Genomic DNA, 56,620 nt, shown 5'->3' on the forward strand with positions numbered 1-56,620 from the left:
GCTATCCATATTCGGGCTAGCGAAGGAGAAGTCATGTCGATGATCCGTTCAACCGTCCTCTTGGGAGCGGCAGTGGCCGGTGCTGGCGCAATCGCACTGCTCGGCGCCGGCGCGGCGTCCGCCGACTCCGGCATCAACCTCGGGCCCGGCAGCAACGACGGCGTGCTCAACGGCGGTGCCGGCAACACCGGCGTCCTCAACTTCGGTTTCGGAAACAAGGGCATCCTGAACCTCGGCAATGGCAACACCGGCGTCGCCAACATGGGCAACCTGAACACCGGCATCGTCAACATCGGTAACGGGAGCGGCGGCGTCGTCACCGTCGGCGACGGGCGCAACGGGCTGCTGAACATCGGCTACTGAGGCGCTTCGAAGCCGAGACAGTCCTGTGGGTTATGCGAAACCTCCTGTCGCACAACCCACAGGACTTCTTTTTGCTCAGACCGGGAACGTGACGCCGGTCAGTTCCTCGGAGACCGTCCACAGCCGCTGCTGCAGCTCGGTGTCATGTGACTGGTCGCTCGAGCCGACGACCTTCGGGTAACCGGTCTGCTGGAACCGTCCGTCCGGTCCGTAGTACTGGCCGCCGAAGGCGGCCGGGTCGGTCGCCGCGCGCAGGGTGGGCAGGGCGCCCATGGCGGCGCTTTGGAACAGCCGTTCCGCGACGGGCAAGATCGCGGCAGGCAGTGGTACATGCCGCGTCAATTCGGTGTTCGACCCGCCGGGGTGTGCGGCGAGGGCGACGGTCTCGGCGCCCGTCAGCCGGCGCTGCAGTTCATACGTGAAGAGCAGATTGGCGAGCTTGGACTGGCCGTAGGCCTCCACCCGGTTGTAGCGGCGCTCCCACTGCAGGTCGTCGAAGTGGATGGCGGCGCGAATCCGGTGGCCCAGGCTGCTGACCGTCACGACGCGCGAGCCGGGCACCGTGAGGAGCTGGTCGAGCAGGAGTCCGGTCAGTGCGAAGTGTCCGAGGTGGTTGGTGCCGAACTGCATCTCGAAGCCGTCGGCGGTGGTCTGCTTCGGCGTCCACATCACGCCGGCGTTGTTGATCAGCAGGTCGATAGCCGGGTATTCGGATTTCAGCTGTTCGGCGGTTTCCCGGACCGACTGCAACGAGCTGAGGTCGAGTTCCTGGAGGGCGACGTCGGCGTCGGGGGTGGCCTGCCGGATGCGGTCGACGGCTTCCTTGCCCTTGTCGAGATTTCGGACGGCGAGCACGACGTGTGCGTTCTTGGCGGCGAGCGCGGCGGCGGTCTCGAAGCCGAGGCCGGTGTTCGCGCCGGTGATGACGGCGGTGCGCCCGGTCTGGTCGGGGATGTTGGCGGTAGTCCACTTGGGCATGACGGTTCCTCGGTAGCCTGGGGGTTATCCGGGGCGAGCGCCCCGGATGCTTCACATATCCGGAACGGTCGCCCCGTTTTATTTGTTCCCGGGAGCATGATGATCTGCAAACCGAAGAGGCCATTGCGGGCCGACGCGGCCCGGAACCGCGCTCGCGTGCTGGAAGTCGCCTACCAAACCTTCGCCGACGAGGGGCTTTCGGTGCCCATCGACGAGATCGCCCGGCGGGCCGGCGTCGGCGCCGGCACCGTCTACCGGCACTTCCCGACCAAGGACGATCTCTACCGCGCGGTGATCGAGGATCGGCTGGAATACGTCATGGGCGCCGGCCGGGCGTGCCTGGCGTCGGACGCGCCGGGCGACGCGCTGTTCGACTTCCTGCGTGCGATGGTTCGGTGGGGCGAAACCGATCAGGGCCTGGTCGACGCGCTCGCCGGCCTCGGCATCGACGTCAACGCTCTGGTGCCCGATGTCGAAGAGGAATTCCTGGCGCTGTTGGGGGAACTGCTGGCCGTCGCCCAAGGGGCCGGCGCCGTCCGGGCGGACGTCACGGCATCGGATGTGAAGACGCTGCTCGTGGCGGCGAACGCCGCGCAGCGTTACAACACCGACGCTGCGGATCGCGTCATCGAATTGATGATGGACGGGCTGCGGCCACGTCAGTAGCGTCGGCCGTATGAAGTTCGGGATCTCGACCTTCGTCGATGACGACAGTATCGATCCGGTTTCGCTGGCCCGCGCGATCGAGGAGCGCGGGTTCGCGTCGTTGATCATCGCCGAGCACAGTCACATCCCGGCGAGCCGCGAGTCGCCGTATCCGAACGGCGGAGAACTGCCGCCCTGGTACTACAACACGCTCGACCCGTTCGTGACGCTTGCGGCCGCCGCGGCCGTGACATCGACCATCGAGCTGTTCACCGGCATCGCCCTGCTCATCCAGCGCGATCCGATCCACACGGCCAAGGAAGCCGCCAGCATCGATCTCATCTCCGGTGGCCGATTCGTCTTCGGCGTCGGTGCCGGCTGGAATCTCGAGGAGATGCGGGACCACGGCACTGATCCGAAAACCCGCGGGGCCCGGCTGGACGAGAGCATCGAAGCCATCAAGGCGCTGTGGACCACCGAACCCGCCGAATATCACGGCAAGTACGTCAACTTCGATCCGTCCTACTGCCGCCCCAAGCCGGTCCGGAAACCGCACCCGCCCATCTATGTCGGCGGCAACTCCGATGCCACCGTCAAGCGGGTGCTGCGTCACCGTGCGGGCTGGATTTCGAACCCCTTCCCCAGGGACGTGTTGGCGGAACGAACAGCGCAGTTGCGCTCGGGCGCGGACTACGACGTGCCACTCGCGATGTTCGGTGCACCTATGAAACCGGACTACTGGCGTACTGCCGAAGACCTCGGCTTCGGCCAACTCGGATTGTTCCTGCCCTCGGTCGGCAAGGACGAATCGCTGCGCCTGCTCGACGATTACGCGGCGCAGGTGGCGCAGTACCGGTCGGCGTCCTGATTTCCGGCCGCGAAGCGGTGCTTGCGCGGATGGCGAACGACCTTGCACTCGCCCTGTCAGAGTGCTAAAAAGACGTTGGCACTCTCGATAGGTGAGTGCTAGGTCGGGACAGTGAGGTCGGGGCCGCATCTGCGAGCACAGCCCAGGCCGTCCGTCGCGGGCGCTGCGCCTGACCAAAGACGTGCAATTCCCAACCGGAGGAATTACTTCGCAATGGCCAAGACAATTGCGTATGACGAAGAGGCCCGCCGTGGCCTCGAGCGGGGCCTGAACAGCCTCGCCGACGCCGTAAAGGTGACGCTGGGCCCCAAGGGTCGCAACGTCGTCCTGGAGAAGAAGTGGGGCGCCCCCACGATCACCAACGATGGTGTGTCCATCGCCAAGGAGATCGAGCTGGAGGACCCGTACGAGAAGATCGGCGCTGAGCTGGTCAAGGAAGTTGCCAAGAAGACGGACGACGTCGCTGGCGACGGCACCACCACCGCCACCGTTCTGGCTCAGGCCCTGGTTCGCGAAGGCCTGCGCAACGTCGCCGCCGGCGCCAACCCGCTCGGCCTGAAGCGCGGCATCGAGAAGGCCGTCGAGGCTGTCACCAAGGGCCTGCTGGCTTCCGCCAAGGAGGTCGAGACCAAGGAGCAGATCGCTGCCACCGCCGGTATCTCGGCCGGTGACCAGTCCATCGGTGACCTGATCGCCGAGGCCATGGACAAGGTCGGCAACGAGGGTGTCATCACCGTCGAGGAGAGCAACACCTTCGGCCTGCAGCTGGAGCTCACCGAGGGTATGCGCTTCGACAAGGGCTACATCTCGGGTTACTTCGTGACCGACGCCGAGCGTCAGGAAGCGGTCCTCGAGGACCCGTTCATCCTGCTGGTCAGCTCGAAGATCTCGACCGTCAAGGACCTGCTGCCGCTGCTGGAGAAGGTCATCCAGTCGGGCAAGCCGCTGCTGATCATCGCCGAGGACGTCGAGGGCGAAGCCCTGTCGACCCTGGTCGTCAACAAGATCCGCGGCACCTTCAAGTCCATCGCCGTCAAGGCCCCGGGCTTCGGTGACCGCCGCAAGGCGATGCTGCAGGACATGGCGATCCTCACCGGTGGCCAGGTCATCAGCGAAGAGGTCGGCCTGTCCCTCGAGACCGCCGACATCACCCTGCTGGGCAAGGCCCGCAAGGTCGTCGTGACCAAGGATGAGACCACCATCGTCGAGGGTGCCGGCGACGCCGAGGCCATCGCCGGCCGCGTGGCCCAGATCCGCAGCGAGATCGAGAACAGCGACTCCGACTACGACCGCGAGAAGCTGCAGGAGCGCCTGGCCAAGCTGGCCGGTGGCGTTGCAGTCATCAAGGCCGGCGCTGCCACCGAGGTGGAGCTCAAGGAGCGCAAGCACCGCATCGAGGACGCCGTTCGCAACGCGAAGGCCGCCGTCGAAGAGGGCATCGTCGCCGGTGGTGGCGTGGCCCTGCTGCAGTCGGCTCCGGCTCTCGACGAGCTGAAGCTCGAGGGTGACGAGGCCACCGGTGCCAACATCGTGCGTGTCGCCCTGTCGGCTCCGCTGAAGCAGATCGCCTTCAACGGTGGTCTGGAGCCGGGCGTCGTCGCCGAGAAGGTGTCGAACCTGCCCTCGGGTCACGGCCTGAACGCCGCGACCAACGTGTACGAGGACCTGCTGGCCGCCGGCGTTGCCGACCCGGTCAAGGTCACCCGCTCGGCGCTGCAGAACGCGGCGTCCATCGCGGCGCTGTTCCTCACCACCGAGGCCGTCGTCGCCGACAAGCCGGAGAAGGCCGCGGCTCCCGCCGGCGACCCGACCGGTGGCATGGGCGGTATGGACTTCTAAGTCCAGCTCTTCAACGAAAGGCCCCGGTGTGCTCTGCACACCGGGGCTTTTTCGTGCCTTCAGCCGGCGTCGGTGCTGGTTATTGCCGACGGAAGCCCACCCGGAGAGGTGATACCGTCGGGTCGCCGACGCAAGTCGGCACGGGGAGAGGGGGAGGTTCAATTGGTGACGCTTCGTGAAGGTGGCTTCGTCGCGTGACGCAACCACCGCAGTCGCAGTTCGGGGGTCCCAATCCGGTTGACGGACCGACACCGCAGCACCACGGTTACCGACAACCGCCGCCCGCGCCGCCGCAGTGGGGTGGCCCGGCTCCGGTAGGAGCACCGCAGGCCGCGCCGCCGCACGCGGGTTGGCAGGCCGCGCCGCAGCAGCAATTCCAGACCTTCCCGCAGCCCGGATACGCTCCGGCGCCGCAGCAACCGGCCAAGAACAAAAAGGCCTTGTTCATCACCGGCGGCGCCACCCTCGCGGTGCTCCTGGTGGTGGGCGTCGTCGTGGCGATCGTGTCGTTCTCCGGCGGCGGATCGGGCGGCGCCGGCGGTGGCGGCGCGAGTTCCGCGGAGGCCGCGGTCAAGGGGTACCTGGAGGCGCTGTCGAAGGGAGATGCGAACGCCGCGTTGGCATTCGGCACCGACCAGCCGGCATCCAAGGACTTCCTCACCGACGATGTGCTCAAGCAGCAGACAGCGAAGTGGCCCATCACCAACATCCGGATTCTGAGCGCCAACGAGACCGGCCCCATGGGCCAGGTGCACGTGTCCGTCAACTTCGGTGACCAGACCGCCGACCAGACCTTGATGGTGAAGAAGGACGACAGCGGCTGGAAGCTCCCCACGGCCAGCGTCAAGGTGAATCTCGGTGCCGCGGGCGGTATTCAGCTCAACAACCCGGCCACCGGTCAGCCGCTGCCGACCGCGCCGCTCACGTTGTTCGGTAAGCCGGCGCCGAGCAACGCGCCCGTCTATGTGTTTCCGGGCTGGCTCGACCTCGGCTCGGCGAGCAAGTATCTGACGGTGTCGACGGCGCGGCCGGTATTGCTCGACGGTTTGGTCGCATCAGGTGTCGGCCTCACTGTCGGCGCGCAGATGCAGCTCAGCGATGCCGGCTCGGAGGCGGCCAAGCAGGCGGTGGCGGCCGCCATCGCCGAATGCGCCAAGTCCACCGCGCTGGCGCCGCCGGGCTGCCCGAACGCCATGCCGAATCCGACGCTGGTCGACGGCACCGTGCACTGGGAGCCGCCGGCCGATCTGAACCAGGTCAAGTACACCTTCACCGCGTTCGATCTGACGGTGCGCACCATGGGGACGTCGCAGTGGACGATCACCGCGACGAGCACCAGCGGTGCGACGGTGCAGGGGAAGAGTTTCGTCCCGCTGATGGGCCAGATCGACATGTCGAAGGATCCGTTGACCGTGAAGTGGTTCGGTCGATGAGCGCCCCGACGATGCAGCAGCAGCCGACGCGGGAAGAACTCGACCGCGCCCGCGCGGTGGTGCACGCGGTGTCCGGAGCGTTCGCGGCCAAGGTGGTCGGTCAGGTCGGGCTGCAGCAGAGCCTGCTGATCGGGCTGTTCACCGGTGGTCACGTGTTGCTGGAAAGTGTTCCGGGACTTGCCAAGACGACGGCGGCCCGGGCGGTCGCCGACGCGGTGCAGGCCAAATTCCGGCGCATCCAGTGCACGCCGGACCTGTTGCCGAGCGACATCATCGGAACCCAGATCTTCGACGCGTCCAAAGGCGTGTTCCACACGCAGCTGGGTCCGGTGCACGCCAACATCGTGCTGCTGGACGAGATCAATCGCTCGAGCGCGAAAACCCAGAGCGCCATGCTGGAAGCGATGGAGGAGCGCCAGACCAGTATCGCGGGCGAGGTCTACAAGATTCCCGAACCGTTCCTGGTGCTCGCCACGCAGAACCCGGTCGACCAGGAGGGCACTTATCCGCTGCCCGAGGCGCAGATGGACCGGTTCATGTTCAAGGAGATCCTGACCTACCCGAATCCGCGCGAAGAGGCGGAGATGGTCTTCCGGATCGATGCCGGCGTCTACACCAATCACCGGACGGCTCCGGTGGCTTCGCTCGATGACATCCTCTACATCCGGGACGTGGTCAGGCGCGTCTACCTCGATCCGGCGATCGTCAACTACATCACCCAGATCGTCGCGGTGACCCGCACGCCGCAGCAGTACCTTCCGGCGAATCTGGCCCGGCTCATCGAGTACGGCGCCAGCCCGCGCGCCACGATCGCCTTCTGCAAGGCCGCGCGGGCGTTGGCGTTGTTGTCAGGCCGCAACCACGTGCTACCCGACGACGTGAAAGCGCTGGCGCACCGGGTGCTGCGGCACCGCCTGATCCTCGGGTTCGAGGCGGTGGCCCAGAACGTCACTCCGGAAGTGTTGATAGACAACGTCATTCAGGCAGTGCGAACTCCCTAGCCACGATGGGCGTTCTACTGCAGGAGGTCAAGGCGCAGACCCTGGCCGGCAATCGGCTCTCGGGTCCGAACGGGGTGTCCCGTGGGCTGCTCGAAGGCGAGCACCGCTCGATGTTCCAGGGACGCAGTCTCGAGTTCGACGATCTGCGCCCGTATGTCCCGGGCGACGATGTCCGCGACATCGACTGGAAGGCGTCGGCGCGCTCGCCCGAGGTGCTGGTCAAGCGCTTCGTCTCGTACCGGCAACAGCGCATCCTGATGGTCACCGATCTGGGCCGGAACATGTTGGCGCTGGCGGCCGGTGGTGAGGTCAAACAGCGGGTGGTGCTCAATGCCGTTGGCCTGGTTGGGCTCATCGCCATCAGCAAGGGCGACGAGATGGGTCTGGTCTACGGCGATGCGACGGGCTCGGCGCACATGCCCAACCGGCGCGGCGAGGCGCACCTCGAGCACATCTTGGAACGCGTCAACCGCCATGACGTCGCCGGCAGCGGCCGCAGCGACCTCTGCACGCAACTGGAGTACGTGCTGCACCACTTCCGGCGCAGGCACATCGTTTTCGTGATTTCCGACGAACCCGATGTCAGCGCCGCGTTGGACGAGCAGTTCCGCAAGGTGTCCGCGCGTCACGACGTCTACTGGGTGACGGTGCGCGACGCCCCGTTGATCGGAGTGCCGGGACTGGGCGGCGAGGGCTACGACGTCGACAGCGGCAGAACCCTGCTGCGTGAAGAGATTCTGGGGCATCGGGTGCTGGAGGCGTACCGGCGGGCCGAGGCCCAGCGTGAGGCGGCGTTCGAGCAGTACGTCAACAGCTCCGCGATTCCGTGTGCCCGGGTCTCCGGCAGCGGTGAGTTGTTCAACGCCGTCACCCTGATGTTGAAGAAGGCCGGCCGTGGCAAATGACTTTCTGAAATGGATTGTGGCGCCGCTGCCGTACTCGGTGTTCTGGCTGGTGTTCGGCGTCCTGCTGGTCCTCGGGGTGATCGGCTGGTTCGCCGGTGTCGTGGTGTGGACGCTTCCCGTCGAACGTCTGCGCACCATCCCGGTGATCCGCGACATCAGCGCCCGCGTACTGCAGCGCAAGTTCGGTGCCGCGGTCGGGAAGGTGGCCGAACGGCACCGGACCGGTGAGCTGAGCAGCCGCCAGGCGTACGCCGAAATGAGCCGGATACTGCGGAATTTCGTGTTTTACCGCACGGGCGTGCGGGCGCAGTACATGACGTTGGGTGAGGTGGAGCGCGGGCCCGCGGCTGCGGCCGCGCCCATCGTGAAGGCCCTGTACACCCGGCAATTCGACGTTGCCGAGAATCCCGATGTCGCTGCCGCGGCAGCGCAGGTGCGGAGTGCGATCCGGTCATGGAGCTGAGATGGTGGTGGGTCGTCGTCGTGGGACTGACGGCCTTGGGTGTCATTGTGGCCGTCGCATTCCTCTGGCCCCTGCGGCAGCAGCAGCGACGGTTGCGTCCGCTGGCGTGGGTCGGTCGGTTGACTCAGTTGCCCGAATACGCGCGCGCCTATCGCCGGTACCGAATCATGTTGGCGGCCATCGCCGCAACGACGGTCGCGGTGTCGCTGTGCGCGATCATCGCCACCGCACGGCCCGTGAGCGCGCAAGCGACCGCCGCGGAGATCAACCGGGCTCACCCGGAGGACATCATGCTGTGCACGGAGGACGATCCGGCCGCCCATGACGCCTCCGTCGTCCTGTCGTATTTCCGTGACCAGGCAGCCAAGTTCGAGACGCAGCGTCTCGGACTGACGTCCCGCACCCTGCGGGTGATCCCGCTGACCCGGGACTATTCATATCTCCAGGAGCAACTGGGTCGCTATGCGAACCTGGAGCGGCTGAAGTCCGAAAAGACACCCTCGCCGGAGGACGTCGCCACGCTGCAGCGTGCGCAACACGAGTTCGGCCGGGCCGTCGACTATTCCGATTACAAGCTGACGGTCAACGACGCTCTTGCCTTGTGCATGAAGGGTTTTCCCGGCGTGGGCAAGACCTCGGATGCCCGTCGTTCGGTCATCTACCTGGGCCCCGCCGGTGGTTCCACGGCGCCCATCTACTCCGACGCCGCGCTGCGGGCGCTGGCCAGGTCCTCGGGTATTCAGCTGAACGTGCTGACCCCGACGACGCGTGATGCCGCCGGCACCCTCAGTGGCATCGCCGAGACCACCGGCGGTCGGTTCATCAGCTATGTCGCGGCAGATCCCAAGGGTGGCAACAGCGGAACGCAACAGGACGCGATGGACGCGGCACTGCGCAGCCATCTGGACGACATCCGCGCCCACCCGCCCGGGCTCACCCGTTCCGACGGAACGATTCTCGTCGAGCAGGTGCGCGACCGGCCGAACACGGTGCTGGCCGTGGCGCTGGTTCTGGTGATCGTCTTCTCGATCAGCCTGGCGGGGGTGCGTCGATGACGTTCGAACCCGTGGTGGCGTGGTGGGTCTTCCTGTTGCTGGCCGGCCTCACCCTGATCCTGCGCATGTTCACCCTCTACCGGGTGCTGGTGGTCGTCGGGAAAGGTAGCCAGCGCAAGGTGGTGCTGCGCTGGAGCTTGTTGACCCTGGTGATCGTCTGCCTGTTCGCGGCGGCCGCGCGGCCGGGAATCGAAGGGGACAAGCATGTTTCGGACCAGTCCGTCGCGGCGGCTGCATCAGGCCGCAACGTCAACGTGTTCTTCGTCGTCGATCGCTCGCTCAACTCCAAGGCCGAGGACTACGGGAACAACCAGTTCCGGATGGCCGGGATTCGGGCCGACATGCAGTCGATAGTCGACCAGTACCCGTCGGGGCGGTTCTCCATCACCTCGTTCGCGACGAAAGCCCGCGTCGACTGGCCGTTGTCGGACGACGTCTGGAGTCTGCGGGCACTGCTCAAGGGTTATTCGGCGTACCAGTCGGACTTCGATTCGGTGTACCAGGTTGATGTCGGCGCGGCCGACGAGCAGCTCAAGCGCCAGCTGGAACTCGCGCAGCGGCAGTACCCGGGTTCGAGCAACGTGGTCTTCTATCTCGGTGAGGGCGCAGGTGTTTCGAAGCGATCGGCGACGAAGTTCGACATCCCCGCGGGGCTGATCTCCGGCGGCGCGGTGCTCGGCTACGGCACGACCGGCGGTGGCCGGGTCGCCAGCAGAATGGCGCCGAACGGTGAGATGTCCTACTTCCCGGACGCCGGTGGCGGACAGTTCCTCTCGGTGTTGGACGAGGCGTCCTTGAAGACCGTCGCCGGCCAGCTCAAGCTGCCGTACTACCACCGTGCGCCGGGTGATTCGACGGCGACCATCATCCCCGCGCTCGATGCGAAGGCGTCCGCGGAGCGGCAACAGGTTTCGCTGCCGGGCGAGCGCACCGAGTTCTATTGGATTTTCACGGCCATCGCGATGCTGTTGATGGGCTATGAACTCTTCGCGATGGCGCGTGAGTACCGGGTCTCGCGCATGACGAAGGTGCGGGGCGAATGACGCGGATATCGGCGGTATGGCGGACGGTGGTCGCGGCGGTCGCCCGGTTCTTTTCGTCCGGCCCGCATCGGAAGGTGTTGCGGCGCAGGCTACTGGTGATCTCGGTGCTACCGGCCCTGCTGGTGTTGGGGATCGCCGCCAAGTTGGTCACGATGGTGGTCTACGGGCAGTCCGCGCGGTCGGACTACGTCGCGTACAACTCCTACGGCATGGCCGGCGACGTGCGGAAGCTCAAGTCCTTCAACGTCATCGACTCCTACAAGGCCTATTTCGCCGAGGGCGACCGCTACCTGCTGGAAGGCAAACTGACAGACGCGGAGGCCGAGTTCAAGAAGTCGCTGGAACTGGTCGACCAGGAAGATTCGTGCCCGGTGCGCATCAACCTCGAGGTGGTGCTGGAGGCCCGGGGCGACGTGAAGAACGCGGAGAAGCACCGCGACCAGGCGAAGCCGCTGTGGCAAGAGGCGCTGACGATCGTGCAGCAGGCGCCCGCCGGCTGTTTCGACAACTCGACCGAGCCCGATGAGGAGCAGCGCAAGCACCGCAACGAGACGGCGAAGCGGTTGCAGGACAAGCTGAAAGATCCGGAGCCGAAGTCGTCGGACGGCCAGGGCGGCGGCCAGGGTGGCCAGGGTGGCAGAGGCGGTCAGGACGGCTCGGGTCAGGGCGGTGGCCCGTCCGGCCAGGGTGAGCAGCCGCCGAATCAGGGCGGTCAACCGCAGAGTCCCGAGAATCAGCCGCCGAGTCCGGGCAGTCCGCCGCCGAGCCCAGGGGAGCAGGGGCAGTCGGGTGGCGCGGGCGGTCAGAGCCCGGCTCAGGGCGGTGCCGACGGACAGGCGCCTGCCGGCGGACCCACGACGCAGACGCCGGACACCGTCGGCGCAGACCGGGTGGCGACCGAATCCGGTGGCGTGGCGACGCATGAGCTACATCCGAATCAGGGAGATCCGGGTGACGTGCTCAAGAGGCTGCTGGAGGATTCCGGCGCCACCGGCATCGATCGTGAGTGATCTGCCTCGAGCCTGACCTGGCGGCGAAAAGCCGGTCGGAAAATCACCCTGCGGTCAGGCTCGTGCCCGCTGAACAGGCCACGTGGATGCTGGGAATCTGCTAAAAATTGACATTGAAGTCAATATCAGTCCTTCGTGGCGCTGCATTGTCTCGTTGCCCGCCACGTCACCGAGGGGGCGGTTTCATGAATGCTTCTGTTCGACTCATGCCGACGAAGTTGGCAGCTGCCGCCCTGGCGGCCGGCGTGGTCGCGGCCGGCGCATCGATCGGCGCGGCGGAGCGCGCGGTACCGACCATCGAGGCCAACGTCGTGCCCACGTCGCTGATTACCGACGCGCTGGCCGGGGCAGGCTGGATCGTCGACGGACTCGCGGCAAGCGTTGCCATTCCGATCGAAGCGGTGGTCTCGCTGCCGTTCGACGCGCTCACCGCCATCGCCATCTCGGTACAGCACCCCGCCTACGCCCCGTCGGTGTTGAGCTGGCTGGTCAACCGGTATGCGAACCCGGCCGAGTCTTACCCGCATTACACGTTCCCGTGGGACTTCAAGGCCAACGCGATCGGCAACATCGCACTCGGGCTGCCGTACCCGATCGGCCCGAGCACCACCCAGCTGGGCCTGATCAACAGCATTGCCGACGGCATCGCCAACGTCATCGGCGCCGCTCTCGGCGGGCTGCCCGATCCGTCGACCGGCGTCGCCGCGTCCGACGCCTTCTGGACCACCACACCCGGGCGCATCGTGAGTTCGTTGAACAACGTTCCGCTGGCTCCGGTGTGGGCGGCCTGGGACGTGGTCGACTACGTCGGCTTCCTGCCGTACAACGTGGCGGCGACCATCGAGTCGGCCATCAAGTCCCCGCAGGACATCCCCGGCCTGGTGAGCAATCTGGTCTACGGACTGCTCGGTTCCGACACCGAGGGTGGACTGGCCGGCTACCTGATCCACGATCTCACCTACCCGCTGACCACGCTCCCGGGACCTGTCGGCCAGTTCGCGACGGGCGTGGTCGCGAACCTCCAGCAGGGGCTCGACAATCTGCTGGCGAACCTCCCGGCGCCGATACCGCCGGCGCTGGCGAGCACCGCAGCCGCGAAAACGGCAGTGACCGGGTTGGCGCCGACTGCCGCGGTTCAGGGTGTGGCGGCCGGTGACATCCCGGCGGTCGACGGGCTGAGCGCGAACACGGTGACGCTTACGGTGGCGGACACCCCGAAGCCTGCTGACACCCCGAAGGTTCCGGACACGCCGAAGACCCTGGACACCCCCAAGGCGCTGGACACCTCGAAAGCCTCAGAGACCCCGGATATCTCGAAGACGCCGGAATCGCCGACGGCCTCGACCGACCAGGAGGCCCCCAAGGCTCAGGACACTCCGACGGCTCCCGATGCCTCGAAGGCTCCGGAGACCAAGCCGGACGCGCAGGCCAGCGTCACCGGCAAGCCGGACAAGAAGGCCGGAAAGGTCAAGTCGGGCAACAAGGTTCGGCCGGGCACCAAGTCCGCCCCGACCGGCGCGGCCACAGGCAACGTCGACAAGTCAACGGCTACCGGCGGATCCGACACGCCTGCCGGCGGCGCCCACGAGGGTTCGACCGGCTCGGACGCAGCTGCCTGATCGCAATGGCTGACACAACGTTCGGCTGAGGCGGTTGTTGAGGCTATATACGGTTATCGACACGCTCAGGCGCACGTTGTGATCGCGCCGAGGTGTCCATTCCGCCGGATGATCTCCAGAATGTCCGATTCCACCCTGTCCCAGCGGTAAACGACATCCTCATAGGTCAGCCGAATCACCAGATATCCCATGCTCGTCGCTACTCTGTCCCGCGTCCGGTCGGCCTGATACCTGGGTAGGTGATGTTCGCGGCTGTCGGCTTCGATGATCAGTCTGTCGCCGACGAGAATGTCGACTCGTCCGACTCCAGGGATGTCCACTTGAGTGCGCAGGTGAATTCGTAGTGCCCGCAGTCGCAACCGGATCATGGTCTCCGTGCCGGACTCGCTCTCCGGGTCACACCGCTCGGCCAGGTGCCGCCGGGCGAAAGGCGACGCAGCGACAATGTCTCGCGCATCGGCCATCTGGATCATGCGCTTGTTCAGCATCGAGTCCAGGACGACGACCAGCCCTTCGGCATCCAGGCAATTCGCTGCTGATGCGACGGCAACCTCAACCGGATCGATGGCGCCGGCAACAGGTGGATCAAGGCGGTATGGGTGGCAGGACCGGCCGCCCGGGAGCGACCGGCGCGCCCGCGTCGCATACCGGATGTGCAAATCGGAATCGGGAACCCACACCCGGAAGCGGCGGAGCACTGAGACGCAACCCAGGACACCACCGGCCGTGACGGCGCGCACTACGTGCGGATCGGCCGACGGGCTGGCGTACCAACCGCGCCGCAACGACAGCCACCCTTGTTTCTTGATCTGCTGATACGACCAGCCCGCCGCGCGCAGTTGCACTGCGGACGCCACCCCGCCGTTGGCAGCAAGCAGTTGTTCGATTTCCCCCATCGCTCAATAGCAGCCGAAAGCGGCATGCAGCGATAGCCCACCGGCGCCAGCCTGTGGATAACTCAGGTCTCCTTGAGTGACACGCAGTCGTGAACGCCTTCGGGGCTGCGATGCAGCACCGCGCGGGTGGGCACCACGCGCAGGCCGGTGTCGGTGGCTTCGGCGGTCCCGTCGACGATCAGCGAGTAGCCGGTGGGTTCTTTCGGCGGCCACAGCACCGTCACGGCCGGGTGGGCGCCGATATTGCGCTGGGTGGTGTTTCCGACGGGCTCGATCGTCACCGCGCCGCCGTCGAACGCCGGGACGACGGCCACCGTGTGCGGACGGAAATCGTCACCGACGGTGATCAGAAAGCCCACTGGGAAGTCGGCCAGGGTGTCGCCGAGTTTTTCCAGATCCACCTTCACGCTCATGAGGTCAGGATAGGTCGGCGCCGCTCACGCCGGTGCGGGTTGCCGGCCGCGCACCAGCCGTCCCGGCCGGGCCGCCGTGGGTACCCCGTTCTCCGCGATGATCTCGCCGGACACGATCGTCGCGACGTAGCCGTCGGCCGTCTGGTCCAGGCGGCGCCCGCCGGCGGGCAGGTCGTGTTCGATGGTCGGCTTGTGCAGTGTCAGCGCGTCCTGGTCGATCACGTTGAGATCGGCCTTGTAGCCCACCGCGATTCGGCCGCGGTCGTTCAGGCCGGCAACGCGCGCCGGTACCGACGTCAGCTCCTTCACTGCGTGCGCCAGGTCCAGCCGGCCGGCGGCGCGGTCGCGCACCCAGTGCGTCAGCAGGTACGTGGGAAATGATGCGTCGCAGATCATTCCGTAGTGCGCGCCACCGTCGCCGAGGCCGAGGATGACGTCGTCGCGCTGGATCAGTTCGGCGACGGTGTCGAGGGAACCGTCACGGAAGTTGGCGAGGGTGACCAGCAGCATGGCGTGACCGTCGTCGTCGAGGACGCGGTCGTAGGCCTCCTCGAGCGGACTGATGCCGCGGGCGGCGGCCCGGGCGGCGATCGAATCCGACGGTGCGGGTTCGTAATTCGGGGGAGTGCCGAGGGGGAACATGTAGTCCCATGCCTGCACCGCGAACATGAGTGGGTGGCCGTCGGCGGCTGCCGTGTCGTTCAGGATGCGTTGGCGGACTTCGGTTTTGCGCATCTCGGCGACGCGCTCGGGCAGCGGTAGGTCGGCGATCTCGCGGTACGACGGATACAGCACGAACGGATTGCCGGACAGCTCCAGGCCGATGACGAGGCCGATGGGCCGCGGGAAAATCTGCGCCGAGATCGAACCGCCATCGCTGTTGGCCTTCTCGACCATCCGTAACGCGTCCTCGAATGTGGCCGGTCCGGCATTGCCGACGGCCAGGGTGAACGTGACGGGCAGGCCGACGTCGGCCGCGACGTCGAACACGGTCTTCAGCGCGACCTCGTAGTCGCCGGCCAGCAGGTCGGGCACGAACTGGATCAGTCCGCCGCCACCGTCCTCGACGCCGCGGGCGATGGCCTCGATCTCGACCTGTGCGGCGTCGTGGCTCGGAATGGGCTGCCCGCCAGAGGTCTTGTGCAGCGTCAGCCGCGACGACGCGAAGCCCAGCGCGCCGCACTCCACGGCTTCGGCCGCGAGCTTGCGCATCAGCGCCAGGTCCTCGGGCGTGGCCGGTTCACGGTCGACGCCGCGCCGGCCCATGACGTACACCCGCAGCGGCGAATGGGGGAGGAACGCGGCCACATCGATATCCCGTTGTCGCGCCGCCACGGCGTCCAGGAATTCGGGGAAGGTCTCCCAGGTCCAGGGCAGTCCGTCGACCATGACGACACCGGGGATGTCCTCGACGCCGGCCATCACGTCGACGAGTACGTCGTGGTCGTCCGGGCGACAGGGCGCGAAGCCGACACCGCAGTTGCCCATGACGGCGGTCGTTACGCCGTGAGCGGAAGACGGGGTCATTCGGTCGGACCAGATGGCCTGTCCGTCGTAGTGGGTGTGCAGGTCCACGAAGCCCGGGGTGACGAGCAGGCCGGTGGCGTCGATCTCGCGGGCGCCGTTCCCGTCGATGGTGCCGACCGCCGCGATGAAACCGTCCTGAACTGCGACATCGCCCCGAAAGGGGGTGCCGCCCAACCCGTCGGCGATGAGTCCGTTGCGAATGACGATGTCGTAGGCGACGCCCGCTGCGTTCATGTGAACAACGTACGACTCAGGCCGTCATCAGATCTGTGAGTTGGCTTTGAGTTGAAGTTAGAACGGCTAGGCATTGCAAAACCGATGTATCGTGATAGGTACAAGATGCATCGAATCAACGAAAGGAATTGCGATGTTCTCAGCTGGTTTCGGCCCCGGTTTCGGTGGGGGCTTCGGCCCCGGATTCGGGGGCTTCGGTCCGGGCGCGGGTGGTCCCGGCGGCCCGGGCTTCGGTGGCGGATTCGGCGGCGGCTTCGGTCCGGCTGCCGGGCACCACTTCTTCAAGGGTCGTCTCAAGCGTGCCGCGATTGCCGCGGCCGCGCTACTACAGGAAGGCCCGGCCACCGCCGAGCAGCTCTCGCAGCGGGTTTCGGAGATCACCGACGGTGCGTTCACGCCGCCGGTCGACAAGGTGGAGTTCGTCATCTCGCTGCTCGCGGCCCGCGGCGTGGCCACGGTCGAGGACGGCGTCGCGACGCTGACCGAGTTCGGTGAGCAGCTGCTCGCCTGGCGCGGTGTCAACAGCGAGACGGTGCAGGCGTTCCTCGGGCAGGCGGGGAAGTTCGGCGATGTCATCAAGCTGCGCAAGGATTTGTTCGAGCTCGCCGGCCTGGCGCGCACGATCAAGTTCACCGGCAATGACGCGCAGAAGGCTGACCTGAAGACGGCGGTCACCACACTGTCCGCCGCGGTCGCCGAGGCCAAGAAGACGCTGTACCGGACCCTGGCCGACAACTGACGGATAGCAACTATCGGAGCGGCGGATACATCCCGGGTTCGTCGCTCCGATGTTGTCGGTGCCCCGTGGCACGATCGGGGCATGATCGACCACTTCGGTATCAACTGCAGTGACTGGGCCAAGTCCCAGCAGTTCTACGACACCGTTCTCGGTGTCCTCGGGTTCAGCCGGCAGCTGGATTTCGGCATCGCCATCGGTTACGGCCGCGACGGCAAGCCGGACTTCTGGATCGCCGATGCCAGCGCTGGCGAGGCCTCGGGCCCGAACCGCGAGGTGCACTTCGCATTCCAGGCCGCGGACACCGATGCGGTCACCGCGTTCCACGACGCCGCGGTAAAGGTCGGTGCCGAGTCCCTGCACGCGCCCCGGCTGTGGCCCGAATACCACCCCGGCTACTTCGGAGCCTTCGTCCGCGACCCCGACGGCAACAACGTCGAGGCGGTCTTCCATGGCGCGGCCGGGTAGCGGTGAGCTCCGGTAGCGTCGGCGACATGTCTGACACCGCTGCGGCGCGGGAACTGTTGCGCGACTCGTTCACTCGGCTCATCGAGCACGTCGACGAGGTCACCGACGGCCTGACCGAAGAGGTGTCGCTCTGGCGGCCGACGCCGGAGGCCAACAGCATCGCGTGGCTGCTGTGGCACAGCGCGCGGTGTCAGGACATGCAACTGTGCGATGTCGCGGGCATCGAGCAGGTCTGGACCAGTGAAGGCTGGGAGCAGCGGTTCGCGCTCGACCTGCCGAAGAGCGACGCGCCCGGCTACGACATCGGGTACGGCCACACCGCCGAGGACGTCGGCAAGGTGCGGCCGCCGGTCGAGCTTCTGGTCGGCTACTACCGCGCCGTGCACAAGGTCACGCTCGAGTACGTCGCGACCGTGACGCCCGAGGAACTCGAGCGGATCGTCGACCGACGCTGGAATCCGCCGGTCACCGCGAGCGTGCGACTCGTCAGCATCGTCGACGACTGCGCGCAGCACCTCGGGCAGGCCGCGTACGTGCGGGGCATCGCCGCGCACAGATGACGGCTGAGAAGTTCGTCCGCTGGTGGCCGCCGGTCGGACTGGTGATGATGGCCCTGCTGGGGTGGGTTGTCGGTAAGACCTCGACGCCGGTCGACGACGTTTTCCAGCGCGCGGGCCGGGCCGGTCAGCCGTACTCGGGTTGGCTGCTTTTCTTCACCGATCCACGCGTGCTCATGGTGATGCTGGTGATCGCGGTGGGAATCGCGTTGTGGCACAAGCGCTGGCGCCTCGCGGCGGTCATCGCGTTGACGCCCCAGCTGGCGGTGTTCATCGAGCGCGGACTGAAAGAGCTGTTCGGCCGTCACAAGGGCGGGGCGCTGGCGTATCCGAGTGGGCACACCGTGCTGGCGGTGACGGTGCTGGGCGTGATCGTCGTGGCAGCCGGGGCGGTGCTGTGGTCACGCGTGCTGGCCGGCGTCTTCGTTCCGTTGGGCATGCTCGGGCAGGCCTTCACGTACCACTACTTCACGGACACCGTCGGTGCCTTGCTGTTCGGGTCCAGTCTGGTCTGCCTGGCGACCCGATTGGTCACCGACGGCCCGGCGGAAAGCCCTGGCGTCATCCTCTAGCGCCAGGCGCGGTACGCCTCAGTTTTGACACGCGTCAAGCCGGGTGCGACCCGCGTCACACCCGGTCGTTACGATGGCGGTATGACCGCTACGTCTGACGTCCGTTCGCCCGGCTCCGGCACCATTTACGACCCCGCCACAGGTGCCATCGCAGGAACCGTGAGCTGGACGGACCCGGCCGACGTCCCTCGCATCGCCGCCGGCCTGCGCGCCGCGCAGCGCGAATGGGAAGCCCGCGGGCCGCAGGGCCGGGCGAAGGTGCTGGCTCGTTTCGCGGTGTGGTTGAACGACCACCGCGACGAGGTCGAGGCCCTGCTGATCCGCGAGACCGGCAAGTCGATGGTCGACGCCAAGGCCGAGATCCCGCTGGCGATCCTGATCATCTCGTACGTGGTGAAGACCATGGAGAAGGCGCTGGCGCCCGACACCCGCCCCGCGCCCTTGCCCATGCTGTCGGTCAAGAAGATCACCGTGCACTACCGCCCGCGTGCGGTCGTCGGCATCATCGCGCCCTGGAACTACCCGGTGGCCAACGCGTTGATGGACGCCATCGGGGCACTCGCGGCCGGTTGTGCGGTCCTGCTCAAGCCGTCCGAGCGGACCCCGCTGACCGCCGAGCTGCTGCTGCGCGGCTGGACCGACTCCGGCGCCCCCGAGGTGCTGGCCCTGGCGCAGGGCGCCCGCGAGGTGTCCGAGGCCGTCATCGACAACTCCGACTTCATCCAGTTCACCGGCTCGACGGCCACGGGCAGCAAGGTCATGGAGCGCGCGGCGCGCCGCCTCACCCCGGTCAGTCTCGAACTCGGCGGCAAGGACCCGATGATCGTCCTCGAGGATGCCGACGTGGAGCTGGCCGCCAACGCCGCGGTCTGGGGCGCGATGTTCAACGCGGGGCAGACGTGTGTGTCCGTCGAGCGTGTCTACGTGCTGGAACCGGCCTACGACGCGTTCGTCGAAGCCGTCGTCAAGGCGGTGCAGAACCTCAAGGTGGGCGCCGGTGAGGGCTACCACCTCGGCGCGCAGATCGACGCCAGTCAGGTGGACATCACCGAGCGGCACGTCAACGAGGCCGTGGCGGCCGGCGCCCGCGCGCTGACCGGCGGCAAGCGCCCCGACGGCCCGGGCAGCTTCTACCCGCCGACGGTGCTGGTCGACGTCGACCACTCGATGGCGTGCATGACGGAGGAGACGTTCGGCCCGACCCTCCCGATCATGAAGGTCGCGACCGTCGGCGAGGCGGTCCGTCTGGCCAACGACAGCCCCTATGGCCTGAGCGCGACCGTGTTCTCGGGCGACGTGCAGCGGGCCAAGGATGTGGCTCTGCAGCTCGACTGCGGCGCGGTGAACATCAACGACGTGCTGGCCAACCTGATGTGCACCACCGCGCCGATGGGCGGCTGGAAGACGTCGGGCATCGGCGCGCGGTTCGGCGGCGCCGACGGCATCCGCAAGTTCTGCCGCCAGGAGACGGTCGTCGAGCCGCGCACGAGCAAGGGCACGGGCGGCAACTACTACCACAACTCGATGAAGGCCCTGGCCCGCATGAACAACGTCCTCACCAAGGTGTCGTTGATCCGGCCCAAGCGCACCGCCAAGTAGCACCACCAGTTGTTCACCAAGGCGTCACCGGCAGGTTCGGCCTGCCAGCTAGTTTCGGCCGGTGACCCTCGACGCTTCTGCTGCTGAGACCTACACCGTCCGCGATGATGACGACGACGACCCCGAACTGGTGCTGCTGCCCAGCGGGGAAGTCGTCGACACCTGGCGCGAGGGGTACCCGTACGACGAGCGCATGAAGCGTGACGAGTACGAAGAGCAGAAGCGTCTGCTGCAGATCGAGCTGCTGAAGCTGCAGAAGTGGAGCCAGACCAACGGGCTGCGGCACGTCATCGTCTTCGAGGGCCGTGACGCCGCCGGTAAGGGCGGCACCATCAAGCGGTTCATGGAGCACCTCAACCCGCGCGGGGCCCGCGTCGTCGCGCTGGAGAAGCCGACCGAGCGGGAACGCACCCAGTGGTACTTCCAGCGGTACGTCACGCACCTGCCGGCCGCCGGCGAGATCGTGCTGTTCGACCGCTCCTGGTACAACCGGGCCGGCGTCGAGCGCGTGATGGGCTACTGTACGCCCAAGCAGCACGCCGAATTCGTCCGTCAGGCACCGCTTTTCGAACAGATGCTGGCCAACGACGGCATCAGCCTCACCAAGCTGTGGTTCTCGGTGACGCAGGCCGAGCAGCGCACCCGCTTCACGATCCGTCAGGTCGACCCGGTGCGGCAGTGGAAACTCTCGCCGACGGATCTGGCCTCGCTGGACAAGTGGGATGCCTACACCGCGGCTAAGGAAGAGATGTTCGCGTGGACGGACACCGAGGTTGCGCCGTGGACCGTGGTGAAGAGCAACGACAAGAAGCGCGCCCGGATCAACGCCATGCGGCATGTTCTCGGTAAGTTCGATTACGACAACAAGGACCATGAGGTGGTCGGACACGCCGATCCGCTGATCGTGGGACGGGCGCTGTCCGACTGAGCAGCGCCCACCAACGTAGGAGGGCGCTTGCGATTCGTCGCGACACTGCTGTTGTGGCTGGTCACCACCGTCGCTGTGGCGGTGGCTGTGCCGGTCTGCTGGGCGCAGCACACACTTGTCGACCGGGGCGGCTACGTCGCGCTGGCCACCACGGCAGCCAAGAACCATGAGCTGCAGAAGGCCACGGCCAGCGAGCTGGGCATCCAGGTCAACCGGCTGGCCACCAGCGCGGGCTACGACCTGAGTACCAGCACCGTGTCGAGTGCCGCCGGTATCTACACGTCCAGCTCGGCGTTCCCGGGGCAGTTCGGCGCCGCGAACGGCTACGCGCACGATTGGCTGTTCACCGACACCATGGCCCACTCGGACTCATCTGGCCGCTGGACCATCGACCTGTCGCCGATGTTGTCGGACCGATCGTTCAAGGCGACGCTGTCGGCGTTCGGCATCCGTGTCCCGTCGAAGATCGAAGTACCGATCACCGACTCGGCCCAGTCGTTGCGGCCCGGCCAGTTCCGCGCGGCGACGACGTGGGGACCGTGGGCGCGCATCGGCATCTGCGTACTGACGGGCGTGTTCGCCCTGCTCACTCTGGCGGTGACCCGGTCCCGCGGGAAAACCGTTGCCGCCCTCGGTATCTCGACCATGATCGTCGGCGCCGCCGGCTGGGCCGGCATCGAGGCGGGTCGGCGCTACATCAACGACGGGCTGAACCGCACCACCGGCAACGTCCGCCAGGTGGCCGACGTCATGGTCGACACGGCGATCGCCAACGCCCACCAGTGGCTCAACATCACGCTCGCTATCGGCGGCGGACTCGTGGTGCTGGGCGTGCTCTTCACGCTGCTGGGCAACCTGGGTCGACGGGTGGTCCGCAAGCCCAGGCCGGTGGCCGCTCCGGCCGCCTCCTGACCGGGATTTGTGCACGAAAATCCGCGGCCGGCGCGGAAAATCGTGCACAAATCACGAGCCGACGGTGCGCTCCAGGAACGAGTAGACCAGCGCGGCCTTGAACGCGGCCTGCGAATTGTCCGCGGCCCCGCCGTGTCCGCCCTCGATGTTCTCGTAGTAGTGGACGCGGTGGCCGACGGCTTCGAGGGCCGCCGTCATCTTCCGCGCATGGCCGGGGTGTACCCGGTCGTCGCGCGTCGACGTGGTCATCAGCAGCGCCGGGTACTTCCGGTCGGCCGAGATGTTCTGGTACGGCGAGTACTTCGAGATGAACTCCCAGTCATCGGGGTTGTCGGGGTCGCCGTACTCGGCCACCCACGACGCGCCGGCGAGCAGCAGGTGATACCGCTTCATGTCGAGCAACGGCACGCTGCACACCAACGCGCCGAACAACTCCGGATACCGCGTGAGCATGACGCCCATGAGCAGACCGCCGTTGCTGCCGCCCTCGGCGGCGAGTTGTTCGACGGTGGTGATGCCGCGGCGCACCAGATCGGCTGCGACGGCGGCGAAGTCCTCATAGACGAGGTGACGGCCCTCGCGCATGGCCTGGGTGTGCCAGCGCGGCCCGTACTCGCCGCCGCCGCGGACGTTGGCCTCGACGTAGGTGCCGCCCTTGGTCAGCCACAACCGGCCGAGCACCCCGGCGTAGCCGGGCAGCAGCGACGACTCGAAGCCGCCGTACCCGCTCAGCAGCGTCTTGCGCGGCTCGGTCACACCGCGTTGTCCCACAACGAAATACGGGATGCGCGTACCGTCGGCGGATGTCGCGAAATGCTGCGACACCTCGACCTCGGAGGCGTCGAAGAATCCCGGTGCGCGCTTGATCTCGGTGACCTCACCACCGGCGTGACCCCAGAGCAGACGCGACGGGCTGTCGAATCCGCTTGAGTCCAGGAAGATTTCGTCGCCGTACTCGTCGACGTCGACGATGACCGTGGTGGCGTGCTTCGGCACGCCGGGGATGTCCTCGCGCTCCCACGTGCCGGGGGTGACGAGCTCGATGTGGCCGATGACGTCCACCAGCGTCTGCAGCAGCAGCCGGTCGCGGGTCCACGCGAAGTTCTGCATGCTGCTGTGGTCGTCGGGCTCGAAAACCACGCTCAGATCCCGGTTTCCGGCGAGGTAGTCGTCGTAGCGCGTGGCCAATAGCGTTCCCGCCGCGTACGTCGTCTCGCCGACGGTCCATTCGGCGCGCGGCCGGATCAGGAGCCATTCGCGGTGAATGGAGATCGCGGCGTCGGTGGGGACGTCGATGCGGACCAACTCGTCGCCGCGGACCTCGTAGCGTTCGCGGTTGAAGAAGTCGGTGGACTGCGACACCAGCAACCGCTCGAAACCCGGTGTGCTGTCGTAGCCGGCGCCGACGCTGACATCGGACGCCGCGCCCTCGAAGATCGTCACGGCCTCCGACACCGGCTGCCCGCGGTGCCACCGCTTGACGATGCGGGGGTACCCCGACTCGGTCATGGCGCCCGGCCCGAAATCGGTGCCCACCAACACCGTGTCGGGGGTCTCCCAGGAGACGCTGGACTTGGCTTCCGGCAGGTTGAACCCGTCCTCGACGAACTGCCTTGTCTCCATGTCGAACTCGCGCACGACGGTGGCGTCGGCCCCGCCACGCGACAACGCGATCAGCGCGAGGTTCAGGCCCGGCTCGATGACGTCGGCGCCGGCCCAGACCCAGTTCTCGTCCTCGTCGGCCGCGAGCTTGTCCAGGTCGATCAGCACGTCCCACTCGGGGGCGTCGGTGCGGTAGCTGTCCAGCGTGGTGCGCCGCCACAGCCCGCGCGGGTTCTCCGCGTCGCGCCAGTAGTTGTAGAGGAACTCGCCGCGCCGGCGGACGTACGGGATGCGGGCGTCGGTGTCCATCACATCGAGGGCGTCGGCGCGCATCTGCTCGAAGCGCTCGCCGCCGAATTCGGCGATCGTCGGCTCGTTGTGCGCGCGCACCCAGGCGAGGGCGTCGTCACCGGTGACGTCCTCGAGCCAGAGGTAGGGATCTTCTCCTGGGGCGAGCGGAGCGACGGGATCTTCCGGGGCGACGGATTCAGAACTCACCTGGTCATTTTTACTCCCCGGCGTAGGGTGGCCGTATGCCATCTCGGGCACTGATCACCGCCGAAGCCGCCGAACTGCTGCGCAAGCTGCAGAACCAGCACGGCCCCTTGATGTTTCACCAGTCGGGCGGATGCTGCGACGGCTCGTCGCCGATGTGTTACCCCGACGGCGACTTCATCGTCGGGGACCGGGACGTGCTGCTGGCGGTGCTCGACGTCGGCCCCGACGGCGTCCCGGTGTGGATCTCCGGGCCGCAGTTCGAGGCCTGGCAGCACACCCAGCTCATCATCGATGTGGTCGCGGGCCGGGGCAGCGGGTTCAGCCTGGAGGCGCCCGAAGGCAAGCGCTTCCTGTCGCGCGGCCGGGTGTTCACCGACGCGGAGAACACCGAGCTCAATGCGCAACCGCCCGTCACCGGCGCACAGTTCGCGCAGGGCGTCCGGCCGGTACGGGACGGGACGTTGATCGTCGAGCACGCCGAGGAGGCGTGCCCGGTGCCCGCTGCGCGTCAGGGTTTGACGTAGGTCACCAGATTGACGTCGAGCATCTCGTCGCTGAAGTAGTGCAGGCAACCGCGCAGGTATCGCATGTAGCGCTGGTACACCTCCTCTGAGGTGATGGCCAGGGCCTGCTCGCGGTGCGCCTGCAACGTGTCGGCCCAGATGCCGAGCGTCTGGATGTAATGCGGGCGCAGCGACAGGCATTCGGTCACCTCGAATCCGGCTTTCCTGCCGTGCTCGACCATCATGTCGGCGGTCGGGATCCGTCCACCCGGAAAGATCTCGGTGACCATGAATTTGATGAAGCGCGCGGTTTCGAACGTCAGCGCCTTGCCCCGGCGATTCAGATCGTAGGGGTGGTATCCGGTGCTGCTCTGGATCACCATCCGGCCGCCTGAGGGCAGGATGTCGAAGCAGTTCTTGAAGAAGTCGTCGTAGCGGTCGAACCCGAAGTGCTCGAAGGCCTCGATGGACACGATCCGGTCCACCGGGCGGTGGAACTGCTCCCAGCCGTGCAGTTGCAGCTCCCGGGTACGCGTCGAGTCGATGCCGTCGAGCAGGCGCTTGGTGTACGCGAACTGATTCTTGGACAACGTCAGGCCGATGACGTTGACGTCGTACTTCTCGACGGCGCGGCGCACGGTCGCGCCCCAGCCGCAGCCGATGTCCAGCAGCGTCATGCCCGGTTGCAGGTCGAGCTTGCCGAGATTCAGATCGATCTTCGCCATCTGCGCGTCTTCGAGGCTCAGACCCGGCGGCTCGAAATACGCGCAGCTGTAGGTGCGGCTGGGGTCCTGGAACAGGCCGAAGAAGTCGTCGGAGATGTCGTAGTGCGCCTGGATGTCGTCGAAGTGCGGCTGCAATTGCGTTGCGGAGGGCGTGGTTTCGTTCATCGTGACCTACTTCTGCAAGGTGAACTGGACGACGTCGGCCTGCTTGTTGCGAAACAGCTCCGCACAACCGGTCAGGTACCTCTGATAGCGGTCGTAGATCTCCCGGGACTGGATTCTGATGGCCTCGTCCCGATGCGCCGCCAAGTTCTGCGCCCAGATGTCGAGGGTCGTGGCGTAGTGCGGCTGCAGCGAGTGCTTCCGGGTGACGGTGTATCCGGCCGCGGTCGCGAGCTCCTCCACCACGGAGATGATCGGCAGCCGGCCGCCCGGGAAGATGTCCGTCAGCAGGAACTTGATGAAGCGGGCGAATTCGAAGGTCAGTGGGATGCCGAGTTCCTTGGCGTCCCGGAAGTCGAAACCGCAGATGGTGTGCAGCAGCATCACGCCGTCGGGTGGCATGGCCGCATACGTCCGCCGGAAGAACTCCGGATAGCGGTCGGGTCCGAAATGCTCGAAGGCGCCGATCGACACGATCCGGTCGACGGGTTCGTCGAACTGTTCCCAGCCCTGCAGCCGGACCTCGCGGCTGCGTGGGGTGTTCATCCGGTCGAAGGTGCGCTGGACATGGGCCGCCTGGTTCCTCGACAGTGTCAGGCCGACCACATCGACGTCGTACCGTTCGACGGCGCGCAGCATCGTCGAGCCCCATCCGCAGCCGATGTCCAGCAACTTCATGCCCGGCAGCAGTCCGAGCTTGCTCAGCGCCAGGTCGATCTTCGCCAGCTGGGCTTCCTGCAGCGTCATGTCGTCGCGCACGAAGTAGGCGCAGCTGTAGGTCTGCGTCGGATCGAGGAACAGCCGGAAGAACTCGTCGGACAGGTCGTAGTGTGCCTGCACATCATCGAAGTGCGGCATCAGCGAATTGGACATGGGGCGGCGACCCTTTCTGGCGAAGGTCCCCGCCGAATACCCGGTTTCCCGCAGTTGAATCGGTCTCCCGACTCTCGACGTCGCCGCGCCTATAAGGTGTGCATGTGACTCACTATGACGTCGTCGTTCTCGGAGCCGGTCCCGGCGGATATGTCGCCGCAATTCGCGCAGCCCAGCTGGGGCTGACCACCGCCATCGTCGAACCGAAGTACTGGGGCGGCGTCTGTCTCAACGTGGGATGCATCCCATCCAAGGCCCTGCTGCGCAACGCGGAGCTGGCCCACATCTTCAACAAGGAAGCCAAGACCTTCGGCATCAGTGGCGAGGCCAGCTTCGACTTCGGCGCGGCGTTCGACCGCAGCCGCAAGGTCGCCGAGGGCCGCGTCGCGGGCGTGCACTTCCTGATGAAGAAGAACAAGATCACCGAGCTGGACGGCTACGGCACCTTCACCGGCCCCAACTCGATGCGCGTCGCGCTCAACGCCGGCGGAACCGAGGACGTCACCTTCGACAACGCGATCATCGCCACCGGTTCGTCGGTGCGGCTGGTGCCCGGCACCTCGCTGAGCGAGAACGTCGTCACCTACGAGACCCAGATCATGACGCGGGACCTGCCGGGCTCGATCATCATCGCCGGCGCGGGCGCCATCGGCATGGAATTCGCGTACGTGCTGAAGAACTACGGCGTCGACGTCACCATCGTCGAGTTCCTGCCGCGCGCGCTGCCCAACGAGGACGCCGAGGTCTCCAAGGAGATCGAGAAGCAGTACAAGAAACTGGGCGTCAAGATCCTCACCGGCACCAAGGTGGAGTCGATCACCGACGGCGGCTCCGAGGTGACCGTCGTGGTCAGCAAGGACGGCGCCACGCAAGAGCTCAAGGCCGACAAGGTGTTGCAGGCCATCGGTTTCGGGCCCAACGTCGACGGCTACGGCCTGGAGACCGCCGGTGTCGCGCTCACCGAGCGCGGGGCCATCGCGATCGACGACAACATGCGCACCAACGTGCCGCACATCTACGCCATCGGTGACGTCACCGCCAAGCTGCAGCTCGCGCACGTCGCCGAGGCGCAGGGCGTCGTCGCCGCCGAGACCATCGCCGGTGCCGAGACCCTGACGCTCGGCGACTACCGGATGATGCCGCGCGCCACGTTCTGCCAGCCGCAGGTCGCCAGCTTCGGGCTCACCGAGGAGCAGGCCAAGGCCGAAGGCTACGACGTCGTCGTCGCCAAGTTCCCGTTCACCGCCAACGGCAAGGCGCACGGCTTGGCCGACCCGACGGGCTTCGTAAAGCTGATCGCCGACAAGAAGCACCTCGAGCTGCTCGGTGGTCACCTCATCGGTCCGGACGTCTCCGAGCTGCTGCCCGAGCTGACCCTGGCCCAGAAGTGGGACCTCACCGCCAACGAGCTGGCCCGCAACGTGCACACCCACCCGACGCTGTCGGAGGCGCTGCAGGAATGCTTCCACGGCCTGACCGGCCACATGATCAACTTCTGAGTCGGTTTTGCGCGCGAATGTCGTTGCCGCGATAGGCGGTTTGGTCGTCGGCCACATGGTGTGGCTGCTGGCGATCTCGCTTGCGATGGACACCACCAGCATCAGCTTCTGGGTGCTGGTGATGTCCGCCGTGGTCTTCGTGGTGGCCGGCGTCGCCGTGTTTTTCGCTCGAAAGTTTCAGGAGCGCAAGGCTTTTGCGAAGTCCGCGTTCCTCTGGTGCCTGCCCGTCGCGCCGGTGTTGATGACGCTGGCGGTACTCGGGGTCACCTACCTGTAGCGCGCTAGTCCGGGAAGTCCAGCGGCACGCGCAGGGTGGCGATGGTCGCCGCCAGCCCGTCGTATTGCGCTGCCAGCAGGCAGAAGTCGATGAGCTGCTTGCGATCGAGGTACGCCGCCAGCGACTTCCACGTCTGGTCGGACACCGACCGGGTGATGACGAACTCGTCCGTCGCGGTGATCAGGACACGCTGCCGGTCGGTGAGGCCCTCGGCGTCCGGCCCCTCGAAAATGCGGGCCTGCGTCTCGGCGTCGACGCCGCGGCTGCGGGCGAGGCGACGGTGCTGCTGCAGCTCGTACTCGCTGCCGCGCAGATGAGCGACGCGCAGGATCACCAGCTCGGCGTCCCTGAGCCCCAGCTTGCTGCGGCCCAGCAGCATGCCGGAGTAGGGGAGGAACGTCAGGAACAGCAGGTGATGCTGGCCGAGGACGTTGAAGAGCGCGAACCTCGGGGCCCGGATGGTCTTGGCGCCGATCTTGGCGATAACCCAGTTGAGCGGGCCCAGTTCACGGAATCCGCCGGGTTCGATGCGGGCCGGCTCGATGCTGTTCACAATTCCCGAGTCTGGCACAGGCGGGGCGGTCGTAGGGTCGAGCCATGGGGTGGAAACGGGTGGGGGCCGTGATTTTCACGGTTGCGTTGATGGTGGTCAGTTGTAGTGACCGGGTTACCGATGTGGCGATATCGCGGGCCGCTGACCATCCGTTGCTGCGGTACTTGCCGACGTTGGCCGACGTGCCGGGAATGGTCGAGGTCGGCTACGAGGTGCCACGCAATGACGAATTTTCCGCACAGCGGCGAGTCGAGTGCTCGCTGTATCCAGAACCGGGTGACCCAGACGGGCCGCAACTCACCGCGCGCTACGGGGACAGGCTTGATCGCGACGGCCGCTTGATCCACGTTGACCTGTGGCGAACCCGCCCCGGTGAGAACGTCGTCGACGAGATGGCGAACTGGGGGACCCGCTGCGCGACCTACCGCGACTTCTACGGCACCTGGGCTGTCCAGACATTCCGCAATATCCCCGGAATGCCCACCGATGCAATCCAATTCGACACCACCCAGACCACGGGTGACAAGTATTGGAGGCCATCCAACGACGGCCCGGACGGCCGAACTGTCGTCGTGACCCGAGACGGAGTCGTGCTGCGGGTGAGGTTCATTTCCCGGGGTCCTCTGGGAGTGACGGTCCACGACGTAGCCCAATTGGTCGACGGCTTCGTCCAGCGTGCTGCCGAGCAAGCCCCTGACACAGTCCAGACGTCCAGCATCGCGTCGCGGCCCGCGGCGCAGCTGTCGGCACTGGTCATGACGCCACCGGTCAAGAGCGGCAGCCGAGTGGTGCAGTTGTCAGCGCCCCCGCGGGGCGACGTGCCTGCGGACTGCTCCGCCGACCCGCTGTCGTCGCCCCGACAGGGTGCCGATCCATTGGTCGACGCGCTAGGAGTCGCCGCAGTCTTCCGGGAGCGCGACGGGTTCGACGGCATCACGGCGGTGAACGACTGGGTCAAGCGTTGCAGCGCACAGCCGTTCGTGCCCGAGGTCTGCGCTGACAAGGCGAAGGAAGCACAGCTCGAAACCACACCGCCGGTACGGATCGAGGGCGAGGTGGTCACTGGTTACCAGGGGGTCGTGCTCGGGGAGAGCTATGTGAAGACCACGAAGTACTGCCAGCCGGATTCTGTGGTGGCCCAGATGGTCCGGGTGCGCGGAGTCTTGTTGCGGGCGGCGCCCTTGGTGGTGCAACGCGCCGAAGGCGAGGACCAACATCGAGCGCGCCAGCGTGCGATCGATGATCAGCGCAAAGACCTGGCCTACGTCATCTACCGGGTACAGCGGGCGCACTGACGTTTCGCTGAGTCGCAAATTGGTCGCAAATTGCTGGTAGCGGCGGCCGACGGCCTATCGTCTATGCGTGTTCACTGAGCATTCACCCTTTCTTAACGAGGGTGTACCACCCCGGACGAACGTCGCGATCGGCATTGCGCTGGTCGCGACGTTCATGTGCGCGCTGCAGGTTACGGCCATGCTGTGCGGATTCCGGGGCCCGCTCGAGCGCCTGATCAGCGATTACGTCGGAACTCCGGCGGGGTTCACGGTGCCCTGGGCGGCGTTGGTGGTGGCGCTGGTCGCGGTGCCACGCGAGTACCGTTTGCCGATCGCGGGCGCCGCACTGGGGCTCGATGTGGTCTTTGTCGTCGGCCGGGAGTACGTCGGTCTTCCGGCGGCGATGGGTAGCGGCGCGCTGGTCGTGCTCACCGGCCTCGGCGTGTTCGCGCTGACGCGGTGGACGGGCCCGCAGCGCGACACCGCGCTGAAGGGCGTCGCCACCGGTCTGTTGCTCGTGCTCGCCACCAAGGCCGGAGACGCCTGGCTGACGATCACGTCTCTGACCCGTCCCACCGTTCTCGACGAGTTCGCGGTGCGTGCGGACGTCGCCCTCGGGCAGCCGTCATGGGTGATGGGCCAGTTGGTCCAGCACCACTCGGTGCTCTACTTCGTACTGCACTGGGTCTATCTCGAACTTTCCGCTGCCGCGACCGTGGTGGCCATCTATCAGCTGCGCAACGTGACCACGGGTGGACGGTGGCCGCGGCACTTCGTCGTGCGCACCTTCCTGGTGCTGGGCCTGGTCGGCCCGCTGATCTACCTGATGTTCCCGTTGGTGGGGCCGACCTACGCCTTCGGCTCGGCCGGTGGCGGATTCCAGGTCGGAGACTTCTGGCCGGCCCTGCTGCCACCCGTCGACGGGACGGCGGTGCCCATCGCGTTCGACACGTCGACCCCGCGCAACTGCATGCCGTCGCTGCACACGGCGTGGGCACTGGCCGTGTTCATCCATTCGCGGTCCGGCCCGCGGTGGTTGCGCGTCGGTGGCACTTGTTGGCTCGTGGGCACTTTGGCCGCGACGTTGGGCTTCGGCTTCCACTACGGCGTCGACCTCGTCGTCGGTGCGGCGTTGTGCCTGACGGTGGAATCGGCTCTGCGGGAACCGGTTCGGCCGGCGCCCCATGCGAGGCTGCGGCTGATTGCCGGTGGCGTGGCCCTCATCGTCGGTTTGATGCTGTGCGTTCGCTACCTGTCCGGGTGGATGGCGCAGTATCCGATCATGTTCGGGCTGCTCATCATTGGGGCGCTTGCGACGCTGGTCTACGGCTTCTACGGCACGTTCTTCGCGCGCGTCGAGGCGGTGTCGACGGGCTTCGTTGACCCTGCGTCTACGCACGACGCCACTCGACCTTTTACGCCCTCGGCGCAGGATCAACCGGGGTCTTAGTTCGCCCGCTTCACCACGTACGGCGTCACGGTGCTGCGGTGTTCGTCGAGGTCCAGTTCGCGCCCCAATGCGGGGAAAGCCCGCTGCGGACAGTTGTCGCGCTCGCATACCCGGCAGCCGGAGCCGATGGGCGTCGCGGCGCCGCCGGACAGGTCCAGCCCCTCGGAGTAGACCAGCCGATTGGCATGGCGCAGTTCGCAACCCAGCCCGATGGCGAACGTCTTACCCGGCTGGCCATACCGCGCGGCGCGTCGTTCCACGGTGCGCGCCACCCACATGTAGTTGCGGCCGTCGGGCATCTGGGCGATCTGCACCAGCATTTTGCCGGGGTTCGCGAACGTCTCGTAGACGTTCCACAGGGGACAGGTGCCGCCCGACGACGAGAAGTGAAAACCGGTGGCGGACTGGCGTTTCGACATGTTTCCGGCACGGTCGACGCGGACGAACGACAGCGGCACGCCGCGCATCGACGGCCGCTGCAGCGTCGACAGCCGGTGCGCGATGGTCTCGTAACTCACCGAGTGATACGCCGACAGCCGCTCGACGTCGTAGCGGAATTCCTCGGCGACAGCATGGAACTGGCCATAGGGCAGCACCGCGGCCGCGGCGAAGTAGTTGGCCAGCCCCATCCGCGCCAGTTTCACCGACTCGTCGCTGGTGAAATTGCCTTCGGCCACCAGGCTTTCCAGTAGGTCGCCGAATTCCAGGTAGGCCAGCTCGGCGGCCAGTTTGAACACGTACTGTCCCGACGACAGGTGGCCGCCGATCTCCAGCGTCCGGGTTTCGGGGTCGTACCGGTGCAGCACGTTGTCGCCGAGTTCGAGCCGCTGCACGATGCGCACGTGATGCACGCGGCTCAGCCGCTCGGCGAGCTCGCGGGACAGCTCGGATCGGCGCATGTGCATGCGCAGGATGAATTCCTCTGCCGCGGTGTCGAGTTCGTGGAGGTAGTTCTGGCGCGTATAGAAGTAGTCGCGCACCTCTTCGTGCGGCATGGTGATGGCCCCGCTGCCACTGCCGTCGGAGAACCGGTCCTCGGTGGCGGCGGCCAACTGAGCCGTGGACAACCGGTAGCGGCGGTGCAGGTCGACCATCGCGCGGGCCATCGTGGGATGCGTGCTCACCAGGTCGGCGATCTCCGGGATGTCGACGTCGACACCCAGGTCGCGATCCATCAGTGCTTCGCGCAACTCGGCGACCAGTCGGGTGTCGTCCTGGGAGGCGAAGAACGTGGCGTCGACCCCGAACACCTCGGTGATGCGCAGCAGCACGGCGACGCTCAGCGGCCGGACGTCGTGCTCGATCTGGTTGAGATAACTGGGGGAGATGTCGAGCATCTGCGCCAGCGCGGCCTGGCTGAAGCCGCGTTCGCCCCGGAGCTGACGCACCCGGGAGCCAACGAAAGTCTTCGCCATGAAACCAGGCTAGCAATCATGTGAATACCGTCTTCGCATAATTGGCAAAAATGGGCTGTGGCAGGATCGGGCCCGCGGGTGAGTTGGGCGATCCAGCCGCGTTGGCCCGCTGGGAAGGGGGCGCCATGAGCACCGCGGAGACCATCGAAAAGGTCGTCGAAAAGACCACTGCCGCACCGGCAACCGGCCTGGCCAAGACCCTCGCGCCGGTCCCGGAGGGGCATCCCGACGTCTTCGACACCAGCTGGCCGCTGCGGATGGCCGACGTCGATCGCGACGGCCGGCTGCGGTTCGACGGTGCCTGCCGGCACATCCAGGACGTCGGCCAGGATCAGCTGCGCCAGATGGGCTACGAAGACGTCCACCCGGCCTGGGTCGTCCGGCGCACCATGGTGGACCTGATCCGTCCGTTCGAGCGCGGCGACATCCTGCGGCTGCGGCGCTGGTGTTCGGGCACGTCGAACCGGTGGTGCGAGATGCGGGTGCGCATCGACGGCCGCAAGGGCGGACTGATCGAGTCCGAGGCGTTCTGGATCAATATGAACCTCGAGACGCAGGGCCCGGCCCGCATCTCGGACGACTTCCTCGCCGGTCTGAAGCGGACCGCGACCACGGACCGGCTGCGCTGGAAGGGCTACCTCAAGGCCGGCGCTCGCGACGACGCGCTCCGGATCGTCGACTTCCCGGTCCGGGTCACCGACATCGACCTGTTCGACCACATGAACAACTCCGTCTACTGGTCGGTGGTCGAGGACTACCTCCAGACCTACCGTCCCGAGCTGCTCGAGGCGCCACTGCGCGTGACCATCGAGCACGACGCCGCGGTGGCACTCGGGGACCGGTTGGAGATCATCACGCACGAGTACCCGGCCGGTTCGACCGAAAAATTCGGTCCCGAGCTGTGTGACCGCAGTGTTACAACGCTCACATATGTGGTCGGTGACGAGGTCAAAGCGGTCGCCTGCCTGTTCGCGCTCTGAGTGCGCCGATTTAACAGTACGAGCGTACTGACCAGCACATATCGGTTACCGTCCGGTAGCTTCTGAACCGGTCAAGCACCCCAGCAACTTCGCAATCTTCGCAACTTCGCTACAAGTGTTGGCGAAAGTTGGCACTTGTAACCGCTGGACCTGCGGGTATGTGCTGTGTCATCGTCGTTAACAGCACACAAGCGAAGTCGCCGAAGCGTTAACAATCAGCTTGAATCTTGGCGCCCACGGCGACGCGGCCTCACGAAGGAGCACAATGTCCAACGTCGGAAAGCCACGTACCGCCGCTGAGATTCAGCAGGACTGGGACACCAACCCCCGCTGGAAGGGCATCACCCGCGACTACACCGCAGCCCAGGTTGAGGAGCTGCAGGGCAGCGTCGTCGAGGAGCACACCCTCGCGCGTCGTGGCTCCGAGATCCTGTGGGACGCGGTCACCAAGGGCGACGGCTCCTACATCAACGCGCTGGGCGCCCTGACCGGCAACATGGCCGTGCAGCAGGTCCGCGCCGGCCTCAAGGCCATCTACCTGTCCGGTTGGCAGGTCGCCGGTGACGCGAACCTCTCGGGCCACACCTACCCGGACCAGAGCCTGTACCCGGCCAACTCGGTGCCGGCCGTCGTCCGTCGCATCAACAACGCCCTGCTGCGCGCCGACGAGATCGCCCGCGTCGAGGGTGACAAGAGCGTCGACAACTGGCTCGTCCCGATCGTCGCCGACGGTGAGGCCGGCTTCGGTGGCGCGCTGAACGTCTACGAGCTGCAGAAGGCCATGATCGCCGCGGGTGCCGCCGGTACCCACTGGGAGGACCAGCTGGCCTCGGAGAAGAAGTGTGGCCACCTCGGTGGCAAGGTGCTGATCCCGACCCAGCAGCACATCCGCACCCTGACCTCGGCTCGCCTGGCCGCCGACGTCGCCAACACCCCCACCGTCGTCATCGCGCGTACCGACGCCGAGGCCGCCACCCTGATCACCTCGGACGTGGACGACCGCGACAAGCCGTTCGTCACCGGTGAGCGCACCTCCGAGGGCTTCTACAACATCCAGAAGGGCATCGAGCCCTGCATCGCGCGTGCCAAGGCCTACGCCCCGTACGCCGACATGATCTGGATGGAGACCGGTGTGCCGGACCTCGAGGTCGCCCGCAAGTTCGCCGAGGCCGTGAAGGCTGAGTTCCCGGACCAGCTGCTGTCCTACAACTGCAGCCCGTCGTTCAACTGGAAGCAGGCGCTGGACGACTCGACCATCGCCAAGTTCCAGAAGGAACTGGGTGCCATGGGCTTCACGTTCCAGTTCATCACCCTGGCCGGCTTCCACGCCCTCAACTACTCCATGTTCGACCTGGCCTACGGCTACGCCCGCGAGGGCATGACCGCCTACGTCGACCTGCAGGAGCGCGAGTTCGCGGCCGAGGCCCGTGGCTACACCGCCACCAAGCACCAGCGTGAGGTCGGCGCCGGCTACTTCGACAAGATCGCCACCACCGTGGACCCGAACACCTCGACCGCGGCTCTGAAGGGCTCGACCGAAGAGGGTCAGTTCCACTAAGTCGGCAACGAGTGCGAGTGCCGGGTACGCATCAGCAGTGAATTGCGTGCACAGCCCTCGCGGCCGCGACAGCTAGATACGGCAGGCCCCGCTCAGAAACTGGGCGGGGCCTGTCGCATATCTTCAGAAGTAATCACGAGGAGAGGACAGCGGTGAGCAACGCAATCGAACGAGTCGGGGTCATCGGGGCCGGGCAGATGGGCGGCGGCATCGCCGAGGTCTGTATCAAGGCAGGCGCGCAGGTCCTGGCGTTCGAGCCGACCGAGGCGCTGACCACCGCCGGCCGGGAGCGGATCACCAAGTCGCTCGACAACGCCGTCAAGAAGGGCAAGCTGTCCGAGGCCGACCGCGACGCCGCGCTGGGTCGCCTGAGCTTCACCAACGACCTCGCCGACATGGCCGACCGTCAGCTCGTCATCGAGGCCATCGTCGAAGACGTCAACGTCAAGGCGAAGGTTTTTTCTCAGCTTGACGAGATCATCACCGACCCCGACGCGGTGCTGGCGTCGAACACGTCGTCCATCCCGATCATGCGCATCGCCGCCGCGACCAAGAACCCGAGCCGGGTGCTCGGTCTGCACTTCTTCAACCCGGTGCCCGTGTTGCCCCTGGTCGAGCTCATCTCCTCGGTGACGACCGCCCCTGAAGCCGCCGCGCGCGTCGAGACTTTCGCCGGTGAGGTGCTGGGCAAGAAGGTCGTGCGGGCATCGGATCGCTCGGGCTTCGTTGTCAACTTCCTGCTGGTTCCCTACCTGCTGGCTGCCATCCGGATGGCCGAGTCGGGCTTCGCCACTGTCGAGGACATCGACACCGCGGTCGTTGCCGGGTTGTCGCATCCGATGGGCCCGCTGAAGCTTGCTGACCTGGTGGGCCTGGACACCATGAAGCTGATCGCCGACTCCATGTACGACGAGTACAAGGAGCCGCTGTACGCGGCGCCGCCGTTGCTGCTGCGCATGGTCGAGGCAGGCCAGCTCGGCAAGAAGTCCGGTAAGGGCTTCTACACCTACTGACAGACGCCGGGTTGGAGCCTGACAGTAATTTTCGTTAACCTTGCGTGCGGGTTGTTTTTCGCTGGGCCCGTTAGGGCGCGCACGTACGGGTATTTCAGCTGGCCGCAGCATGCGGTCGCGCCGCCCGACCCGGCGAACGTAAACGCAAAGGATAGATACCGATATGTCTCAAGCCGACATCGATTTGACCCCCCATTACGAGGAGTCGCAGTCGATCTACGACATCTCGAATGAGTTCTTCGCCCTGTGGCTCGGCCCCACCATGGGTTACACGTGCGGTTACTACGAGCGCGAGGACATGACTCTCGAGGAGTCGCAGAACGCCAAGTTCGACCTGGCGCTCGGCAAGCTCGATCTGAAGCCGGGCATGACCCTGCTCGACATCGGCTGTGGCTGGGGCGGCGCGCTGGAGCGGGCCATCACCCAGTTCGACGTGAACGTCATCGGCATCACCCTGAGCAAGGCGCAGTCGGAGTACGCCCGCGAGCGCCTCGCCAAGATCGACACCAACCGCAGCATCGAGATCCGGATGCAGGGTTGGGAGGAGTTCGACGAGCCCGTCGACCGCATCGTCTCGATCGGCGCTTTCGAGGCCTTCAAGCAGGAGCGCTACCCGATCTTCTTCGAGCGGGCCTACAACATCCTGCCGGAGAACGGCGGCCGGATGCTGCTGCACACGATCCTCGCGCACACCCAGCAGTTCTTCCGCGAGAACGGCATCAAGCTGACCATCAGCGACCTGAAGTTCATGAAGTTCATCGGCGACGAGATCTTCCCCGGCGGGCAGCTGCCGGCCGTCGAGGACATCGAGCAGCTCGCCGCGGGCTCGGGCTTCACGCTGGAGCGCACCCACCTGCTGCGTCCGCACTACGCGCGCACGCTGGACATGTGGGCGGCCAACCTGGAGGCGGCCAAGGACGAGGCCATCGCCCTGCAGGGCCAGGAGGTCTACGACCGCTACATGAAGTACCTCACCGGTTGCGCCGACTTCTTCCGTCGCGGCATCACCAACATCGGCCAGTTCACGCTGGTCAAGTAAGCCGGAAAAGAGGAGCCCCCCGACCAGGTCGGGGGGCTCCTCTTTTTGTGCGCTAGGCGGACTCCAGCCGTTTCTTCTCCGCCTCGACGTCGAAATCGGCTGGGGGCCAGGACAATTTGAGGCTCTCGAGGGCTTCGATCAGCAGCTCGGTGATGGCGAGCCGGGAGTACCACTTCCGGTTGCAGGGCACGACGTGCCACGGCGCGTAGTCGGTGGAGGTGCGGTCCAGCACCGCCTGGTACGCCTCCTGGTACTTGGGCCACAACAGCCGCTCGTCGATGTCGCCGGGGTTGAACTTCCAGTACTTGTCGGGCCGTTCGAGTCGCTCCGCCAGTCGCTTCTTCTGCTCGTCGAGGGAAACGAACATCGCGACCTTGATGATCGTCGTCCCGGCGTCGACGAGTTCGCGCTCGAAGGCGTTGATCTCGTCGTACCGGGCTTCCCATACCGGCGGCGGCGCGAGGTTGTGCACCCGCACGATCAGCACGTCCTCGTAGTGGGACCGGTCGAAGACGCCGATGTGCCCGGCGGTGGGCAGCGCGTTGCGGATCCGCCACAGGTAGTGGTGCGACAGCTCTTCCTCGGTGGGCTTGCCGAAGCTGGAGTATCGAATTCCCTGTGGATTACCCGCTCCCACAACATGTTTGACGATGCCGCCCTTGCCGGCGGTGTCCATGCCCTGCAACACCAGCAGGATCGAGCGGGTGTCCCCGGAGCGGCTGTTCGCGTACAGCATCTCTTGCAGTTCGGCGAACCGCGCGTTGCGTTCGGCCTGCAGCTCGGGGGCGTCGGCCTTCTTGCCGCGGAATCCGGGGGTTGCGTCCGGGTCGATGTCGCTCACGCGCAGGCCGGGTTTGAACTCCAGGTGCTTGTGCGGTTCGTGGGTCCACAGCGACGGCAGATCGGAGGTCACGCGATCAGTGAATCAGATGCGGCGGGATGGCCGGTGACGGATGCGGTTGTGCGTTGAATTCCGCAAGTGATCCGCCCACCTCGACGATGCCGCGCAGCGCGCTCCAGGACAGCAGGGTCAGGTAGTCGATGAGTTGTTCGGCGGTCATCCGGCGATTGGACATCCACGAGTGGGTGGCCAGTTGAACGCCGCCGACGGTGTGGAACGCGAAGGCTTCGACGCCGCCGGTGTCCATGCCGGCATGTGCCATGCGTCGGCGCAGGACGACGGCGAGCATCCGCGCGATGATCTGTTCGGAGTCGGCGATGGCCTTGCTCTTGCTCGCCGAACTGTTGGCGAAGACGAACGGATAGATCTCGGGTTCGGCGGCGACGGTGTCGACGTACACGCGGATGATCTCGTGTGTGAGTTCGAAACCGTCGAGGTTGGACGACATCGCCGACGCCATGTTGGGGATCAGCGTGGTTTGCGCGAACCGCATCATCACCGCGGTGGTGAGATCGTTCTTGTCGACGAAGTAGCGGTAGAGCACGGTCTTCGACACGCCGATCTCGGCCGCGATCTCGTCCATGCTGACGTTGCTGCCGCGGCGCCGGACGGCCTCGAGGGTGCCGTCGACCAGTTCGTTGCGGCGATCGACCTTGTGTTGGTGCCAGCGTCGTTTACGCCCGTCGGCTTTTGCCGACGAGGGTGCGTTTTGCTGTGCCACGGTCGCAATACGTCCATTCCGCTAGGTCCGCTTAATAATACGGGGCGACCATGCCTGGCATACAGGATGATGGAAGCGTGGCACACCGACCCAGGCCGGGACCTGGACCTCATCCGAGGCACCAGGCGTCCCTCGAACCGCACGTCAGCCTCGCGGAGTCGTTTGCCGGCGCCGACCGGACTGCCGACGAAGAGCGACGCCGCAACCTCCGCCGGATGAAAGCGGTCGCGCTGAGCTTCCTGCTCGGTGCGACGGTGTTGTTTGCGGTGTGTACGTGGCTGCAGTCCCGCGGCGGCGCGTACAGCTGGACCGGGCCGTGGGTGGGCTACGTGCGGGCCGCCGCGGAGGCCGGCATGGTCGGCGCGCTCGCCGACTGGTTCGCCGTCACGGCGCTGTTCCGGCATCCGCTGGGCATCCCGATCCCGCACACCGCGATCATCCCGCGCAAGAAGGACCAGCTGGGCGAGGGCCTGGGAACCTTCGTCCGCGAGAACTTCATGTCGCAGGAGGTCGTGGAGACCAAGCTGCGCGACGCCCAGGTCGCCAGCCGGCTGGGCAAGTGGCTGTCGGAACCGGAGCATGCGGCGCGGGTGGCCGCCGAGGCGTCGACGGTGCTGCGCGTCCTGGTGGAGCTGCTGCGCGACGAAGACGTCCAGCACGTCCTGGACCGGATGATCGTCAAGCGGATCGCCGAACCGCAGTGGGGTCCGCCGATCGGCCGGGTGCTGGAGAGCCTGCTGGCGGAGCGGCGGCAGGAGGCGCTGCTGCAGCTGCTGGCCGACCGGGCGTTCCAGTGGTCGCTCAACGCCGGCGAGATCATCGAACGCGTCATCGAGCGGGATTCGCCGACGTGGTCGCCGCGCTGGGTCGACCACCTGGTGGGTGACCGGATCCACCGCGAGCTCATGGACTTCACCGACAAGGTGCGCCGCAATCCCGAGCACGAGCTGCGGATGTCGGCGACGAAGTTCCTCTTCGACTTCGCCGACGATCTGCAGAACGACGAGGACACCATCGCGCGGGCGGAGCGCATCAAGGAGCAGATCCTGGCGCGCGACGAGGTGGCCCGCGCGGCCGAGACCGCGTGGAGTACCGCCAAGCGCATCATCCTCGAATCGGTGGACGATCCGACGTCAGTTTTGCGCACCCGGATTGCAGATTCGGTGGTGCGAATCGGGGAGTCTCTGCGGGACGACGCGGAGCTGCGCGACAAGGTCGACAACTGGCTCGTCAGGGGCGCAAAACACCTTGTAGCGCAGTATGGGACGGAGATCACAGCGATCATCACCGAGACCATCGAGCGCTGGGACGCCGACGAGGCGAGCCGGCGGATCGAGCTCCATGTGGGCCGTGACCTGCAGTTCATCCGTATCAACGGCACCGTCGTCGGATCGTTGGCGGGCCTCGTCATATACACGATCGCCGAGCTTTTCGTCTGACAGTGCTAGCTGGCGCTTGCTAGCGCTTGCAATAGTTAGCACCCCCTCGTACCGTTGTTTTGGTACGGACCGCCAACCAAAAGCGGTCGACGAAGACAGGGGAACGACATGGCGCAGGATGCAGACATCGCCGCCGTCATGTCGAATGCAGCCCAGGACATCGGCAGCTTCATCCGCACCCAGCGGGAGGCTGCGCAGGTCTCCGTCCGCCAGCTCGCTGAGAAGGCGGGTGTCAGCAACCCCTACCTGAGCCAGATCGAGCGTGGCCTGCGCAAGCCGTCGGCCGATGTGCTGAACCAGATCGCCAAGGCGCTCAGGGTTTCGGCCGAGGTGCTCTACGTGCGGGCCGGAATTCTGGAGCCCAGCGCCGCCGGCGAGGTGCGCGACGCCATCATCGCGGACCTCTCGATCACCGAGCGGCAGAAGCAGGTGCTGCTCGACATCTACACGTCCTTCCGGCAGCAGAACGATGCCGAGTCCAAACCGCTTCCTGATCAGCCTGAATTGGAAGCCGCCAGTGAGGAGCAGACAACGACGACTGACACTCACCAAGTAGCGAACTGACCAACGCAGTACCCGAGAAAGGAAACAACGAACATGGCAGAGAACAAAGAGACCAGCCAGCCCACCATCGAAGACCTGAAGGCCCCCCTGTTCGCCGCCGTCGGCGCCGCGGACCTCGCCCTGGCCACCGTCAACGAGATCGTCGCGAGCCTGCGTGAGCGTGCCGAAGAGGCCCGCACCGATGCCAACGCGCGTGTCGAAGAGGGCCGTGCCCGCCTGACCAAGCTGCAGGAAGAACTGCCGGGCCAGGTTGAAGAGCTGCGCGAGAAGTTCAGCACCGAAGAGCTGCGCAAGGCCGCCGAGACCTACGCCGAGAACGCCCAGAACACCTACAACAAGCTGGTCGAGCGTGGCGAGGCTGCCCTGGAGCGCCTGCGCACCCAGTCGTCGATCGAGAGCGTCCGCGAGCGCGTCGAGGACGTCCGTGAGCGTGTCGAGGACGTGCGCGAGCAGGTCACCGAGCTGACCCAGGACGCCCTGGGCAACGTCGCCAGCCAGACCCGCGCGGTCGGCGAGCGCGCCGCCAAGCTGGTCGGCGTCGAGCTGCCCGAGAAGGAAGAGGCCCCGGCCAAGAAGGCTGCCCCGGCCAAGAAGGCGCCGGCCGCCAAGAAGGCCCCGGCCAAGGCTGCTGCGACCAAGGCCGCCCCGGCCAAGGCCGCTGCCAAGGCTCCGGCCAAGAAGGCCGCCCCGGCCAAGAAGGTCACCCAGAAGTAATCAGGTTCGACGTCAGGGACGTAACCCACATAGGCTGAGGGCGTGTACCTCGGAAGCCTGGTGGGTTACGTCCTTTTCGCATTGCAGATCGCGGTGCTGGCCACGACCGTTTATGCGTTCGTGCATGCCGCCATGCAGCGGCCGGACGCCTACACGGCGGTCGACAAACTGACCAAGCCGGTGTGGCTGGCGATCCTGGGGGGCGGTGCCGTCCTGGGCTGGATCATCGGCCCGCCGGTGGGCGCGGCCATCGCCGCCTGTGCCACCGGTGTCTACCTGGTCGATGTGAAGCCCAAACTCCTTGAGGTCCAAGGGAAATCCCGGTAATCGGTGCGCTCGCTCCGGTTCGCGGTCCTGGCTGCCGCGGCGTTGACGCTGGCTCCGACCCCGCTGTCCGCAGCTGATCCCACCGAACCCGTTCCGGCGCCGCCCTACGTCGACCACACCCGGTGGACGCAGTGGGACGGTGCGACGAGCCTGCGGGTGTACCCGACGCCGGCCGGTCGGCGCGCCTCCGGCCTGGGCGCCACGCAGTCGGGCGACGAGGCCTGGTCCGAGGTCCTGAACCTGGCGCCTGACGCCGACACCCCCGGGATGCGGGCCCAGTTCATGTGCCACTGGTATTTCGCCGAGGCGGGCGCGCCCGGCAAGACCAGCTGGAACCTCGAGCCGTGGCGCCCGGTGGTCGACGACAACCAGATGGTGAGAGCACGTTGCAATCCCGGTGGCACAGAGGAGCCGTTCTGATGAGTTGGACCCGCCAGCAGGTGGCCGCACTGGTCGACCACACGCTGCTCAAGCCCGAGGCGACCGCCGCCGACGTGGCGAGCCTGTGCTGGGAGGCCGCCGATCTGGGCGTGTGCGCGGTGTGTGTGTCACCGTCGATGCTCGGCGCGGTCGAGGTGCCTGAACGCGTCAAGATCGCCACCGTCGTGGGATTCCCGTCGGGCAAGCATGATTCGCAGATCAAGGCCCGCGAGGCGGCGTTGTCGGTCGTCGGGTCCGACGGCCGGCGCGGTGCCGACGAGGTCGACATGGTGATCGACGTCGGCGCCGCCATTGCCGGCGACATCTCGGCGGTGTTCGCCGATATCGCCGCGGTCCGCGGGGCCGCCCCGACGGCGGTGCTGAAGGTGATCGTCGAGTCCGCGGCGCTGCTGACCATGGCCGGCGCGCCGACGCTGGCCGAGGTCTGCCGTGCGGCCGCCGACGCCGGCGCCGATTTCGTGAAGACCTCCACCGGATTCCACCCGGCAGGCGGCGCGTCCGTGCAGGCCGTGGAGATCATGGCGCAGACCGTCCCGGCGCTGGGGATCAAGGCCAGCGGCGGCATCCGAGACGCCGCCGCGGCCGTGGCCATGCTGGACGCCGGCGCCACGCGCCTCGGCCTGTCCGGCACCCGCGCCGTCCTCGACGGCCTCAACTAGGGATTTGTGCACGATTTTCCGCGGTCACCGCGGAAAATCGTGCATAAATCGCTGGGGTCAGCGGGGGATCAGAGGCCGGAGAAGCAGGAGTCCTGCTGGGCCAGCGGGATCGTCGCGTTCTTGGTGCCGAACTTCGCGGTCACACCGGTACCGGTCACCTGCAGGGCTTCCGGCTTGATGCCCATCGGGTAGTCCTTCGTCAGCTGTGACGCGAACAAATCCAGCGCCGGCTGGATCGACTCGCGCGGCAGCAGGAAGCCGAGCCCGGTCAGCTGCTCCACCTTGAGCGAGATGGTGCCGTCGGACAGCGTCGGCTTGGCCACGATCTGCGTCATCGGCGCGTCCAGCACGATGGTGCCCGACGACGGGTCGGTGGTGACGTCGGAGACCAGGCCACCGAGCACCGGGACGGTGTCGGCGATGGTCTGCTTGATGCCGTCGGCCGACCAGGTGACGGTCGCGTCGAGGGCCCCGATGGTGCCGGCCGACTTCGCGGTCTTGTCGAGCTTGACGTCGTCGATCTGGATCTGGGCCTTCATGCCCTTGGCGAACCGCAGTTGGTTGCCGGCCGTGGTCACCGTGATGTGGTCATAGTGCTTGTTGGCGACCTGCCACAGGAACGGGGTCGCGCCGAACTGCACGTCGACCTTGTCCTGGACGACGCACTGGACGGACTGCGAGACGACGCTGTTGCCGCGGCTGCGGGCGTAGAACTCGCCGCCGACGACGCCGGCCGCCGACAGCGCGAGCGCGATGACGATGATCAGGATCAGCGACATCGGGTCGCGCAGCAGCTCCATGACACCGCGGCGCTTCTTGGGCGGGTCGGTGGCGGGCACCTGCTGCGGCGCCGGGTACGACGTCGGCGGGACGTCGCCGCCATAGGCCGGCGGGGCCGGCGCGTCGGCGCCATAGGCGGGCGGCACATCGGCGGCCGGTGCCGGTTGTTCGGTGGCCGTCAGCACCTCGGTGGGCTGGGCACCCGGGGCCTCCGGGGCCTGCTGCGCAGGCTCGGCAGATGGTGCAGCGTCCTCATTGGCGGGGCGGGCCCAGGGGTCAGTCACCCTTGCGATTGTGCCTTACGCGGAATCGTGGTGCGGTTGCGCAGCACGGCGATGGTCTCGCGGGCGCGCTCGACCGCGGCCAGGTCGACGTCCGTGACCAGCAGTTCCGGTTCGAGCCCCGCCTGCACCGCGATGTCGCCCGTGGGGGAGGCCACAATGCTGCCGCCGTTGCCGGTCGGACCCTTCTTCGCGAGCTCGTCACCGGGGTACGGCTGGTCGACGGCGGCGACGAAGCAGCCGGTGTCGAGCGCGCGGGCGCGGGCCAGCAGCGTCCACTGCTCGAGCTTGCCCGGGCCCGACCCCCACGACGCGTGGACGGTCAGCAGCTTGGCTCCGCGTTCGGCGAGCTCGAGGTGCAGCTCCGGGAAACGGACGTCGTAACACGTGGTGAGGCCGACGGGAACGGTGCCGTCGGCCGTCGGCACGTCGATCACGACGGGATCGAAACCCCTTGCCACAGTGTGTGATTCGGCGAATCCGAAAGCGTCGTACAGATGAATCTTGTGGTAGTGCGCGTCGACGCCCGGGCCGGTGGCGAGCAGGGTGTTGGTGACGCGGCCGTCGGCGGTCGGACAGAACATCCCTGCCACCACGGTGACGCCCGCACGTTCGGCGATGTCCCGGACCGCGTCCGCCCAGGGACCGTCGAGCGGTTGCGCCACGGGCGCGAGCGAAACGCCGAACCGGCACATCGTCGCCTCTGGGAACAGCACCAGTTCGGCTCCGGCGTCGGCGGCGCGCGCCGTGTGGTCGGCGACCAGTGCCAGATTCGCCTCGGGGTCGGTGCCCGCGCCGATCTGGGCCAGTGCGATGCGCATGCGCCCCAGCGTAATCAGCGGGCGCAGGCCAGCGACGGATCCTTGGTCACCGCCATGTGCCGCACGGCGTCGTCGACGCGTTCGGTGGTCAGTTCACCGGCGTCGACGGCCTGCTGCAGCCGGTCGAGGACGTCGGGCACCTCTTTGGTCGTGATCCACAGCGCGGTGTCGGCACCGGCCTGCAGGGCCTTGAGCACCGCCTCCGGCACGCTGTAGCGCTGCGTGATGGCGCCCATGCTGGACAGGTCGTCGGTGAAGACGGCGCCCTGGAATGGGCGCCCGCCGTAATTGCCGCTCCGCAGCAGGTCGTACGCGGCCTTCGACAGGCTGGCCGGGTCGGTGTCGGTGAGGCGGGGCACCTGCATGTGGCCGACCATCACGGCGACGGGCAGCTGCGTCGTCAAGGACCGGTAGGGGACCAGGTCCAGCGTCTCGAGCTGGTCCAGCGGCGGCGTGACGACGCCGCCCTGGTGCGAGTCGCCGGACGCATGCCCGTGGCCCGGGAAGTGCTTGAGCACCGGCAGCAGTCCGGCGTCACGCAGGCCGGCGGCGTACGCGCCGGCGTAGGCGGTGACGCCCTCGGCGGTGTTGCCCCAGGACCGGTCGCCGATGACGGTGCCGTCGGCCGCGTTCGTGATGTCGACGACGGGCGCGAAGTCGATGGTGATGCCGAGCTCTTTCATCGCCTGGCCGCGCAGGCGGGCGATCTCCCGAACCTGCTCGGGGGTCTTGCCGGCGGCGACCAGCTCGCGCGCCGACGGCTGACTGCCGATGAGGCCTTTCAGCCGCTGCACCCGGCCGCCCTCCTCGTCGACGCTGACGGCCAGCGGCAGCGGCCGCGGTTCCTGCGCCAGCGCGGCGAGGGGCGCGCCGAGCATCGAGTAGTCGGTCCAGCTGGTGATGAAGATGCCGCCGACTTCCTGCTCCCGGACGACGGCCTGCGCGTCGGCCAGGTTCTTGACCCCGACCATCAGCAGCTGGGCCAGCTTCTGGCGCGGCGTCAGCGCGGTCACGACGGTGTCGAGCCGGCACGGGGGTGGCGCCGCGGCAACGGGGGACGACGTGGTCGAGGGTTCGGCCGGGGTGGGGGCAGGCCGCGGCTTGCTCATGACGGCCGCGACGATCAGGGCGACGACGATCACCGCCGCGGCCGAGGCCAGGACGACCGGCGATTGCAGTCGGCTGCGGGGTGACGGCATACGGCGAACCCTATGCGCTCGTCGTCACGACGTGGGCGCGACGGCCGACCACGGCACCGTCAGCACGCCGTCCCGCAGCCGGCGCCGCGGCGGCTCCAGCGGCTGGCCCTCGGCCACCAGCAGGTCGAGCATCGCGCGCCACCGGACGCGCGGACCGAACACCCCGTGCCCTGCCGAGGTGGCCCAGGCGCGGTCGGCGGCCTGCAGCAGCCGGTGGATCGGCTGACCCGGAACATTGTGGTGGATAAGCACTTTCGGCAGGCGCTCCGCCAGATCGGAGGGCCGTTCGATGGCGAACGGGTCGCACGACAGGGTCAGGCTCACCGGCCCATCGGCGTCGAGCAGTACCCAGCAGCAGCGTCGTCCCAACTCGTCGCAGGTGCCGTCGACCAGCAGCCCGCCCGGTGCCAGCCGCCCCGTCATCTCCGCCCACGCGGCGGGCACGTCGGCGACGTCGTACTGGCGCAGGACGTTGAACGCGCGCACCAAAACCGGTGTGTGCCCAGCCAATTCGAAGCCGCCGAGGCCGAATTCGACGATGTCGCCGGCCAGCTCACGGGCCAGCCGCACCCGTTCCGGGTGGATCTCCAGGCCGACGACCCGCACGTCGGCCCGGACCGTGCGCAGCCGCGACGCCAGTTCCACGGTGGTCACCGGAAGCGCGCCGTACCCGAGGTCGACGACCACGGGATCCGGCGCGGTTCGCAGCAGCGTCCGCACCCGCGGCGAGTGGACCAGCCAGCGGTCGCTGCGGCGCAGGCGGTTGTAACCCGTTGTGCCGCGCGTCGGCTGGCCGACAGGTGTACTCCGTGGCTGGCCCACGGGCGAATTCATGGCCCGAGTTTATGGGCGGCTCACCAGCGGGCGGCGATCCAGTCGCTCGTGAATTTCTGCTCCAGCTCGATCAGATACCGGAGCTGCTGGCCCAGCATCGACTCGAGCTTGCCGCCGACCAACGGGATGCGGACCTCGACGTTCGCCGAGAAGTCCAGTCGCGCACCGTCGCCCGTGGCGGTCAGGACACCCTTGCCGGTGATGGTCGCCGGTGCGCCGGGGACGCGGCTGCGTACCGTCCCGATGGCCCGCCCGTCGGTCAGCGGACCCCAATGCTCTTCGCGCACCAGGCTGAGGTCACCGAAGTGGAACTGCGTGACGATGCTGGGCAGGCCGGCCGCGCGCACGGTCTGAGTGGTGATGATGTCGGTGCCGCCGTGGCCGTCCTCGGCGAACGAGTCGAGCGTCGACACGTCGGCGCGACCCTCCGCCAGCCGGTCCAGCCAGTAGTCCTTGTTGCAGAAGGCGGTGTGCACCTGCGCCACGGTGCCGAGGTATTCGGCAACCATGTCGAAAGAGCGGGCCATAATCGGCCACGCTACCGTTAGCGGCCGTGGTCAGTTCGGATATCGGGGGCGCGGCGGTCGACTATGACGTGCCGCTGGCACCCCTGACCTCGTTCCGCGTCGGACCGGTGGCAGCCCGTCTGATCACCTGCGATACGACCGCCAAGGTGGTCGGGGCGCTCACCGCGCTGCGGGGTCACCCGGGCCCGCTGCTGGTCCTGGCGGGCGGGTCGAATGTGCTGGTGGCCGACGATCTGCGCGACTTGACGGTCGTCCTGCTGGCGAACACCGAGATCACCATCGACGGCAACGTGGTGCGGGCCGAGGCCGGCGCGCTGTGGGACGACGTCGTCGTGGCCTCGCTGGCCCACGGGCTCGGCGGGCTGGAGTGTCTGTCCGGCATCCCGGGCTCGGCCGGTGCGACGCCGGTGCAGAACGTCGGCGCCTACGGGGCCGAGGTCGCCGACACCATCAGCCGGGTCCGGCTGTTCGACCGCGAAACGGGGACCGACAGTTGGGTCGGTCCCGAGACACTGGATTTCGGCTACCGGCACAGCGTGCTGAAGAACTCCGACCACGCCGTCGTGCTGGAGGTGGAGTTCACCCTGAACCCCGACGGCCTCAGCGCCCCGCTGCGGTACGGCGAACTGGCTGCCCGGCTGGGCGCCGAGGCCGGCACCAGGGTCGATGCGGTCAAGGTCCGCGAGGCGGTGCTGGCGCTGCGGCGCGGCAAGGGCATGGTCTCCGACGCGTCCGACCACGACACCTGGAGCGCCGGTTCGTTCTTCACCAACCCGGTCGTCCCGCACGACGTCTTCGAACGCATCCGGGACGCCACCGACGGTCCGGTGCCCAATTACCCGGCGCCGAACGGGGTCAAGCTGGCGGCCGGCTGGCTCGTGGAACAGGCCGGTTTCGGCAAGGGATACCCCGGTGACGGCGCTGCGGCCCGGCTCTCGACCAAGCATGCGCTGGCCCTGACCAACCGGGGCTTTGCTGGCAGCGCCGACGTATTAGCGCTGGCCAGGACCGTGCGGGACGGCGTCAAGGCCGCTTTCGGGATAGATCTCACACCGGAACCGTGCTTAATCGGCTGTTCGCTGTAGGTAAATTCGAACCTGTGAGTGTGAACCGGCGACAGATGCTGACCGCGATTGCCGTCGGCACTTCCGGCGTGCTCGCCGCGTGCTCCGACAAATCGAACGGATCTGGCTCTTCGGCCCCTGCCAAAGAGACCGCGGCGCCCGTCGTCACCTACCGGCCTGCCAATGGCGCCACCGATGTGGTGCCGACCAGCAGCATCGGGGTCGACGTCACAGACGGCTGGTTCCAGAAGCTGACACTCACCAACGGTGACGGCAAGGTCGTCGCCGCGGTGTTCAACAAGGACCGCACGTCGTTCAACGCCGCCGAGCCGCTCGGCTTCGGCGCGACGTACACGTTCTCCGGCTCCGTCGTCGGCCGGGACGGCAAGGCCGTGCCGGTGTCCGCGACGTTCACGACCGTGAACCCGACCAAGCAGGTCAACGGCCAGTTCCAGCTCGCCGACGGGCAGACCGTCGGCGTGGCGGCGCCGATCATCCTGCAGTTCGACTCCTCGATCAGCGACAAGGCCTCCGTCGAGCGCAACGTCAAGGTCGTCACCGACCCGCCGGTCGAGGGCAGTTGGGCCTGGCTACCCGACGAGCGGGAGGGCGCGCGCATGCACTGGCGCCCCCGCGAGTACTACCCGCCCGGCACCAAGGTCAGCGTCTCGGCGAAGTTGTACGGCGTCCCGTTCGGCGACGACGCCTACGGCGCGCAGGACAGCACGCTGGAGATCACCATCGGCCGGCGCCAGGTGGTCAAGGCCGACGCGACCAGCCACCGCATCCAGGTGATCACCGACGGCGGCGTGCTGTTCGACTTCCCCTGTAGCTACGGCGAGGCCGACAAGCCGCGCAACGTGACGCGCAGCGGCACCCACGTCGTCACCGAGAAGTACGCCGACTTCTGGATGTCCAACCCGGCCGCCGGATACTCGAACGTCCACGAACGCTGGGCCGTGCGCATCTCCAACAACGGCGAGTTCATCCACGCCAACCCGGCCAGCTCGGGCGCGCAGGGCAACACCAACGTCACCAACGGCTGTATCAACCTGTCGACCGACAACGCCCAGCAGTACTTCCAGACCGCCATCTACGGCGACCCGGTCGAGGTGACGGGCACATCGATCCAGCTGTCGTACGCCGACGGCGACATCTGGGACTGGGCGGTCGATTGGGCCACCTGGGTGTCGATGTCCGCGCTGCCGCCGGCCAATGCCGCGCCGCCGGAGACGTCCATCCCGCAGAGTGCGCCGGCCACCCCGACCGACGCACCGACGTACTCGGGTACGCCGACGACCACGACGACACCGCCGCCGACGGGTCCGGCCACCACGTCATCGACGACACCGTCGACGTCGTCGTCCACCTCGACGACGACCTCGACGTCAGTGTCGACGGCGACGTCGACTTCGACCGCGCCGGCCCCGACGACTACTGCGGCCGGCGGCTGAAGCGGCTGTAGGGCGCCTGGTCGCGCGGCCGCATGACGATCTGGTCCAGATCGACGTGCGGCGGCCGTGACGCCACGAAACCGATGACCTCGGCGACGTCTTCGGCGACCAGTGGCGTGATGCCCTGATACACCGCGTCGGCGCGCTCGGCATCGCCGTCGAACCGCACGAGCGAGAATTCCGTCTCCACAGCACCGGGCGCAATCTCGGTGAGCCGCACCGGTTTTCCCAGCAATTCACCGCGCAGCGTGCGGTGCAGCGCGCCCTGGCCGTGCTTGGCGGCGATGTACCCGGCGCCGTTGTCGTACGTCTCCAGCGCCGCGATCGAGGTGACGGTGACGACGAGTCCGTCACCCGAATCGATCAGCGCGGGCAGCAGCGCGCGCGTCACCCGCAGGGTGCCCAGGACGTTGGTCTTCCACATCCAGTCCCAGTGCTCCAGATCGGCCTCCGCGACCGGTGCCAGACCTTTGGCGCCACCGGCGTTGTTGATCAGGACATGAACCGGTCCCAGGCCTCTGACCTGGGCCGCAAGCGCGTCCACCGACTCCTGGTCGGTGACGTCCGTCACAACCGCGGTACCGCCGATCTCGGCCGCGAGTGCGGTGATCCGGTCGGCGCGGCGGGCCGCGCAGACGACATGAAAGCCAAGGGCAGCAAGGGTTTTCGCGGTGGCGGCGCCGATTCCGGAACTGGCGCCGGTGACCACCGCGACGCGTACGGAGCGTTCGTCAGCTGGCATATGACCGACCTTAGTGGGCGTGCTAAGTTCCTTCCGTGATCATCAGTCAGGCATCCGGCGTCGCTGTGCGGCGTTCGTGTTGTTGTTGTCGCGCTTCGCGCTGCGCCTGACTCACGACACGGATATCTTCGTCCTAGCTGTCGGCAGGTGTGGCCTCAGAACCCACCAGCCCGACTTCTTTCCTAGGACACCCAAATGCCTGCTTCCGTCTCCACCGTCGCCACCCGTTCTGGCGCCCGCGCTGCCGTTCAGTCCAATGCCCACGCCAAGCGCACCCTGCTGGCCCGGCACCACATCGTCGCCCCGTCGCTCCGCGTCGCCGACGCCGCCGCCGGCTCGGTCTTCAGCGCGGCCCGGCTCCGCGGCCCCATCGCCCGGGACGTGATCGCGCAGGCCACCGGCCTGAGCATCGCCACGGTGAACCGCCAGGTCACGGCCCTGCTGGACGCCGGGATGCTGCGTGAGCGGGCCGATCTGGCCGTCGCCGGCGCCATTGGCCGCCCGCGCATTCCGGTCGAGGTCAACCACGAACCGTTCCTCACCCTGGGCCTGCACGTCGGCGCCCGCACCACCGCGATCGTCGCGACCGACCTGTTCGGCCGCACCCTCGACGTGGTCGAGACGCCCACGCCGCGCGGCGACCAGAACGCCGCGCTGGCATCGCTGGCCGGCAGCGCGCAGCGCTACCTGAGCCGCTGGCACCGGCGCCGCCCGCTGTGGGTCGGCGTCGCCGCCGGTGGTGTCGTGGACAGCGCCACCGGTCACGTCGACCACCCGCGCCTCGGCTGGGTCGACGCGCCCGTCGGCCCGGTCCTGGCCCAGACCCTCGGTCTGCCGGTGTCGCTGGCGTCGCACGTCGATGCGATGGCCGGCGCCGAATTGCTGCTGGGCGCGCGCCGCGGCAAGATCGGCGCGGAGGCCTCGTCTGAATCCATGACCAGCCTGTATGTCTACGCCCGCGAGACCGTCGGCTACGCGCTGTCGATCGGCGGCAAGGTGCACTCGCCGGCCAGCGGCCCCGGCACCATCTCGGGACTGCCGGCGCAGTCGGAACTGCTCGGCGGCAGCGGCCGGCTCGAGTCCACCGTGAGCGACGAGGCCGTGCTTGCCGCCGCCCGCAAGCAGCGGATCGTGCCGGCGGACGGCCCGTCGTCGACCATCGCCGCGGTGCTGCGCGCCGCACGCTCCGGCAACGCCGCGGCCGTCGAACTGCTGGCCGAACGGGCCCGCGTGCTCGGTGGCGCGGTGGCGCTGCTGCGCGACCTGCTGAACCCCGATGATCTGGTCGTCGGCGGCCAGGCCTTCTCCGAGTACCCCGAGGGTCTGCCGATCGTCGAGCAGGCATTCGCGGAGCGAACGGTTTTGGGCGTCAGGGATATTCGCGTCACCACGTTCGGAAACCGGGTGCAGGAAGCCGGCGCCGGTGTGGTGTCCCTCGGCGGGCTGTACGCCGACCCGATCGGCGCCATGCGCCGCGCCCTGCGCGCCGCCTAAGCAGCACCGAAGGCGCTGACGATGTGCAGGGCCAGTTCGAGGTAGACGCGACGGTGGTCGACGGAATGCCCCAGCAGCCCCTCGGCCTGCCGGATGCGGTAGCGGACGGTGTTCGGGTGCAGGTTCAGGATTTCGCCGACGGCCCGGGCGTCACCCGCATGTGCCAGATACAGCCGGAGCGTGTCGCGCAGGCGTGCCGTCGAGTCGTCGGCCGCCGCGAGCGCGCCCAGTTCCCGCCGCACCAATGTGGTCATGCCGTCTTCGCCCGCGATACCTGCTGCCAGACAAGCTAATTCGACGTCGTCATAGCGAATCGCGCTGGCGCCGCGGCGGTGTGCCACCGACTGGGCGGCCAGGGCCTCGGCGTGGCTGCGGCGGAATCCGTCGACACCCGGATGGCACGTGCCGACCGCGACGTGGACGAACTCGGGCAGCGCGGCGATATCGTTGCCGGACAAGGGTTTCGACGGTCCCGTCGTGGCCGACCAGCACCACACGGTGCGGGCCCCGCTGGTTATCGTCAACGGCCGGTCGGCGCCGAGGGCGGCGCTGACGGTGACGGGTGTGGCGTCGAGCAGCCGTTGCACGTCGGCGTCGGCCACGTGTTCGTCGACCCACACCGCGAATGCGGTGTGGCGCTGGCGAAGTGGGTACGACAGCGCCGTGGTGGCGTCGTCGACGTCGACGGCCTGGCCCGCGAGGATGGTCCGGACGGTTTCGGCACGCCGGGCCCGCGCGCCGCGTTGCCACTGGTCGCGTTCCTCGGCGAACGTGACGATCAGCGCCTCGACCATGGTGTCCAGCCAGCTCGCCAGCCGTGGCCAGAGCTGCATCAGCACCGCGGCGCGCAGCTCCGGATCGCCGATGGCGGCGACCCGCGTCTCGGTGATGAACTGCCACGCCGACCGCTGGCCGATGCGGTAGACCGCCAGCAGCACCGGCAGTTCGTAGCCGCGGCGGGCGAGGGTCCGCGCCAGGTCGTAGATCTCGGGTGCCGGTCGCACGTCGACGATGTCGCGCGTCACGACGGCGAGGAAGCCCTTCCAGTTCGAGCGGGTGCTCGCATCGAGGTCGCGGCGCAGCGTCGGGTCCGTGAACATGGGCAACGCCGCGGTGATCTCGTCGTCGACCACCGTGACCAGGCGGTCGAGCGTCTCCCGGTTCTCCGACACCTCGGCGAACTGCGCCAGCCAGTCCGTCACGGCCGGATCGGTCCGCATCGATTCGCTCCTCGTTTGTCCGCGCGAACAATGTCGCGCGATTCGTTGTCCCGCCGGACCAAGAATATGGCGGTCATCACATCGCACCCTGGGAATGGCATAGGTCGCAGTGACAAATCTCTGACATCCCCGACAGGAGCTACCCGATGATCGAACACGACGCGCACTACATCGACGGCCGCTGGCAGCCGTCGATCGGCACGGAGCGATTCGAGGTCGTCAACGGTGCCACCGAGGACGTCATCGCGACCATCCCGCTGGGCGACGCCGCCGACGCCGACGCGGCGGTGGCCGCGGCGCGCGCCGCGTTTCCCGGGTGGGCGGCGACGTCGGTGGCCGAGCGTGTCGGGTACCTCAAGCTCGCGGCCGAGGAACTGCAGCGCCGGCAGACCGAGATCGCCACGCTGATCAGCCAAGAGGTCGGCATGCCGTTCGCGTACAGCAACGTGATCCAGGCGGGGCTGCCGGTGCAGTCGTTCGTGTCGATCGCCGATGTGGCACTGGGCTTTCCGTTCGAGGAGCAGGTCTACAACTCGCTGGTGGTCCGCGAGCCGATCGGCGTCGTCGTCGCGATCACGCCGTGGAACTACCCGCTGCACCAGATCGCCGCCAAGGTGGCGCCGGCGCTGGCCGCGGGTTGCACCGTCGTGCTCAAGCCCAGTGAGGTGGCGCCCCTCAACGCCTACGTCCTGGCCGAGGTTTTCGACGCGATCGGCCTGCCGCCCGGCGTCTTCAACCTGGTCACCGGGACCGGTCCGGGTGTGGGGGAGACGCTCGTCGCGCACGAGCAGGTGGACATGGTGTCGCTGACGGGGTCGACGGCCGCCGGCCGCCGCATCGGCGCGGTGGCGGCGCAGACCATCAAACGCGTCGGCCTGGAACTCGGCGGCAAGTCGGCGCTGGTGGTGCTCGACGACGCGGACCTGGTCGAGGCCGTGCGGGAGGGTTTGACCCGGTGCTTCCTGAATTCTGGTCAGACGTGCATCGCGCTGACCCGCATGATCGTCCCGCGCGCGAAAGTCGCTGAGGTGGAAGCGATTGCGCGCGCCGGCGCCGAGGCGCTGCGCGTCGGCGATCCCTTCGACCCGGCCACCGAACTGGGCCCGCTGGTGTCGGCGGTGCAGCGCGACCGCGTTGTCGGCTACATCGAGAAGGGCATCGCGGAAGGTGCGCGGCTGGTGGCCGGCGGCCCGACCCCGCCCGACGGCCTGGATCGCGGTTTCTACGTCCGGCCGACGGTGTTCTCGGGCTGCACGCCCGACATGGCCATCGTGCGCGAGGAGATCTTCGGGCCGGTGCTCGTCATCCAGGCCTACGACGACGAGGACGAAGCCATCCGTCTGGCCAACGACAGCATCTACGGGCTCAACGCCGGCGTGTACTCGGCGGACCGGGAGCGCGCGATCGCCGTGGCCCGGCAGCTGCGGTCCGGCCAGGTGCAGATCAACGACGGCGCCTTCAATATCCACGCCCCGTTCGGCGGCTACGGCCAGTCCGGCACCGGGCGCGAGTTCGGCAGGTGGGGCCTGGAGGAATTCCTCGAGACCAAGTCCCTGCAGCTGCCCTGAAACTTCCCTTTTTCCAACGACTTCCGAAAGCACTTTTCATGGCCAACGCATTCACCACCAAGCAGCGCGCGACCCTCACGAGCATCGTCGACACCTACGTCGCCGCGGTGCCCCGCGACGACGACCCCACCGGATTCTTTGCCGCCAAAGGCAGCGACCTGGGCACCGACGCGGTGCTCGAGCAGTACCTGACCACCAAGCTGCCCGCCGAACAGTTCGCCGGCCTGCAGCAGCTGCTGGACACTGCCGAGCTCGTCGGCCTCAACAACCAGCCGCTCAACGTGCGCGAGGTGATCGTCGGCAACCTGTCGCGCATCTCGCCCGAGACCACCGCGGCCATGACAGCGCTGTACACGCTGTCGGTCCTGTTCTCCTACAGCCTGCCCGGCGGCGAGAACGGCAACCCGCTGTGGGCGGGCATGGGCTACCCGGGCCCCGCACAGCTGCCGCCGCAGACCCCGAAGACGCTGTCGGTCATCACCCCCGCCGCGGATACGACGCTCGACGCGGACGTCGTCATCGTCGGATCCGGGTCGGGCGGCGGCGTTGCCGCTGCGGTACTGGCCGAAGCGGGCAAGCGCGTCATCGTGCTGGAGGCCGGCGGCTACCGCAACGAATCGGACTTCGTGCAGCTCGAGCCCGTCGCCTATCACAACCTGTTCCTGCGCGGCGGCTTCTTCCCGAGCGCCGACGGCATGGTCTCGATCGCCGCCGGGTCGACGGTCGGCGGCGGCAGCACCGTCAACTGGTCCAACTCACTGCTGACCCCGGCGACCGTGCGCAAGACCTGGGCCGAGGAGTTCGGCCTCACGGACGTCACCGGCCCGTCGTTCGACGGGCACCTGGCCGCGGTCTTCGAGCGCATCGGCTGCTGCGACAAGGTCGCCGTCCAGAATGAACCCCACCAACGCTTGTCGGAAGGTGCTGCGGCACTGGACTATTCGTACGGCATCGCGCAGCTCAACATCGACCCGGAACGCTTCGACCCCGCGCTCGTCGGCTACAGCGGCATGGGCGATCAGACCGGCGCCAAGCAGGGCACCATGAAGACGTTCCTGCAGGACGCCTCCGACGCCGGCGCGCAGCTGCTGCCCAACACGCGGGCCCACCGGATCGTCACGCGCGACGGGGTGGCCGCGGGCGTCGAGGCGACGTACACCGACCCGGTGACCGGCACCGCGCATCGCGTGGCGATCAACTCCCCGCAGGTCGTCGCGGCCGCGGGCAGCCTGGAAACCCCGGCGCTGCTGCTGCGGTCGGGCATCGGCGGCCCCGCCGTCGGCACCGGCCTGCGGCTGCACCCGGCGACCCTCGTCAGCGGCATCTACGACGACCGCCAGGAGCCCTGGTCCGGCCCCGCCATGGCCGGCGTGATGAACGAGTTC

56 protein-coding genes and 1 pseudogene (1 of these 57 running past the window's edge) are annotated in these 56,620 nt (G+C 67.3%); 39 read left to right on the plus strand and 18 right to left on the minus strand.

What is annotated here, in order from left to right:
- Positions 1-33: 33 nt before the first annotated feature.
- Positions 34-363 carry a pentapeptide repeat-containing protein gene (locus H289_RS0112470; protein WP_081633396.1) on the plus strand — a complete coding sequence of 110 codons (330 nt, stop codon included), beginning with the start codon at positions 34-36 and terminating at the stop codon, positions 361-363.
- A gap of 75 nt (positions 364-438) precedes the next feature.
- Here H289_RS0112470 and H289_RS0112475 read toward each other — a convergent pair whose 3' ends face one another.
- Positions 439-1,341 (minus strand): SDR family NAD(P)-dependent oxidoreductase, encoded by a 903-nt coding sequence (locus H289_RS0112475; protein ID WP_020101131.1) that lies wholly within the window; start codon positions 1,339-1,341, stop codon positions 439-441.
- 102 nt (positions 1,342-1,443) lie between these two features.
- Here H289_RS0112475 and H289_RS0112480 point away from each other — a divergent pair, with 102 nt between their 5' ends.
- The 11 genes from H289_RS0112480 to H289_RS0112535 all read left to right on the plus strand — a co-directional run bounded on the left by H289_RS0112480 (position 1,444) and on the right by H289_RS0112535 (position 13,222).
- On the plus strand, positions 1,444-2,007 hold the full coding sequence (locus H289_RS0112480; RefSeq protein WP_029105149.1) for a TetR/AcrR family transcriptional regulator: 564 nt from the start codon (positions 1,444-1,446) through the stop codon (positions 2,005-2,007).
- A gap of 10 nt (positions 2,008-2,017) precedes the next feature.
- Positions 2,018-2,854 carry an LLM class F420-dependent oxidoreductase gene (locus tag H289_RS0112485; protein WP_020101133.1) on the plus strand — a complete coding sequence of 279 codons (837 nt, stop codon included), beginning with the start codon at positions 2,018-2,020 and terminating at the stop codon, positions 2,852-2,854.
- Between the two features lie 213 nt (positions 2,855-3,067).
- Positions 3,068-4,693 (plus strand): chaperonin GroEL, encoded by a 1,626-nt coding sequence (gene groL / locus H289_RS0112490; RefSeq protein ID WP_020101134.1) that lies wholly within the window; start codon positions 3,068-3,070, stop codon positions 4,691-4,693.
- A 194-nt stretch (positions 4,694-4,887) separates the two neighbouring features.
- On the plus strand, positions 4,888-6,126 hold the full coding sequence (locus H289_RS0112495) for a DUF4878 domain-containing protein (protein ID WP_020101135.1): 1,239 nt from the start codon (positions 4,888-4,890) through the stop codon (positions 6,124-6,126).
- A complete protein-coding gene (locus H289_RS0112500) occupies positions 6,123-7,127 on the plus strand; it encodes an AAA family ATPase (protein WP_020101136.1) in 1,005 nt (334 codons plus the stop codon). The genes H289_RS0112495 and H289_RS0112500 overlap by 4 nt, the downstream gene beginning before the upstream one ends.
- 5 nt (positions 7,128-7,132) lie before the next feature.
- On the plus strand, positions 7,133-8,032 hold the full coding sequence (locus H289_RS0112505) for a DUF58 domain-containing protein (RefSeq protein WP_020101137.1): 900 nt from the start codon (positions 7,133-7,135) through the stop codon (positions 8,030-8,032).
- The gene (locus tag H289_RS0112510; protein WP_020101138.1) at positions 8,022-8,495 is read left to right on the plus strand and encodes a hypothetical protein; all 474 of its coding nucleotides are present in this window, start codon (positions 8,022-8,024) and stop codon (positions 8,493-8,495) included. The genes H289_RS0112505 and H289_RS0112510 overlap by 11 nt, the downstream gene beginning before the upstream one ends.
- Entirely contained in the window at positions 8,486-9,550 is a 1,065-nt protein-coding gene (locus H289_RS0112515) for a hypothetical protein (protein WP_020101139.1), read from the plus strand. Before H289_RS0112510 ends, H289_RS0112515 begins: the two co-directional genes overlap by 10 nt.
- The gene (locus tag H289_RS0112520; protein WP_020101140.1) at positions 9,547-10,593 is read left to right on the plus strand and encodes a vWA domain-containing protein; all 1,047 of its coding nucleotides are present in this window, start codon (positions 9,547-9,549) and stop codon (positions 10,591-10,593) included. Before H289_RS0112515 ends, H289_RS0112520 begins: the two co-directional genes overlap by 4 nt.
- On the plus strand, positions 10,590-11,603 hold the full coding sequence (locus H289_RS0112525; protein WP_036420484.1) for a tetratricopeptide repeat protein: 1,014 nt from the start codon (positions 10,590-10,592) through the stop codon (positions 11,601-11,603). Before H289_RS0112520 ends, H289_RS0112525 begins: the two co-directional genes overlap by 4 nt.
- 206 nt (positions 11,604-11,809) lie before the next feature.
- A complete protein-coding gene (locus H289_RS0112535; protein ID WP_029105150.1) occupies positions 11,810-13,222 on the plus strand; it encodes a hypothetical protein in 1,413 nt (470 codons plus the stop codon).
- 65 nt (positions 13,223-13,287) lie between these two features.
- Here the strand turns inward: H289_RS0112535 and H289_RS0112540 are convergent, their stop codons facing one another.
- The 3 genes from H289_RS0112540 to H289_RS0112550 all read right to left on the minus strand — a co-directional run bounded on the left by H289_RS0112540 (position 13,288) and on the right by H289_RS0112550 (position 16,292).
- Positions 13,288-14,118 (minus strand): endonuclease domain-containing protein, encoded by an 831-nt coding sequence (locus tag H289_RS0112540; protein ID WP_020101142.1) that lies wholly within the window; start codon positions 14,116-14,118, stop codon positions 13,288-13,290.
- A gap of 62 nt (positions 14,119-14,180) precedes the next feature.
- Positions 14,181-14,531 (minus strand): pyridoxamine 5'-phosphate oxidase family protein, encoded by a 351-nt coding sequence (locus tag H289_RS0112545; RefSeq protein ID WP_020101143.1) that lies wholly within the window; start codon positions 14,529-14,531, stop codon positions 14,181-14,183.
- A 24-nt stretch (positions 14,532-14,555) separates the two neighbouring features.
- A complete protein-coding gene (locus H289_RS0112550) occupies positions 14,556-16,292 on the minus strand; it encodes an N-acyl-D-amino-acid deacylase family protein (protein ID WP_020101144.1) in 1,737 nt (578 codons plus the stop codon).
- A 133-nt stretch (positions 16,293-16,425) separates the two neighbouring features.
- Here H289_RS0112550 and H289_RS30425 point away from each other — a divergent pair, with 133 nt between their 5' ends.
- From H289_RS30425 to H289_RS0112585, 7 genes are all read left to right on the plus strand, one after another.
- Entirely contained in the window at positions 16,426-17,031 is a 606-nt protein-coding gene (locus H289_RS30425) for a hypothetical protein (RefSeq protein WP_020101145.1), read from the plus strand.
- A gap of 81 nt (positions 17,032-17,112) precedes the next feature.
- Positions 17,113-17,496, plus strand: coding sequence for a VOC family protein (locus H289_RS0112560; RefSeq protein WP_020101146.1), 384 nt, complete (start codon positions 17,113-17,115; stop codon positions 17,494-17,496).
- A 26-nt stretch (positions 17,497-17,522) separates the two neighbouring features.
- Positions 17,523-18,056: a mycothiol transferase gene (locus tag H289_RS0112565; protein ID WP_020101147.1), complete on the plus strand. Its 534-nt coding sequence runs from the start codon at positions 17,523-17,525 to the stop codon at positions 18,054-18,056.
- A complete protein-coding gene (locus tag H289_RS30430; protein ID WP_020101148.1) occupies positions 18,053-18,625 on the plus strand; it encodes a phosphatase PAP2 family protein in 573 nt (190 codons plus the stop codon). Before H289_RS0112565 ends, H289_RS30430 begins: the two co-directional genes overlap by 4 nt.
- An 81-nt stretch (positions 18,626-18,706) precedes the next feature.
- Positions 18,707-20,224, plus strand: a complete 1,518-nt coding sequence (locus H289_RS0112575; RefSeq protein ID WP_020101149.1) for an aldehyde dehydrogenase family protein — start codon at positions 18,707-18,709, stop codon at positions 20,222-20,224.
- A gap of 61 nt (positions 20,225-20,285) precedes the next feature.
- The gene (gene ppk2, locus H289_RS0112580; RefSeq protein WP_020101150.1) at positions 20,286-21,152 is read left to right on the plus strand and encodes a polyphosphate kinase 2; all 867 of its coding nucleotides are present in this window, start codon (positions 20,286-20,288) and stop codon (positions 21,150-21,152) included.
- A 27-nt stretch (positions 21,153-21,179) separates the two neighbouring features.
- Positions 21,180-22,064: a hypothetical protein gene (locus H289_RS0112585; RefSeq protein ID WP_020101151.1), complete on the plus strand. Its 885-nt coding sequence runs from the start codon at positions 21,180-21,182 to the stop codon at positions 22,062-22,064.
- A 51-nt stretch (positions 22,065-22,115) separates the two neighbouring features.
- Here H289_RS0112585 and H289_RS0112590 read toward each other — a convergent pair whose 3' ends face one another.
- Positions 22,116-24,164, minus strand: a complete 2,049-nt coding sequence (locus H289_RS0112590; protein WP_020101152.1) for a prolyl oligopeptidase family serine peptidase — start codon at positions 24,162-24,164, stop codon at positions 22,116-22,118.
- 35 nt (positions 24,165-24,199) lie between these two features.
- Here H289_RS0112590 and H289_RS0112595 point away from each other — a divergent pair, with 35 nt between their 5' ends.
- Positions 24,200-24,688, plus strand: coding sequence for a DUF779 domain-containing protein (locus H289_RS0112595; RefSeq protein WP_020101153.1), 489 nt, complete (start codon positions 24,200-24,202; stop codon positions 24,686-24,688).
- Here the strand turns inward: H289_RS0112595 and H289_RS33405 are convergent.
- Positions 24,673-25,557, minus strand: a complete 885-nt coding sequence (locus H289_RS33405) for a cyclopropane mycolic acid synthase family methyltransferase (protein WP_020101154.1) — start codon at positions 25,555-25,557, stop codon at positions 24,673-24,675. The two genes, H289_RS0112595 and H289_RS33405, sit on opposite strands and share 16 nt — an antisense overlap.
- Positions 25,558-25,563: 6 nt before the next feature.
- A complete protein-coding gene (locus H289_RS33410; RefSeq protein WP_020101155.1) occupies positions 25,564-26,427 on the minus strand; it encodes a cyclopropane mycolic acid synthase family methyltransferase in 864 nt (287 codons plus the stop codon).
- Positions 26,428-26,531: 104 nt separating this feature from the next.
- Here H289_RS33410 and lpdA point away from each other — a divergent pair, with 104 nt between their 5' ends.
- Together lpdA and H289_RS0112615 are read left to right on the plus strand one after the other, a co-directional pair.
- A complete protein-coding gene (lpdA, locus tag H289_RS0112610; protein ID WP_029105151.1) occupies positions 26,532-27,926 on the plus strand; it encodes a dihydrolipoyl dehydrogenase in 1,395 nt (464 codons plus the stop codon).
- 7 nt (positions 27,927-27,933) lie between these two features.
- Positions 27,934-28,203, plus strand: a complete 270-nt coding sequence (locus tag H289_RS0112615; RefSeq protein ID WP_029105152.1) for a membrane protein — start codon at positions 27,934-27,936, stop codon at positions 28,201-28,203.
- A gap of 4 nt (positions 28,204-28,207) precedes the next feature.
- Here H289_RS0112615 and H289_RS0112620 read toward each other — a convergent pair whose 3' ends face one another.
- A complete protein-coding gene (locus tag H289_RS0112620; RefSeq protein WP_020101158.1) occupies positions 28,208-28,756 on the minus strand; it encodes a carboxymuconolactone decarboxylase family protein in 549 nt (182 codons plus the stop codon).
- 68 nt (positions 28,757-28,824) lie between these two features.
- Here H289_RS0112620 and H289_RS0112625 point away from each other — a divergent pair, with 68 nt between their 5' ends.
- Together H289_RS0112625 and H289_RS0112630 are read left to right on the plus strand one after the other, a co-directional pair.
- Entirely contained in the window at positions 28,825-30,051 is a 1,227-nt protein-coding gene (locus tag H289_RS0112625) for a hypothetical protein (RefSeq protein WP_141772270.1), read from the plus strand.
- Between the two features lie 67 nt (positions 30,052-30,118).
- Positions 30,119-31,480: a phosphatase PAP2 family protein gene (locus H289_RS0112630; RefSeq protein ID WP_020101160.1), complete on the plus strand. Its 1,362-nt coding sequence runs from the start codon at positions 30,119-30,121 to the stop codon at positions 31,478-31,480.
- Here H289_RS0112630 and ramB read toward each other — a convergent pair.
- The gene (ramB, locus tag H289_RS0112635; protein ID WP_020101161.1) at positions 31,477-32,895 is read right to left on the minus strand and encodes an acetate metabolism transcriptional regulator RamB; all 1,419 of its coding nucleotides are present in this window, start codon (positions 32,893-32,895) and stop codon (positions 31,477-31,479) included. The genes H289_RS0112630 and ramB overlap by 4 nt on opposite strands.
- A 125-nt stretch (positions 32,896-33,020) precedes the next feature.
- On the opposite strand from ramB, the gene H289_RS0112640 reads away from it, so the two are divergent.
- From H289_RS0112640 to H289_RS0112655, 4 genes are all read left to right on the plus strand, one after another.
- Positions 33,021-33,875 (plus strand): acyl-[acyl-carrier-protein] thioesterase, encoded by an 855-nt coding sequence (locus tag H289_RS0112640; protein ID WP_020101162.1) that lies wholly within the window; start codon positions 33,021-33,023, stop codon positions 33,873-33,875.
- A gap of 265 nt (positions 33,876-34,140) precedes the next feature.
- Positions 34,141-35,433, plus strand: a complete 1,293-nt coding sequence (gene aceA, locus H289_RS0112645) for an isocitrate lyase (RefSeq protein ID WP_020101163.1) — start codon at positions 34,141-34,143, stop codon at positions 35,431-35,433.
- 152 nt (positions 35,434-35,585) lie between these two features.
- On the plus strand, positions 35,586-36,446 hold the full coding sequence (locus tag H289_RS0112650; protein WP_029105154.1) for a 3-hydroxybutyryl-CoA dehydrogenase: 861 nt from the start codon (positions 35,586-35,588) through the stop codon (positions 36,444-36,446).
- 163 nt (positions 36,447-36,609) lie between these two features.
- Entirely contained in the window at positions 36,610-37,485 is an 876-nt protein-coding gene (locus H289_RS0112655) for a cyclopropane mycolic acid synthase family methyltransferase (RefSeq protein WP_020101165.1), read from the plus strand.
- 52 nt (positions 37,486-37,537) lie between these two features.
- On the opposite strand, the gene H289_RS0112660 is transcribed toward H289_RS0112655, so the two are convergent.
- A complete protein-coding gene (locus H289_RS0112660) occupies positions 37,538-38,398 on the minus strand; it encodes a polyphosphate kinase 2 family protein (RefSeq protein ID WP_020101166.1) in 861 nt (286 codons plus the stop codon).
- A gap of 4 nt (positions 38,399-38,402) precedes the next feature.
- A complete protein-coding gene (locus H289_RS0112665) occupies positions 38,403-39,107 on the minus strand; it encodes a TetR/AcrR family transcriptional regulator (RefSeq protein ID WP_020101167.1) in 705 nt (234 codons plus the stop codon).
- A gap of 50 nt (positions 39,108-39,157) precedes the next feature.
- On the opposite strand from H289_RS0112665, the gene H289_RS0112670 reads away from it, so the two are divergent.
- The 6 genes from H289_RS0112670 to deoC all read left to right on the plus strand — a co-directional run bounded on the left by H289_RS0112670 (position 39,158) and on the right by deoC (position 43,251).
- The gene (locus H289_RS0112670; protein ID WP_081633397.1) at positions 39,158-40,546 is read left to right on the plus strand and encodes a DUF445 domain-containing protein; all 1,389 of its coding nucleotides are present in this window, start codon (positions 39,158-39,160) and stop codon (positions 40,544-40,546) included.
- 108 nt (positions 40,547-40,654) lie between these two features.
- Positions 40,655-41,110 carry a helix-turn-helix transcriptional regulator gene (locus H289_RS0112675; protein ID WP_020101169.1) on the plus strand — a complete coding sequence of 152 codons (456 nt, stop codon included), beginning with the start codon at positions 40,655-40,657 and terminating at the stop codon, positions 41,108-41,110.
- A gap of 33 nt (positions 41,111-41,143) precedes the next feature.
- Entirely contained in the window at positions 41,144-41,824 is a 681-nt protein-coding gene (locus H289_RS0112680) for a hypothetical protein (protein ID WP_020101170.1), read from the plus strand.
- A gap of 42 nt (positions 41,825-41,866) precedes the next feature.
- Positions 41,867-42,151 (plus strand): DUF2516 family protein, encoded by a 285-nt coding sequence (locus tag H289_RS0112685; protein ID WP_020101171.1) that lies wholly within the window; start codon positions 41,867-41,869, stop codon positions 42,149-42,151.
- 3 nt (positions 42,152-42,154) lie between these two features.
- Positions 42,155-42,571, plus strand: coding sequence for a DUF2599 domain-containing protein (locus H289_RS0112690; protein WP_020101172.1), 417 nt, complete (start codon positions 42,155-42,157; stop codon positions 42,569-42,571).
- Positions 42,571-43,251, plus strand: a complete 681-nt coding sequence (deoC, locus tag H289_RS0112695) for a deoxyribose-phosphate aldolase (RefSeq protein WP_020101173.1) — start codon at positions 42,571-42,573, stop codon at positions 43,249-43,251. The genes H289_RS0112690 and deoC overlap by 1 nt, the downstream gene beginning before the upstream one ends.
- A gap of 68 nt (positions 43,252-43,319) precedes the next feature.
- On the opposite strand, the gene H289_RS0112700 is transcribed toward deoC, so the two are convergent.
- Genes H289_RS0112700 through H289_RS0112720 form a run of 5 tightly spaced genes read right to left on the minus strand, consistent with a single transcriptional unit; the run spans position 43,320 to position 47,693 of the window.
- The gene (locus H289_RS0112700; protein ID WP_020101174.1) at positions 43,320-44,315 is read right to left on the minus strand and encodes an LmeA family phospholipid-binding protein; all 996 of its coding nucleotides are present in this window, start codon (positions 44,313-44,315) and stop codon (positions 43,320-43,322) included.
- Positions 44,312-45,133: a carbon-nitrogen hydrolase family protein gene (locus H289_RS0112705; protein ID WP_020101175.1), complete on the minus strand. Its 822-nt coding sequence runs from the start codon at positions 45,131-45,133 to the stop codon at positions 44,312-44,314. The genes H289_RS0112700 and H289_RS0112705 overlap by 4 nt, the downstream gene beginning before the upstream one ends.
- 14 nt (positions 45,134-45,147) lie before the next feature.
- Positions 45,148-46,332 (minus strand): glycoside hydrolase family 3 N-terminal domain-containing protein, encoded by a 1,185-nt coding sequence (locus H289_RS0112710; RefSeq protein ID WP_020101176.1) that lies wholly within the window; start codon positions 46,330-46,332, stop codon positions 45,148-45,150.
- 24 nt (positions 46,333-46,356) lie between these two features.
- Positions 46,357-47,166: a class I SAM-dependent methyltransferase gene (locus H289_RS0112715; RefSeq protein ID WP_020101177.1), complete on the minus strand. Its 810-nt coding sequence runs from the start codon at positions 47,164-47,166 to the stop codon at positions 46,357-46,359.
- Positions 47,167-47,186: 20 nt separating this feature from the next.
- The gene (locus tag H289_RS0112720; RefSeq protein ID WP_020101178.1) at positions 47,187-47,693 is read right to left on the minus strand and encodes a DUF2505 domain-containing protein; all 507 of its coding nucleotides are present in this window, start codon (positions 47,691-47,693) and stop codon (positions 47,187-47,189) included.
- Between the two features lie 26 nt (positions 47,694-47,719).
- Here H289_RS0112720 and H289_RS0112725 point away from each other — a divergent pair, with 26 nt between their 5' ends.
- Together H289_RS0112725 and H289_RS30435 are read left to right on the plus strand one after the other, a co-directional pair.
- Entirely contained in the window at positions 47,720-48,778 is a 1,059-nt protein-coding gene (locus H289_RS0112725) for a UDP-N-acetylmuramate dehydrogenase (protein WP_020101179.1), read from the plus strand.
- Between the two features lie 35 nt (positions 48,779-48,813).
- A pseudogene (locus tag H289_RS30435) lies at positions 48,814-50,100 on the plus strand (L,D-transpeptidase); the annotation flags it as partial.
- A 91-nt stretch (positions 50,101-50,191) separates the two neighbouring features.
- Here the strand turns inward: H289_RS30435 and H289_RS0112735 are convergent.
- The gene (locus H289_RS0112735) at positions 50,192-50,953 is read right to left on the minus strand and encodes an SDR family oxidoreductase (protein ID WP_020101181.1); all 762 of its coding nucleotides are present in this window, start codon (positions 50,951-50,953) and stop codon (positions 50,192-50,194) included.
- A gap of 195 nt (positions 50,954-51,148) precedes the next feature.
- Between H289_RS0112735 and H289_RS0112740 the strand changes: the two genes are divergently transcribed.
- Positions 51,149-52,447: an ROK family transcriptional regulator gene (locus H289_RS0112740; protein ID WP_020101182.1), complete on the plus strand. Its 1,299-nt coding sequence runs from the start codon at positions 51,149-51,151 to the stop codon at positions 52,445-52,447.
- On the opposite strand, the gene H289_RS0112745 is transcribed toward H289_RS0112740, so the two are convergent.
- Positions 52,444-53,667: a PucR family transcriptional regulator gene (locus tag H289_RS0112745; protein ID WP_020101183.1), complete on the minus strand. Its 1,224-nt coding sequence runs from the start codon at positions 53,665-53,667 to the stop codon at positions 52,444-52,446. The genes H289_RS0112740 and H289_RS0112745 overlap by 4 nt on opposite strands.
- Positions 53,668-53,813: 146 nt before the next feature.
- Between H289_RS0112745 and H289_RS0112750 the strand changes: the two genes are divergently transcribed.
- Positions 53,814-55,235 carry an aldehyde dehydrogenase family protein gene (locus H289_RS0112750; RefSeq protein ID WP_020101184.1) on the plus strand — a complete coding sequence of 474 codons (1,422 nt, stop codon included), beginning with the start codon at positions 53,814-53,816 and terminating at the stop codon, positions 55,233-55,235.
- Between the two features lie 38 nt (positions 55,236-55,273).
- Positions 55,274-56,620 carry the 5' portion of a GMC family oxidoreductase gene (locus H289_RS0112755; RefSeq protein WP_020101185.1) on the plus strand. 600 nt of this gene lie beyond the right edge of the window, so the window shows 1,347 of its 1,947 coding nt (coding positions 1-1,347); it begins with the start codon at positions 55,274-55,276; the stop codon falls past the right edge of the window.

It is taken from the genome of Mycobacterium sp. 360MFTsu5.1, from assembly GCF_000383495.1.
GTDB lineage: Bacteria > Actinomycetota > Actinomycetes > Mycobacteriales > Mycobacteriaceae > Mycobacterium > Mycobacterium mucogenicum_B.

Coding starts and splice junctions, on each gene's coding strand:
- H289_RS0112485 (WP_020101133.1), top strand. CDS start 2,018: ATGAAGTTCGGGATCTCGACCTTCGTCGATGACGACAGTATCGATCCG.
- H289_RS0112705 (WP_020101175.1), bottom strand. CDS start 45,133: ATGCGCATCGCACTGGCCCAGATCGGCGCGGGCACCGACCCCGAGGCG.
- H289_RS0112565 (WP_020101147.1), top strand. CDS start 17,523: ATGTCTGACACCGCTGCGGCGCGGGAACTGTTGCGCGACTCGTTCACT.
- H289_RS0112670 (WP_081633397.1), top strand. CDS start 39,158: ATGCCTGGCATACAGGATGATGGAAGCGTGGCACACCGACCCAGGCCG.
- H289_RS0112575 (WP_020101149.1), top strand. CDS start 18,707: ATGACCGCTACGTCTGACGTCCGTTCGCCCGGCTCCGGCACCATTTAC.
- H289_RS0112470 (WP_081633396.1), top strand. CDS start 34: ATGTCGATGATCCGTTCAACCGTCCTCTTGGGAGCGGCAGTGGCCGGT.
- H289_RS0112545 (WP_020101143.1), bottom strand. CDS start 14,531: ATGAGCGTGAAGGTGGATCTGGAAAAACTCGGCGACACCCTGGCCGAC.
- H289_RS0112750 (WP_020101184.1), top strand. CDS start 53,814: ATGATCGAACACGACGCGCACTACATCGACGGCCGCTGGCAGCCGTCG.
- groL (WP_020101134.1), top strand. CDS start 3,068: ATGGCCAAGACAATTGCGTATGACGAAGAGGCCCGCCGTGGCCTCGAG.
- H289_RS0112735 (WP_020101181.1), bottom strand. CDS start 50,953: ATGCCAGCTGACGAACGCTCCGTACGCGTCGCGGTGGTCACCGGCGCC.
- H289_RS0112525 (WP_036420484.1), top strand. CDS start 10,590: ATGACGCGGATATCGGCGGTATGGCGGACGGTGGTCGCGGCGGTCGCC.
- H289_RS0112520 (WP_020101140.1), top strand. CDS start 9,547: ATGACGTTCGAACCCGTGGTGGCGTGGTGGGTCTTCCTGTTGCTGGCC.
- H289_RS30430 (WP_020101148.1), top strand. CDS start 18,053: ATGACGGCTGAGAAGTTCGTCCGCTGGTGGCCGCCGGTCGGACTGGTG.
- H289_RS33405 (WP_020101154.1), bottom strand. CDS start 25,557: ATGAACGAAACCACGCCCTCCGCAACGCAATTGCAGCCGCACTTCGAC.
- H289_RS0112680 (WP_020101170.1), top strand. CDS start 41,144: ATGGCAGAGAACAAAGAGACCAGCCAGCCCACCATCGAAGACCTGAAG.
- H289_RS0112560 (WP_020101146.1), top strand. CDS start 17,113: ATGATCGACCACTTCGGTATCAACTGCAGTGACTGGGCCAAGTCCCAG.
- H289_RS0112535 (WP_029105150.1), top strand. CDS start 11,810: ATGCCGACGAAGTTGGCAGCTGCCGCCCTGGCGGCCGGCGTGGTCGCG.
- H289_RS0112550 (WP_020101144.1), bottom strand. CDS start 16,292: ATGAACGCAGCGGGCGTCGCCTACGACATCGTCATTCGCAACGGACTC.
- aceA (WP_020101163.1), top strand. CDS start 34,141: ATGTCCAACGTCGGAAAGCCACGTACCGCCGCTGAGATTCAGCAGGAC.
- H289_RS0112745 (WP_020101183.1), bottom strand. CDS start 53,667: ATGCGGACCGATCCGGCCGTGACGGACTGGCTGGCGCAGTTCGCCGAG.
- H289_RS0112500 (WP_020101136.1), top strand. CDS start 6,123: ATGAGCGCCCCGACGATGCAGCAGCAGCCGACGCGGGAAGAACTCGAC.
- H289_RS0112720 (WP_020101178.1), bottom strand. CDS start 47,693: ATGGCCCGCTCTTTCGACATGGTTGCCGAATACCTCGGCACCGTGGCG.
- H289_RS30425 (WP_020101145.1), top strand. CDS start 16,426: ATGTTCTCAGCTGGTTTCGGCCCCGGTTTCGGTGGGGGCTTCGGCCCC.
- H289_RS0112740 (WP_020101182.1), top strand. CDS start 51,149: ATGCCTGCTTCCGTCTCCACCGTCGCCACCCGTTCTGGCGCCCGCGCT.
- H289_RS0112710 (WP_020101176.1), bottom strand. CDS start 46,332: ATGCCGTCACCCCGCAGCCGACTGCAATCGCCGGTCGTCCTGGCCTCG.
- H289_RS0112505 (WP_020101137.1), top strand. CDS start 7,133: ATGGGCGTTCTACTGCAGGAGGTCAAGGCGCAGACCCTGGCCGGCAAT.
- H289_RS0112640 (WP_020101162.1), top strand. CDS start 33,021: ATGAGCACCGCGGAGACCATCGAAAAGGTCGTCGAAAAGACCACTGCC.
- H289_RS0112515 (WP_020101139.1), top strand. CDS start 8,486: ATGGAGCTGAGATGGTGGTGGGTCGTCGTCGTGGGACTGACGGCCTTG.
- H289_RS0112655 (WP_020101165.1), top strand. CDS start 36,610: ATGTCTCAAGCCGACATCGATTTGACCCCCCATTACGAGGAGTCGCAG.
- H289_RS33410 (WP_020101155.1), bottom strand. CDS start 26,427: ATGTCCAATTCGCTGATGCCGCACTTCGATGATGTGCAGGCACACTAC.
- ramB (WP_020101161.1), bottom strand. CDS start 32,895: ATGGCGAAGACTTTCGTTGGCTCCCGGGTGCGTCAGCTCCGGGGCGAA.
- deoC (WP_020101173.1), top strand. CDS start 42,571: ATGAGTTGGACCCGCCAGCAGGTGGCCGCACTGGTCGACCACACGCTG.
- H289_RS0112475 (WP_020101131.1), bottom strand. CDS start 1,341: ATGCCCAAGTGGACTACCGCCAACATCCCCGACCAGACCGGGCGCACC.
- H289_RS0112675 (WP_020101169.1), top strand. CDS start 40,655: ATGGCGCAGGATGCAGACATCGCCGCCGTCATGTCGAATGCAGCCCAG.
- H289_RS0112595 (WP_020101153.1), top strand. CDS start 24,200: ATGCCATCTCGGGCACTGATCACCGCCGAAGCCGCCGAACTGCTGCGC.
- H289_RS0112540 (WP_020101142.1), bottom strand. CDS start 14,118: ATGGGGGAAATCGAACAACTGCTTGCTGCCAACGGCGGGGTGGCGTCC.
- H289_RS0112715 (WP_020101177.1), bottom strand. CDS start 47,166: ATGAATTCGCCCGTGGGCCAGCCACGGAGTACACCTGTCGGCCAGCCG.